The sequence below is a fragment of the Kaistella gelatinilytica genome (genome assembly GCF_015679325.1).
In the GTDB taxonomy this organism is placed as follows: domain Bacteria; phylum Bacteroidota; class Bacteroidia; order Flavobacteriales; family Weeksellaceae; genus Kaistella; species Kaistella gelatinilytica.
Map to the genome: position 1 here is coordinate 1,441,788 of NZ_JADPVI010000001.1, position 57,671 is coordinate 1,499,458.

The 57,671-nt window shown below is 36.3% G+C and carries 53 protein-coding genes and 1 tRNA gene (1 of these 54 only partly in view); 15 read left to right on the plus strand and 39 right to left on the minus strand.

Translation table 11 applies throughout. From position 1 onward, the window contains the following. Positions 1-158 precede the first annotated feature (158 nt). Complete coding sequence (locus IV494_RS06445; protein ID WP_394368401.1) at positions 159-965, plus strand: oxygenase MpaB family protein; 807 nt, start codon at positions 159-161, stop codon at positions 963-965. Positions 966-1,262: 297 nt separating this feature from the next. Here the strand turns inward: IV494_RS06445 and IV494_RS06450 are convergent, their stop codons facing one another. The 9 genes from IV494_RS06450 to aceB form a co-directional block, all read right to left on the minus strand. Then, positions 1,263-4,130 (minus strand): alpha-amylase family glycosyl hydrolase, encoded by a 2,868-nt coding sequence (locus IV494_RS06450; RefSeq protein ID WP_196079314.1) that lies wholly within the window; start codon positions 4,128-4,130, stop codon positions 1,263-1,265. Positions 4,131-4,250: 120 nt separating this feature from the next. Further along, complete coding sequence (locus IV494_RS06455) at positions 4,251-4,988, minus strand: DUF4230 domain-containing protein (RefSeq protein WP_196079315.1); 738 nt, start codon at positions 4,986-4,988, stop codon at positions 4,251-4,253. 52 nt (positions 4,989-5,040) lie between these two features. Next, a complete protein-coding gene (locus IV494_RS06460; RefSeq protein ID WP_196079316.1) occupies positions 5,041-5,580 on the minus strand; it encodes a hypothetical protein in 540 nt (179 codons plus the stop codon). Positions 5,581-5,592: 12 nt separating this feature from the next. Further along, positions 5,593-6,627 (minus strand): LuxE/PaaK family acyltransferase, encoded by a 1,035-nt coding sequence (locus IV494_RS06465; protein ID WP_196079317.1) that lies wholly within the window; start codon positions 6,625-6,627, stop codon positions 5,593-5,595. A gap of 94 nt (positions 6,628-6,721) precedes the next feature. Continuing rightward, positions 6,722-7,135, minus strand: a complete 414-nt coding sequence (gene uraH, locus IV494_RS06470) for a hydroxyisourate hydrolase (protein ID WP_196079318.1) — start codon at positions 7,133-7,135, stop codon at positions 6,722-6,724. Between the two features lie 85 nt (positions 7,136-7,220). Beyond that, positions 7,221-7,985, minus strand: coding sequence for a UDP-2,3-diacylglucosamine diphosphatase (locus IV494_RS06475; RefSeq protein WP_196079319.1), 765 nt, complete (start codon positions 7,983-7,985; stop codon positions 7,221-7,223). 63 nt (positions 7,986-8,048) lie between these two features. Next, positions 8,049-8,495: a 6-pyruvoyl trahydropterin synthase family protein gene (locus tag IV494_RS06480; protein ID WP_196079320.1), complete on the minus strand. Its 447-nt coding sequence runs from the start codon at positions 8,493-8,495 to the stop codon at positions 8,049-8,051. Positions 8,496-8,800: 305 nt separating this feature from the next. Then, positions 8,801-10,087, minus strand: coding sequence for an isocitrate lyase (aceA, locus tag IV494_RS06485; RefSeq protein WP_196079321.1), 1,287 nt, complete (start codon positions 10,085-10,087; stop codon positions 8,801-8,803). A 264-nt stretch (positions 10,088-10,351) separates the two neighbouring features. After that, entirely contained in the window at positions 10,352-11,929 is a 1,578-nt protein-coding gene (gene aceB, locus IV494_RS06490) for a malate synthase A (RefSeq protein ID WP_196079322.1), read from the minus strand. Between the two features lie 177 nt (positions 11,930-12,106). Here aceB and IV494_RS06495 point away from each other — a divergent pair, with 177 nt between their 5' ends. Together IV494_RS06495 and IV494_RS06500 are read left to right on the plus strand one after the other, a co-directional pair. Next, positions 12,107-13,576 (plus strand): helix-turn-helix domain-containing protein, encoded by a 1,470-nt coding sequence (locus tag IV494_RS06495; RefSeq protein WP_196079323.1) that lies wholly within the window; start codon positions 12,107-12,109, stop codon positions 13,574-13,576. Between the two features lie 215 nt (positions 13,577-13,791). Further along, positions 13,792-14,445 carry a ComF family protein gene (locus IV494_RS06500; protein ID WP_196079324.1) on the plus strand — a complete coding sequence of 218 codons (654 nt, stop codon included), beginning with the start codon at positions 13,792-13,794 and terminating at the stop codon, positions 14,443-14,445. Positions 14,446-14,587: 142 nt separating this feature from the next. Here the strand turns inward: IV494_RS06500 and upp are convergent, their stop codons facing one another. Together upp and der are read right to left on the minus strand one after the other, a co-directional pair. Then, positions 14,588-15,238, minus strand: a complete 651-nt coding sequence (gene upp, locus IV494_RS06505; protein WP_196079325.1) for a uracil phosphoribosyltransferase — start codon at positions 15,236-15,238, stop codon at positions 14,588-14,590. A 270-nt stretch (positions 15,239-15,508) separates the two neighbouring features. Continuing rightward, positions 15,509-16,816 (minus strand): ribosome biogenesis GTPase Der, encoded by a 1,308-nt coding sequence (gene der / locus IV494_RS06510; protein ID WP_196079326.1) that lies wholly within the window; start codon positions 16,814-16,816, stop codon positions 15,509-15,511. A 192-nt stretch (positions 16,817-17,008) separates the two neighbouring features. Here der and IV494_RS06515 point away from each other — a divergent pair, with 192 nt between their 5' ends. Both IV494_RS06515 and IV494_RS06520 read left to right on the plus strand, forming a co-directional pair. After that, on the plus strand, positions 17,009-17,563 hold the full coding sequence (locus IV494_RS06515) for a LemA family protein (RefSeq protein WP_196079327.1): 555 nt from the start codon (positions 17,009-17,011) through the stop codon (positions 17,561-17,563). Between the two features lie 4 nt (positions 17,564-17,567). After that, entirely contained in the window at positions 17,568-19,493 is a 1,926-nt protein-coding gene (locus IV494_RS06520) for a DUF2207 domain-containing protein (RefSeq protein WP_196079328.1), read from the plus strand. 731 nt (positions 19,494-20,224) lie between these two features. Here the strand turns inward: IV494_RS06520 and IV494_RS06525 are convergent. From IV494_RS06525 to IV494_RS06595, 15 genes are all read right to left on the minus strand, one after another. Continuing rightward, on the minus strand, positions 20,225-21,124 hold the full coding sequence (locus tag IV494_RS06525) for a hypothetical protein (RefSeq protein WP_196079329.1): 900 nt from the start codon (positions 21,122-21,124) through the stop codon (positions 20,225-20,227). A gap of 233 nt (positions 21,125-21,357) precedes the next feature. After that, entirely contained in the window at positions 21,358-21,939 is a 582-nt protein-coding gene (locus IV494_RS06530; RefSeq protein WP_196079330.1) for a hypothetical protein, read from the minus strand. Positions 21,940-22,111: 172 nt separating this feature from the next. Further along, positions 22,112-23,026 (minus strand): hypothetical protein, encoded by a 915-nt coding sequence (locus tag IV494_RS06535; protein WP_196079331.1) that lies wholly within the window; start codon positions 23,024-23,026, stop codon positions 22,112-22,114. Between the two features lie 220 nt (positions 23,027-23,246). Continuing rightward, positions 23,247-25,556 (minus strand): FdhF/YdeP family oxidoreductase, encoded by a 2,310-nt coding sequence (locus tag IV494_RS06540; protein ID WP_196079332.1) that lies wholly within the window; start codon positions 25,554-25,556, stop codon positions 23,247-23,249. Between the two features lie 31 nt (positions 25,557-25,587). Continuing rightward, on the minus strand, positions 25,588-25,959 hold the full coding sequence (locus tag IV494_RS06545) for a DUF7009 family protein (RefSeq protein WP_196079333.1): 372 nt from the start codon (positions 25,957-25,959) through the stop codon (positions 25,588-25,590). Then, a complete protein-coding gene (fdhD, locus tag IV494_RS06550; RefSeq protein WP_196079334.1) occupies positions 25,949-26,797 on the minus strand; it encodes a formate dehydrogenase accessory sulfurtransferase FdhD in 849 nt (282 codons plus the stop codon). Before fdhD ends, IV494_RS06545 begins: the two co-directional genes overlap by 11 nt. Beyond that, on the minus strand, positions 26,790-27,860 hold the full coding sequence (locus tag IV494_RS06555) for an NTP transferase domain-containing protein (RefSeq protein ID WP_196079335.1): 1,071 nt from the start codon (positions 27,858-27,860) through the stop codon (positions 26,790-26,792). Before IV494_RS06555 ends, fdhD begins: the two co-directional genes overlap by 8 nt. Continuing rightward, positions 27,838-28,854: a hypothetical protein gene (locus IV494_RS06560; protein WP_196079336.1), complete on the minus strand. Its 1,017-nt coding sequence runs from the start codon at positions 28,852-28,854 to the stop codon at positions 27,838-27,840. Before IV494_RS06560 ends, IV494_RS06555 begins: the two co-directional genes overlap by 23 nt. Positions 28,855-28,920: 66 nt before the next feature. Continuing rightward, positions 28,921-30,429: an Eco57I restriction-modification methylase domain-containing protein gene (locus tag IV494_RS06565; protein ID WP_196079337.1), complete on the minus strand. Its 1,509-nt coding sequence runs from the start codon at positions 30,427-30,429 to the stop codon at positions 28,921-28,923. Then, positions 30,429-31,343, minus strand: coding sequence for a hypothetical protein (locus IV494_RS06570; RefSeq protein ID WP_196079338.1), 915 nt, complete (start codon positions 31,341-31,343; stop codon positions 30,429-30,431). The genes IV494_RS06565 and IV494_RS06570 overlap by 1 nt, the downstream gene beginning before the upstream one ends. After that, on the minus strand, positions 31,340-31,675 hold the full coding sequence (locus IV494_RS06575; protein WP_230379921.1) for a helix-turn-helix domain-containing protein: 336 nt from the start codon (positions 31,673-31,675) through the stop codon (positions 31,340-31,342). The genes IV494_RS06570 and IV494_RS06575 overlap by 4 nt, the downstream gene beginning before the upstream one ends. Positions 31,676-32,199: 524 nt before the next feature. Continuing rightward, a complete protein-coding gene (gene murA / locus IV494_RS06580; RefSeq protein WP_196079339.1) occupies positions 32,200-33,507 on the minus strand; it encodes a UDP-N-acetylglucosamine 1-carboxyvinyltransferase in 1,308 nt (435 codons plus the stop codon). Positions 33,508-33,509: 2 nt separating this feature from the next. Continuing rightward, positions 33,510-34,166 (minus strand): DUF4290 domain-containing protein, encoded by a 657-nt coding sequence (locus IV494_RS06585; RefSeq protein WP_196079340.1) that lies wholly within the window; start codon positions 34,164-34,166, stop codon positions 33,510-33,512. Positions 34,167-34,491: 325 nt separating this feature from the next. Beyond that, positions 34,492-34,896 carry a thiol-disulfide oxidoreductase DCC family protein gene (locus IV494_RS06590; RefSeq protein ID WP_196079341.1) on the minus strand — a complete coding sequence of 135 codons (405 nt, stop codon included), beginning with the start codon at positions 34,894-34,896 and terminating at the stop codon, positions 34,492-34,494. Positions 34,897-34,971: 75 nt separating this feature from the next. After that, positions 34,972-35,451 (minus strand): heme-binding domain-containing protein, encoded by a 480-nt coding sequence (locus tag IV494_RS06595; protein WP_196079342.1) that lies wholly within the window; start codon positions 35,449-35,451, stop codon positions 34,972-34,974. Positions 35,452-35,699: 248 nt separating this feature from the next. On the opposite strand from IV494_RS06595, the gene IV494_RS06600 reads away from it, so the two are divergent. The 3 genes from IV494_RS06600 to IV494_RS06610 are packed head-to-tail and all read left to right on the plus strand — an operon-like array spanning position 35,700 to position 36,901. Next, positions 35,700-36,338 carry a peroxiredoxin gene (locus IV494_RS06600; RefSeq protein ID WP_196079343.1) on the plus strand — a complete coding sequence of 213 codons (639 nt, stop codon included), beginning with the start codon at positions 35,700-35,702 and terminating at the stop codon, positions 36,336-36,338. A 6-nt stretch (positions 36,339-36,344) separates the two neighbouring features. Continuing rightward, positions 36,345-36,653 carry a thioredoxin family protein gene (locus IV494_RS06605; protein WP_196079344.1) on the plus strand — a complete coding sequence of 103 codons (309 nt, stop codon included), beginning with the start codon at positions 36,345-36,347 and terminating at the stop codon, positions 36,651-36,653. After that, complete coding sequence (locus tag IV494_RS06610; RefSeq protein WP_196079345.1) at positions 36,653-36,901, plus strand: DUF6952 family protein; 249 nt, start codon at positions 36,653-36,655, stop codon at positions 36,899-36,901. The genes IV494_RS06605 and IV494_RS06610 overlap by 1 nt, the downstream gene beginning before the upstream one ends. Before the next feature lie 54 nt (positions 36,902-36,955). On the opposite strand, the gene IV494_RS14710 is transcribed toward IV494_RS06610, so the two are convergent. From IV494_RS14710 to uvrA, 5 genes are all read right to left on the minus strand, one after another. Then, on the minus strand, positions 36,956-37,489 hold the full coding sequence (locus IV494_RS14710) for a hypothetical protein (protein WP_230379923.1): 534 nt from the start codon (positions 37,487-37,489) through the stop codon (positions 36,956-36,958). 238 nt (positions 37,490-37,727) lie between these two features. Beyond that, the gene (locus IV494_RS06620; protein ID WP_196079346.1) at positions 37,728-39,293 is read right to left on the minus strand and encodes an NAD(P)/FAD-dependent oxidoreductase; all 1,566 of its coding nucleotides are present in this window, start codon (positions 39,291-39,293) and stop codon (positions 37,728-37,730) included. Between the two features lie 93 nt (positions 39,294-39,386). Further along, positions 39,387-39,884, minus strand: coding sequence for a GNAT family N-acetyltransferase (locus tag IV494_RS06625; protein ID WP_196079347.1), 498 nt, complete (start codon positions 39,882-39,884; stop codon positions 39,387-39,389). Between the two features lie 17 nt (positions 39,885-39,901). Further along, complete coding sequence (locus IV494_RS06630; protein WP_196079348.1) at positions 39,902-40,420, minus strand: DUF421 domain-containing protein; 519 nt, start codon at positions 40,418-40,420, stop codon at positions 39,902-39,904. A gap of 163 nt (positions 40,421-40,583) precedes the next feature. After that, on the minus strand, positions 40,584-43,415 hold the full coding sequence (uvrA, locus tag IV494_RS06635) for an excinuclease ABC subunit UvrA (protein WP_196079349.1): 2,832 nt from the start codon (positions 43,413-43,415) through the stop codon (positions 40,584-40,586). Between the two features lie 441 nt (positions 43,416-43,856). Between uvrA and IV494_RS06640 the strand changes: the two genes are divergently transcribed. The 3 genes from IV494_RS06640 to IV494_RS06650 all read left to right on the plus strand — a co-directional run bounded on the left by IV494_RS06640 (position 43,857) and on the right by IV494_RS06650 (position 47,532). Next, positions 43,857-44,603 (plus strand): SDR family NAD(P)-dependent oxidoreductase, encoded by a 747-nt coding sequence (locus IV494_RS06640; protein WP_196079350.1) that lies wholly within the window; start codon positions 43,857-43,859, stop codon positions 44,601-44,603. A gap of 164 nt (positions 44,604-44,767) precedes the next feature. Beyond that, positions 44,768-46,444, plus strand: a complete 1,677-nt coding sequence (locus IV494_RS06645; protein ID WP_196079351.1) for a formate--tetrahydrofolate ligase — start codon at positions 44,768-44,770, stop codon at positions 46,442-46,444. A gap of 413 nt (positions 46,445-46,857) precedes the next feature. Continuing rightward, complete coding sequence (locus IV494_RS06650) at positions 46,858-47,532, plus strand: YceI family protein (protein WP_196079352.1); 675 nt, start codon at positions 46,858-46,860, stop codon at positions 47,530-47,532. 133 nt (positions 47,533-47,665) lie between these two features. On the opposite strand, the gene IV494_RS06655 is transcribed toward IV494_RS06650, so the two are convergent. The 7 genes from IV494_RS06655 to IV494_RS06685 all read right to left on the minus strand — a co-directional run bounded on the left by IV494_RS06655 (position 47,666) and on the right by IV494_RS06685 (position 52,453). Beyond that, a tRNA-Ala gene (locus tag IV494_RS06655) sits at positions 47,666-47,739 on the minus strand. Positions 47,740-47,864: 125 nt separating this feature from the next. Then, on the minus strand, positions 47,865-48,281 hold the full coding sequence (locus IV494_RS06660; RefSeq protein ID WP_196079353.1) for an EamA family transporter: 417 nt from the start codon (positions 48,279-48,281) through the stop codon (positions 47,865-47,867). 61 nt (positions 48,282-48,342) lie between these two features. Beyond that, on the minus strand, positions 48,343-49,692 hold the full coding sequence (gene hisS, locus IV494_RS06665; RefSeq protein WP_196079354.1) for a histidine--tRNA ligase: 1,350 nt from the start codon (positions 49,690-49,692) through the stop codon (positions 48,343-48,345). Positions 49,693-49,908: 216 nt separating this feature from the next. Continuing rightward, positions 49,909-50,862, minus strand: coding sequence for an ADP-ribosylglycohydrolase family protein (locus tag IV494_RS06670; RefSeq protein ID WP_196079355.1), 954 nt, complete (start codon positions 50,860-50,862; stop codon positions 49,909-49,911). Between the two features lie 110 nt (positions 50,863-50,972). Then, positions 50,973-51,455 (minus strand): GNAT family N-acetyltransferase, encoded by a 483-nt coding sequence (locus tag IV494_RS06675; RefSeq protein ID WP_196079356.1) that lies wholly within the window; start codon positions 51,453-51,455, stop codon positions 50,973-50,975. A 129-nt stretch (positions 51,456-51,584) separates the two neighbouring features. Further along, entirely contained in the window at positions 51,585-52,031 is a 447-nt protein-coding gene (locus tag IV494_RS06680; protein ID WP_196079357.1) for an HRDC domain-containing protein, read from the minus strand. 92 nt (positions 52,032-52,123) lie between these two features. Further along, positions 52,124-52,453, minus strand: coding sequence for a single-stranded DNA-binding protein (locus tag IV494_RS06685; protein WP_039353994.1), 330 nt, complete (start codon positions 52,451-52,453; stop codon positions 52,124-52,126). Between the two features lie 483 nt (positions 52,454-52,936). On the opposite strand from IV494_RS06685, the gene IV494_RS06690 reads away from it, so the two are divergent. From IV494_RS06690 to IV494_RS06700, 3 genes are all read left to right on the plus strand, one after another. Then, complete coding sequence (locus tag IV494_RS06690) at positions 52,937-53,407, plus strand: hypothetical protein (RefSeq protein ID WP_196079358.1); 471 nt, start codon at positions 52,937-52,939, stop codon at positions 53,405-53,407. Positions 53,408-53,699: 292 nt separating this feature from the next. Beyond that, positions 53,700-54,203, plus strand: coding sequence for a hypothetical protein (locus IV494_RS06695; RefSeq protein WP_196079359.1), 504 nt, complete (start codon positions 53,700-53,702; stop codon positions 54,201-54,203). A 56-nt stretch (positions 54,204-54,259) separates the two neighbouring features. Next, positions 54,260-55,141, plus strand: coding sequence for a chitinase (locus IV494_RS06700; RefSeq protein ID WP_196079360.1), 882 nt, complete (start codon positions 54,260-54,262; stop codon positions 55,139-55,141). 304 nt (positions 55,142-55,445) lie between these two features. On the opposite strand, the gene IV494_RS06705 is transcribed toward IV494_RS06700, so the two are convergent. Further along, entirely contained in the window at positions 55,446-56,744 is a 1,299-nt protein-coding gene (locus tag IV494_RS06705; RefSeq protein WP_196079361.1) for a DEAD/DEAH box helicase, read from the minus strand. Between the two features lie 187 nt (positions 56,745-56,931). Between IV494_RS06705 and IV494_RS06710 the strand changes: the two genes are divergently transcribed. Then, on the plus strand, positions 56,932-57,671 hold the 5' portion of the coding sequence (locus tag IV494_RS06710) for a serine hydrolase domain-containing protein (protein ID WP_196079362.1). The gene runs 907 nt beyond the window's last position; the window shows 740 of its 1,647 coding nt (coding positions 1-740); the start codon lies at positions 56,932-56,934; its stop codon lies beyond the right edge, outside the window.

Sequence of the window (57,671 nt, forward strand, 5' to 3'; positions counted from 1 at the left end):
TTTCCGAAAATGAAGAAGCTCCGGAAAGTCTAAAAAAATTCTTTCTTCAAACACAGGATATTCCCGACTGGTTCGATGAAAAATTAGCCAATGTCGGTGCCAGATTCTGTATGCGGACCGGTGCAAATGGTTTGATCATTCTGCGGGATTTCACTTTGATGGGCGGTTATGATTTTGCTTACCTTAACAAACCTTTAATCTTCACCGGAGCTTTAAAAAAAGGCGCCGTTAAAAGATTGAAAGACACGCTGGAATTCTGGGTTCATGTTACACGAGAAAATGCTTTAAAACCGAATTCTGAAGCTTATCAATTGATCGTAAGAACAAGATTGATGCATTCATACGCAAGATTGAAAATCAAGGAAAAAACCGACTGGGATTTTCAAAACTGGGGAGAACCGATTAATTCCTGGGACATGATCGCAACGTATACAGGATTTTCCTTAGTATTCATGCAGGGTTTAAAAAAACTCGGAATAAAAATTTCAGCCGAAGAAGAAACCGGACTTTTTCACCTTTGGAAATACATCGGCTATTTATTGGGAATTCCTGCAGAATTTCTACCCGAAAACCGTCAGCAAGCAGTTGAACAGTTTTACTGGTGGACCACCATTCAGGATAAAGGCGATGAAGATTCGGCGCACCTTGCTCAGGCTTTGCTCCAGGAAAATTTAGACAATACGATTTACAAACATCCGTTTCAGCGAAAAATGTTGCTAAGACTTCATCAAAGCATGAACTGGCATTTGTTGGATGGAGAAATTAATGATCGTTTGCAAATTCCAAAACCTAGAAAAGCATTTTCGATCTTTCCAAAAATCGTCAGAAGAGGAAATTTGGTTTCCCAAAAGATTTATCTGCGGAACTTTCAGCAATACGAAAAGCTTGTAGAAATGGGAAGTTTACAACAGCAGAAAGTTCTCGATGATTACATCAAACATACGCCGAAAGATTTTCATTATTAAAACATTTATAAACGGTTACTTTTTGAGTTTTAAACGAATATTATAAATTTTAAATGTACTTCTTTAAGTTTAAAATTTATTTTTAGTTTTGACATTGACGATAAAAGGTTTATAGGTTTTGGCTAAAGCCGTTTGAACTTTATCTTTTGCCAAACGGGCTAAAGCCCGTTCCTATTGATTTTAAACTTTAAAAGAACAGGTTAACATCTAATTCTCCTAAAAATTACAAATACATTTTCAAAACAAGAACGGTTCGCAAAATCTGCGAACCGTTCCCAATTTAATTTGAATATAAAGTTACTGAACAATCATTTTTGTAACGGCAACGCCTTTTTCAGATTTCAACTGCATTAAATACATTCCGGTTTTTAAGCCATTAATCGAAATGTTTTCATCGCCATTATCGTTCGAAACCTGAACTGTTTTGATTAAAACTCCTGATAGATCGTAAATGGCAATCGACCCATTTTTCGCATTCGTATAACGAACAGAAGCTGTTCCGTTGCTTACAGGATTTTTGGTAAGCATTAATGAAACTGCATTTTTGTTTTGTCCTGTTTCATTCGTTGCCAATGCAGATGCATTTCCGAAGATTCTGAATCCGCCCGGTTCAATGGTGATCGGAGTAGTTGTGCTGGAAACAGTGAATGATGAATTATCCATCAAATTATACCAACTTCCCACATAAGGAAAATCTGGGACGATATTTTGAGTCGTTAAAGTAAAGTTCGCTAATACAACAACATTTTTCAAAGCACTTGCAGTAGTTGCATTGCTGATGTAAATTCTCGGCATTAAATTTCCTGATTCTACTGTAAATGTTTTTGTATTGAAAACTTCGCTGGATAATCTCAATTCTAAAATTTTTGCCCAAGTATCTTTAACCGATTTTCTGGCAGCATTCGTGTCATAATTAAGTCCAAAAGCTGATGGTTTAGGATCTAATTTACAATCTCCCGGTATTGAATCTACATCTGTATTTACGGTTCCGTTTTCACAGGTAAAAATACTTTTATCGAAACCTAATTCTGCAAATTGCCAGATCATTTTTGGTCCTGGCACAGTTAAGAAAACCGCTGCATAAGCTTTTTGTCTTTCGAGCGAAGTCGCTAGGTCTTTCACATTATAACCTGTTGTTGAAGCACCAAAATTCAGATTTTTGTACATCAGTCTTTCCTCATCATGACTTTCCCCGTAACTGATCGCCCGTCGGTCTGAAAAACCGTGTGCGGTATATTTTACCCTGTTGAAATTGCTGTTTGGAGCAAATCCCATTGTATTCTGGTTATAAGGACTTGTTTCTTTATCCCACATCATTACTCCTTTTCCTTCACTAATTCTATAATTTGCCCACTGCGCTTCTTCAGAATCAGTTCCTAAATGCTCGAAAATAATATAAGATGACGCATCATAACTCCACTGGTAATCAGCATATCCTTTCAAAATGTTTACACGATCCTGTTGATAGGCATTTGTACAGGCATCATCACCCGCAGAACAAGCTTGTGTAAATCCTTTGGTAAGGTCCCAACGGAAACCGTCTACTTTATATTCTTTGATCCACTGTTCCAAAACGCGGTTCACGTAATATTTGGTCTCCGGTTTTGAGTGGTTGAAATCATTAAACACACTGTAAGAATGTTTAGCAACCTGATTAAAATAAGGATTATCTGGAGCCGGATCACCGAAACCATCACCATCCGGATCGATCATCCACATTCTTTCGATCGGGCTTCTCCCTGTTGCGTGATTAAGGGCAATATCTAAAATGATCGCGATTCCGTTCTGGTGACACAGGTCAATAAATTCTTTAAATTTTTCCGGCGTTCCATACGCTTTATCTAAAGCATAATGAAAAGCGGTATTGTAACCCCACGAACTGTTTCCATCAAATTCCATTACGGGCATCAATTCGATAGCGTTGATCTTTAAAGATTTTAAATAAGTGATCTTATCGATCAATGATTGCCAGGTTTTTTCAGTCGTAAAATCTCTTACCAGTAATTCATAAACGATCAGATTTTCTTTCGCAGGTTTTGCAAAATTCGTGATGGTCCAGTTATAAGCAGGTTTTGCAGTTTGAACCACGGAAACTTCGAAGTTCTGACCCGCCGGATAAACAGGTAGATTTGGATAAACTACTCCATTTTGATTGATGTATTGATCATCATAAGGTGAAAGCACCAAACTCGAATAAGGATCTGCTACTTTAATCCCGTCTGCAGTTCTGTATTGGAAAGTATAAACCTGCTGTGGCGTTAATCCTGTGATTTCAGTCCAGTACAAATTAGGATTTGTCGTATCTCTTTTCATCAGATAAGGCGCACTTACCGTCCAGTTATTGAAACTTCCAATAACGTGTACATAAGCTTTTCCCGGCGCATATAAAGCCAAACCTACTTTCGTAGGATCTGCAGGATCATAAGTAATTCCTTGTCTCATATAAGCTGGGATCGCCGCAGTTTGAACAGGAATTGCAAGCGAAACCGTAAATGATTTCGTCACAGAAGACGCATCTCCCGGATTCGTTGCTACAACATCGATGGCTGCATCCTGTATTACGGTGTAAGGAAAATTTAAAGTTGTAGAAGAACTTGTACTTGTATAAACCGGAGTTCCATTGGCTTTAACGACATAATCTGCTACCAGGGAAGAAGTTCCTGTAATATTAATGACCGTTCCTGCAGTAACAACATTAGTGCTTCCGGGAACTGGATTGGTTAAATTAAACTGAAATTTTCCAACATTTACTAAGATATCCTGAGACTGAACATTGCCACTGACTGTTTTTACCAAAAAACCAATTTTCGCTAGTGGATTCGCTCGGTTTCCAAAAAAAGATTTTACCGTATTGATGTTGTAAGTATAAGTTCCTGTAGAACCTGCACTCGAAACGTACGTTAATTTGTTGACAGGATTTGAGGCAGTCCAAGCTCCGTTCGTTGGACAATCTACCTGAACATTATTCGAATCAATGGACCAAGCCCACAGATAAAGATCATGTGAGGAAGCAACACCGAAAGCAGTTTCATTTACTGTAAAAGTGGTGGTGATCGCTTCAGTTTCGTTAAAAGTTGCAGGATTGACCGAGTATGTAATATTCTGCTGTGACAAAGCAAGAAATGGCAGGAATACTGCCAGAAAAAACGTGTAAAAATATTTCATTTTGCGTAAAATTTAAGATGGTAAAAATAACAAATGTTATCTAAGAACCAACGAATTACTACAAAACTTTACAATAAAATTACAATTTAATTTCCCCCTCTTATCGTCTCAAAATGATATTTAGCGGGTACCATTTCGCTCATCCGAATTTAGGGGATGATAACTGATTTGGTTTTTGCTTTCCATTATTTTAGAAGAATTTTCAAGCATGAAATTTTTACCGCTTAAAAGTTCGGTTAAGAGCATTTGCATTTGTTCTGCAGCAACTTCCGGAAGGTGTGATTTTTTTGCGGCTTCAATCACTTGCTGTTTCCCGTTTTGCTGAATTTTTGCCAGATCATCTTTGCTGAAAAGATTGAAAAACTGCTCCTCAATATTATAATATTTATAATCGGTTTCGGTGGAAAGGATTTCTGGGGCGGGGAAATTAAGCAATTTCACCTTTCTGTTCTGCTCATCAACTTCCCATTGAAATTTTTCGAAATCATAACCAATTAAAACTTTTGCCTGAATAATGACCAAAGCTTTTTTTGTGGAAGGGATAAATTTTAAAAGTTTCGTGGTTTCTTCGTAATTATAGATCTCGTTGAAATGACCTTCAGCAGCTACAACTTTAAAAACTTTTCGCATGCTTTCTGCGATCGTGTGAGAACTTTCAGTAATAACATTCGGTTCGGAAGTCATTTTTTTTGAAGCTAAGAACGCGATCACGCCGCCAAGAATAAGTCCTAAAATTAACATTAAGATCGTCATCATCGAATTAATGTTCTGACTTTGCGTCATCTGATAAAAGAAAAATCCCAAGAAAATGATCATTAAAATCCCAAATGACCAAAGAACTATTTTGATTTTATTCATTTTCATTTTTTTAAATTTAAGTAAAGGTAAGGATTTTGAAAAAGCGATTTTATTACTTTTTGGCCACAAACATGGGTGGCAAAATCAGCTCTTCAAATTTCCCTTTTGCTTCTAATTTCTTGTAATAGAGATTTCGTGCCATAATCTTTAAAAGCAGATCTTTATCGAAAAATTTCCAGAAAGGATCGCTGTGAACTTTTGATGGTTTTCGAATTTCATAGAAAGTCGTTTCCCAGGAATCAGGATTGTGATCAAACTCGATGATTCCACAGTTTTCCGGGATTTTTTTTGGATCCAGCATTCCTTGCGGCACCAAAAAACTAAAATAATTGCAGGGATAATCGCCACACGAAATTTTATCGTGTTTTAAAAACTTTTCTTTGGTTTGTTGATTTTGATACTGCTTTTTGAAATCATTTTTGAAGTCGGCTTTTGAAAATTTAATTTCAATTTCGTGACTCATTCCATCTTCATTAATTATCAAAATATCAGCTTCCCAATCAGAATGAAAATGATTTGTCAATACGAGATCTTTCTCAAAATCACAGAATTGAGCAATATAATTATAGGTAAGTTCTTCTACTTTAAGCATGAAATTATAAAATTATGAAACGAGCAGACTGCAACCCCGAATATCGGAATGGTCGATTCTTCCCAAAACCTGAAATGGTTTCGTAAAAATTTCGTTGTCATTCTGAGCACCACGAAAAATCTCAGATTCTGTTTGGATTCTGCCCAAATCCTGCGTCGCAATAAAACTGCAGGAATGCCGGTTTGCCAAGTCTATAATATTGATAGCGCCGTTTCGTCCATCTTCAACGTAAGAAAAAGGATCTTCGGTATTTCTAATGAGAATCCGCATCCAGTTTGGACAATCATAAATATTTTGACCTAAAGAATAGGCTTGAGAAAGTAATTCGGTCATCGAATATTCGGAATAAATTTTATCCGTTCCGAAACCTTTATGGAAAATATTTAGGAGTTCATCTTTCGTCATTTCCTGTTTGCGTCCTTTCATTCCACCGGTTTCGATGATGACGAGTTGATCTGATGATTCGATAATGTGATGATTATTTTCAGCAAAATCTAAAAAATCCAAAAGGGCAAAAGCAACACCGAACAAAATGACTTTCTTATTTTGCTTTGAAAGTTCCTTTAAAATTTCAAAAAGTTCCGCATGATTGTAGAGAAAATATCCGTTTTCTGCTTTCCCAGATTTTTTCATCAGAAAATCAACCATATAAATTAAAGAGGAATTCTGCTTTTCCAGATAACTTGGCAACAAGCCTAAAAAAATATAATCTTCCGCTTTTCCAATGAACTGTTCGAAACTTTCCTGAATACTTTCCTGATACAATTTTTCATCAGAAATCCAGTGTTTCGATAGATTCATCTGCGTCGTTCCTGAACTTTGAAAATACAAATCGGTCTTTCTATTTTGGTCTAAAATCGTATGATTTTTAAACATCTCGATTGGCAGAAAAGGAATTTTTTCTACTTCCTGAATGTCATTATGATTGATATTTAAATAGTCTACAAACTTTCGGTAAACCTCGATATTATTGTACTGATATTGAAAAGTTTCCAAACATTTCTGCTGGAAATCGGCTTCGGTTTGTATGTTGAAGATCTCGTTCATATTTTGATGGGGCAAAAGTCCCAAAAGAAAAGCGGAATTCAAAATTTATTATTGAATTCCGCTGAAAAAATTTTATTTGAAGAAAAAACTGTTCTTAGTTTCCTCTGTAAGTCGAATATCCGTATGCTGAAAGCGTGATCGGAACGTGATAATGTTCACCATCTTTTAGTTCAAAAACAACTTCAACCCAAGGATAAAAACTTTCCTCTTTCATTTTTTTGAAATAATCGCTTGTTAAATATGTCAATTTGTAAATCCCTAAGTTCGATTTATCATTCGGCAAAAAATTGGGAACACGACCGCTTTTGTCGGTTACTTTTTCGTCAACATAAGACCAAACTTTAGTTTTTTCATTGTATTTTTCCAGTTTAATGGTTACACCCGGAGCAGGCATTCCTTTCGACACATCTAAAATGTGACTGGAAAGTTGGTAAGTCATTTCTTTTTTCTGTCCGAAAGCTACGGTTGAGATCATTGCAAAAAAGAATGCAAAAATTAAATTTTTCATAAAATAAATTAAGATGTTATAAGTGGTAACTTTTTTACCACAGATTGAATTCGAATCACATTGGCAAAGATAATGCCTTGAATTTTTAGTTTTCGAAAGTCTTCAACTCAAAATCAGTGGAAAATTCCCCGTACGTGAAGTAAGAAATCCAGTCACCAAGGTTGATGTAGGAAGCTTTACCATTTTCTAATGGCAAGACCATTGGTAAATGTCTATGACCGTATATGAAATAATCTATCTTTTCAGTCTTCAGTTTTTCTTTGGAATAAATGATTAGAAATTCTTTGTCTTCGCCCAGAAATGCTTTGTCCTCTTCACCGGAGATCATCTTGTTTTTCGTGGATGCGTAAATGGCAATTTTCATCGCAATATCGGGATGCAACCATTTGAAAGCCCATTGTGCAAAAGGATTGGTGAAGAGTTTTTTCATTCTTTTATATCCTTTATCTCCGGGACCTAAACCGTCGCCGTGCGCAAGTAGGAAGTTTTTTCCGTTGATCTCGAAATATTGTTTGTCGAAAAAAACCTTGCAACCGATTTCTTCTTCGAAATAAGATTTCATCCATAAGTCGTGATTGCCCACGAACATGTATAATTCTACTCCTGAATCTTTCAATTCTGCCAGTTTGCCTAAAACTCGAATATAACCTTTCGGAACGACGTGTTTCCATTCGTGCCAGAAATCAAACAGATCGCCCATCAAAAACAAAACCTGCGCATCGTTTTTTATCTCATCTAACCAACGGATAAATTTCTCTTCCCGCACCTTGCTTTCTTTCGGCGTCGGTGCACCAAAATGCTGATCGGAAGCGAAATATATTTTTTTATTGGATTGAAGGTCGATTTTCATATCGTTCTGCGATTTATTCTAATTTTACAAATTAGCAAATTTTCAAATTATTGAATTTTCAAATTAATCCTGATCTTCTGCAAACCACTCTCCATAGGAGTTTTCGGTTTCATGCAGTTTAAGATAAGCGAGAGAAACTGTGTCGGGAAGTTGCTTTTTTATTTTAGCGGCAATATCATACAACATATTTTCACACGTTGGCTGGTAATCGCAGTAAATTACTTTATGACCTTGATTTTCCAGATCTTCACCCAATTGTTTGTGCGGAGAAGTTCCATTCAGCATTACGGCATGATCCCAGACATTGAGAATTTCTGATTTCACAATTTTTTTGATGTCACCAAAATCGACAACCATTCCATTTTTTGGATGGTCTAAGTCGTTGATCGGAGTTCCTTTTATGGTGACAAAAAGTTTATAGGAATGTCCGTGCATATTCTTGCATTTGCCGTCGTAATTGTAGAGAACGTGGGCTGTTTCGAAAGTAAAAATCTTGGTGATGCGTATCATGCGGCAAAGATAATGAAAGTTTGAACTTTTTTAATGGATAAAATTTTTTCAATTATTCCTGAACTCAATTTTGAAATCCCATTTGCGTGAGCAATTGCAGTGGAAATCCTTTTTTGTCTCAAAAAAGATTGACTCCAACATTTATTTCTTTTATCTGAATCGCTGAAACTCGTTCCTCGTTTTGTAACGGAAAGCGCGGTCTTTTGCGTGGGAAATGCGGCTGCGAAAGACACGCCCAAAAAAAAAAACCCTTCCCAAAAAGGAGAAGGATTTCGTAACAATTAAAAAAATATAAACTATGGTGATCAATGGAACTGTTCTGCTTCAGTTGATCCAGCCAAAGCAGTTGTAGAAGACAATCCAGCGGTTACGACGGTTTGAACTTCATCAAAATAAGAAGTTCCGACAAAATTCTGATGTTTCACCGCGCGGAAACCTTCTTTTTGTAAAGCAAATTCTCTTTCCTGAAGTTCGCTGTAACCTGCCATTCCGCGTTTTTTGTAGGCTAAAGCCAATTCGAACATTGAAGTATTTAAAGCGTGGAAGCCGGCCAAAGTGATGAATTGGAATTTGTAACCCATTGCGGCCAATTCTTCGCGGAATGTTTCCATTTCGGCAACTGATAATTTCGCCGCCCAGTTGAAAGAAGGTGAACAATTGTAAGCTAGCATTTTTCCGGGGAATTTTGCGTGGATTCCTTCAGCGAATTTTCTCGCGTAATCTAAATCAGGATTTGAAGTTTCCATCCAGATTAAATCGGCGTAAGGTGCGTAAGCTAAACCTCTGTCGATGCCCTGTTCTACTCCATTTTTCACCTGATAAAATCCTTCTGAGGTTCTTTTGCCAGTTACAAATTTATGATCTCTCTCGTCAATATCTGAGGTTAAAAGATCTGCTGCATCAGCATCGGTTCTGGCGACTAAAAGAGTGGGAACGCCGCAAACATCGGCGGCCAAACGAGCGGCAACTAATTTATTGATAGCTTCCTGAGTTGGAACCAAAACCTTTCCCCCTAAATGTCCACATTTTTTTGCGGAAGACAATTGATCTTCGAAGTGAACTCCGGCCGCACCTGCTTCTATCATTTGCTTCATCAATTCAAAAGCATTTAAGTTTCCACCAAAACCTGCTTCTGCATCTGCTACGATAGGAACTAGATAATCTTTGCAATTCGCTTCATTAATATTATTAACGGTCTGAATTTGATCTGCTCTCAATAAAGCATTATTGATTCTTTTCACGACCGACGGTACTGAATTCGCAGGATACAAACTTTGGTCGGGATACATTTCGCCACTCAAATTTGCATCTGCCGCAACTTGCCATCCTGAAAGATAAATCGCCTCTAAACCGGCGTCAACTTCCTGTACGGCTTGGTTTCCTGTGAGCGCGCCTAAACCTGCCACGAAATCCTGGGTGTTCAATTGATCCCATAATTTCTCCGACATTAATTTGGCGATCGTGTACTCGAGCTTATAAGATCCCCGAAGTTTCAATACTTTTTCTGCGGAATACGGTCTTTTGATACCATTCCATCTTGGGCTTTCTAACCATTCTTTTTCCAGTTGCTGGATCTGTTCTTGCTTTTTCATATCGCTTTGTTTTTGTTTTGTTTTTTCTGTGGGCTATTATTTTAATCTCGTCTTAAGGACGAGACAAAGATTTTTTTACTTTGTACTCTTAAAAATTACGATCGCAAAGGCGTTTCACTCAGAAAAGGCTACTTAACTACTTCCTACTTTTGGTTTAATTCTCAGTATGCACATTTGCAACTTTTGCTGTTGTATATTTTTTATTCGTTAATAGACAAGTCACGCCATGTCCCTACATGGCTCTTTTTACTTTTTCCTTGTATCTTAAATAAACTGATACGCTTTCAAAGTCAGAAATTCTGCGAAGTTGTCGTTGAGAATAAGGTCATCAAAAAGTTCGGTCGCCAATTCGAATTTTCCATTTTTGTAGCGTTCTTCGCCAACATATTTATTGATTTTATCCAGTTCTTCTTCCTGCCAGTTCAAAACCATTTCGGGCATTAATGTTCTGCCGTCGTCCAGTTTTGCTTCGTTTTTTAGCCATTGCCAAATTTGGGTTCTGGAGATTTCTGCGGTTGCAGCGTCTTCCATTAAGTTATATAAAGCAGCTGCTCCAACTCCCATTAACCAAGATTCTATATATAAGATTCCGACGTTGATGTTTTTTCTTACACCCTTTTCAGTAATGGTTCCTTTTGGAATTTCAAGGAGATTTTCTTCTGAGACACTATACTCTTCAAATTTTTTATCGATCTGATTTGGAGTTGGCATAAACTCGTCGAAGATTTTCTTGGCGACAGAAACTAACCCTGGATGTGCAACCCAAGTTCCGTCGTGGCCGTTTTTTACTTCACGTTCTTTATCAGCGCGGACTTTCGCATAAGCGATCTCATTTTCTGCTTCGTTATTTTTTACAGGGATTTGAGCGGCCATTCCGCCCATCGCGTGAACATTTCTTTTGTGACAAACCTGAATAACTCTTTTCGAGTAAGCACTCATAAACGGTGAAGTCATCGTCACCTGATCTCTGTCCGGAACTAAAAATTCGGGAAGATTTCTGAATTTTTTGATGTAGGAAAAAATATAATCCCAACGTCCGCAGTTTAGACCAGAACTGTGTTCTTTTAATTCAAATAAAATTTCATCGAGTTGAAAAGCTGCGGTTATCGTTTCAATGAGAACTGTTGCTTTAATTGTTCCGTGGGGAATTTCTAAATAATCCTGAGAAAATTTAAAAACATCATTCCACCATTTTGCCTCTTTATAATGTTCTAATTTTGGCAGATAAAAATAAGGTCCGCTTCCGTTCTCCATTAATTTTTTAGCATTTCTGAAAAAGTAGATTCCGAAATCGATTAAGGAAGCAGAAGCTCTTTCACCATTCAACTCAATATTTTTCTCCGCTAAATGCAAACCTCTTGGACGAACTAAAAGCGTGGCTAAATTTTCAGCTAATTCATATTTTTTACCATTTTCATTTTTAAAACTGATGGTTCTGTTGACTGCATCTGACAGGTTTCTCTGACCATCCATACAATTTTCCCAGGTCGGAGAATTGCTATCTTCAAAATCTGCCATAAAAGTGGAGGCGCCGGAATTTAAAGCATTAATGACCATTTTTCTTTCTACAGGTCCCGTAATTTCTACACGGCGATCAAGCAGATCTTTTGGCAAAGGATTACAAACCCAATTTCCATTTCTTATTTCTTCCGTTTCAGGTAAAAATTTAGGAAGTTGGTGATGATCGAATTCCACCTGTTTCATTTTACGAGAATGTAGAAGCGCAATTCTCTCATCATTAAATTTCGAATGAAGTTCCGTTAAAAAACTCACTAATTCTGTGGTAAAAATGTCGCTGTATTGTTCTTGAGGAAGAATTTGAAATTGTATTGCCGTTTCCATTTTGTGTAAACTTTAATGATTTGGTATTACAAACCTACAAAAAAATATTCACCAACAGCGAACGTTCGCTAATTAATTTAATATTTTATTATGCGAACAATCGCTTAATTTTATTTATCTTTGTGTTCATCGTATTCTACGATCTATTTAGAAATAGTATAAATTAATTTTTAGTTAATGGCAAACGACAGTGATTTTATAAAAACAGTTTTCGGCTTGAAAATGAAGCAGTTCCGCCAGAAGAAAAATTTTTCTTTGCAGGATCTTGCGAATGCGACAGGGGTTTCCAAATCATATTTAAACGAAATTGAAAATGGTAAAAAATATCCGAAGCATGATAAAATCGCACAATTAGCTGAAGCATTAAGCTGTAATTATGATGATCTGGTTTCTACAAAACTGGATAAAAGTTTAGCACCGATTACAGAGATCTTGCAATCTGATTTTTTTAAAGAAATTCCGCTCGATCTTTTTGGAATTAATAAAAATAACCTCATCAGTATCATCAGTGATGCGCCCAAAAAAGTAACGGCTTTTATTAATACTTTAATTGAAATTTCTAAGAACTATAATTTAAGTAAAGAGCGATTTTACTTTGCTGTGATCAGAAGTTTTCAGGAATTATATGATAATTATTTCCCAGAAATTGAGGAGAAAGCGAAGCAATATATTCTCGAAAACAACATTTCTGTTAAGCCGAATTCTGCAGCATTTGAGGTTATTCTAAAAGAAGAATTTGAGTATGAGATCAAATCTCTGGATCTGGAACAATATGGCGCTTCCGGGAAATTACGTTCACTTTATATTCCCGAGAAAAAACTCCTTTTATTAAATGAACTTTTAGATGAAGATCAAAAAACCTTCATCCTGGCAAAAGAAATTGGATTTAATATCCTGAATTTAAATCCGCGTCCAAATACTTATTCCTGGTTAGACTTTACGAGTTTCGAAGAATTACTGAACAATTACTACGCGTCTTATTTTGCGGGGTGTTTACTGATTCGAAAAGAAATTTTAGCACAAGAAATCAGTGAGTTTTTTCAAAATGCTGAATGGGATCCGAAACTTTTTGAAAATTTGATTGAAGAATTCACCAATTCTCCGGAAACTTTCTATTATCGCTTAACTAATATTCTGCCGCAAGAACTGGGTGTTAAAGATTTATTTTACCTCTGTTTCACGAAGAAAAAAAATACGGATAAGATTCAAATTTTAAAGGAATTGCATCTCAATCAGCAACAAGCTCCACACGCCAACGCGACGAATGAACACTATTGCAGACGTTGGGTTGCAGTCAAAAATCTTTCAAATTTGAAAGAAAACGAGAAATTGACCGACGCGCAGATCTCTCATTATAAAGACAGCGGTTTAACTTATCTCGTGATTTCGACTTCCCAAAAAAATCCTTTTTCTGACGGAACGAACCGAAGTTATTGCATTGGTATTTTATTAAATTCAAATTCATTGAAGAAAATAAAATTTGCAAAAAGTGATCAGATCAAAACGGTAAATGTTGGAGTGACGTGTGAGTTTTGCAGCATTCCTGATTGTGAGGTTCGACAAGCGCCGCCAATAAGACTGGAGAAGGAAATCTTTAATGAAAATATGAAAAAGTCTATTCAGAAAATTCGGAAGGAAATACTGTGACCACGTTAAATTGACATCAACTTTCTTAACCACAAAGTCACAAAAGCAAGCTGAACAATGAATGAATAGAAGTTCACAAAGTGAAAATCTAAAGATTTTCCTGACCATTGTGAAGTAAGGTAATTGATTTTTTTTGTTTTCGTTTTTGCCATAAAGACTTTTGTGACTTTGTGGTTTTAAAAACTAAATCGTAACTTTCAGTAAACAAAGGAAGTATGTTTTTAGTAGATCTACTTTTCCCGAATCGTTGTGTTGAGTGCAATCGAATCATTCATACGGATGAAGTGGTTTGCGAACTGTGTTTTGATCAAATCTATTTTACGCATCAGCACTTTTTAGAAAGCAATCTTTTAACTGAAAAATGCCGCCTGCTCTTTCCCATCGAACGGGCTTTTGCCTTAATGCAGTTCGAAGAAGAAAGTACAAGTCAAAAAATTATTCATCAGCTGAAATATGGCAAACGGGAGAAAATTGGAAAGATCATTGCCAACTGGACTTTAGAAAAAATAGATCTTACCAATCTGAAACCAGATCTTTTGGTAACGGTTCCGCTTCATCCCAAAAAATTAAAAGAACGGGGCTATAATCAGTTGCATCTTTTTGCTGATACGCTTTCTAAAAAATTGAATATTCCTTGTGATCATCAGTTGATTAAAAGGAATTTCTATAAAAAAGCACAGGCGAAAAAACGCCGTGAGCAGCGGACTTTTAATGAGAATCTGTTTTCCATTACTTCTCCAATTTCAAATCAACATGTGTTAATTATTGACGATGTTTTCACGACAGGAAATACGATGAGTGCTGTCGCCTGGGAAATTTTGAACGCTGGAAATAATAAAGTGAGTGTCTTGGTAATGGCCATGGATTAAAAAAAATCCCTCTCAAAAAGAGAAGGAGTTTTAACAATATATTTATCTGTTCACATCTGTGAAATCTGTGCGCTGATTTATCCACACGGATTTCACAGATCTACAAGGATTTTTTTTAAATGAAATACGAAACAGCAGATTATTATTTCTGTAGTTTTTCACCGTAAGATAAATCTCCGGCGTCACCTAAACCTGGAGTGATATATCCTTTGGAAGTTAATTTTTCATCGATAACGCCAACCCAGATTTTTGCTTCTGGATAGGCTTTCTGAATCGTGTCAACTCCTTGTTGAGAAGCAATTGCTGCAACGATATGAAGTTGTGTCGGTTTGCCGTGGTTTAGTAGATCTTTGATGGCTTCGATTAAACTTGCACCCGTTGCCAACATTGGATCAGCAACAATTAAAGGTCTTCCATCGATGCTTGGACAGGTTAAATAATCCTGTTTGATGGAAAAATAATCGTTTGCATCGTGTTTTCTGTAAGCGGCAACAAAACCACAATCTGCTTTATCCAGATAATTCAAAATCCCCTGAAACAAGGGAACTCCAGCTCTTAAAATAGTCGTGATCACGGGTTGAACTGCAACTTCTTTTGCAATTATTTTATCTAAAGGAGTCGTGATTTCGATTTCCTTTTGCTCTAAATCTTTGCTGATCTCGAAGGCTGCAATTTCGCCGATTCGTTCCATATTGCGACGAAACTTTAAACGGTCTGTTTGAATTTCAACGTTTCGAAGTTCGTTGATCCACGTATTTACGAGAGAAAAATTGTCGGAAAGAACAGTAATCATAGCTTTTTATTAGGGTGCAAAGGTCGGAAATTTTTGTGAATTTTTTTCAAAAATAAATTCAGGGTAAAATGCATTTAATTTTCCTAAGCTCGACAATATGCAATATAGCTTTTGGGAAAAAAGTTTAAAAATCTTCGAAATTCAAAATTAAAATAGATTCTAGCCCCGATTGCAGCGGCATCCTTTTGCGACACGAAGTGGAGCAAAAGATAGAGCGGAAAGCGGGTGTGAAAATGAAAGAAGCAACAGTTACGTTGCTTCTTCAAATAATTATTTTTGACGGAAATAAACTTCAATAGGAACTCCGGTGAATCCGAAATGTTTTCGAAGTTGGTTCTCCGTAAATCGCTTGTAAGCTTCTTTCACGTATTGTGGCAAATTGCAGAAGAACACAAATTGTGGACTTGGAGTTGGCAACTGTACGCAATATTTAATTTTCACGTACTTCCCTTTCAAAGCTGGTGGCGGCGTTTTTTCAAAAACAGGAAGCATAATTTCGTTCAACTTAGAAGTTTTAATTTTCTTTGCTCTGTTTTCAAAAACTTCCATCGCAACTTCAACAGTTTTTAGAATTCTCTGTTTCGTTAATGCGGAAATAAAGAGAATTGGAATGTCGGTGAACTGACCAATTTTTGCTTTAATTTGCTCCTCGAAATCACGGGTTGTATTGGTTTCTTTTTCAACAAGATCCCATTTATTCACCACGATCACGATTCCTTTTCTATTTTTCTGAGCCAGTCCGAAAATGTTCATATCCTGAGATTCCCAACCTAAAGTCGCATCAACCATGATGATCACGATGTCAGAATACTCGATTGAACGAACAGAACGCATCACTGAATAAAATTCCAGATCTTCTTTTACTTTGGCCTTACGACGCATTCCAGCGGTATCAACCAAAACAAATTCATGTCCGAACTTATTGTATAAAGTTTGGATCGAGTCACGCGTTGTTCCCGCAACATCGGTTACAATATTTTGTTCTTTGTCTAAAAGTGCGTTGGTTAAAGTAGATTTTCCAACATTTGGTCTTCCTGCGATCGTAATTTTTGGTAAACCTTCGAAAGGATCTTTGTAATCTGTGGTAGGAAATTCTTTTACGATATCATCCAGCAATTCTCCGGTTCCGGAACCTGTTGCAGAAGATAAGGTGTAATATTTTGAGATTCCCAGTTGATAAAATTCAGTAGCAGCCAATTCTTCTCTTGCAGAATCTGCTTTGTTAACAGCGATATAAACTGGTTTATTGGATCGGCGTAACATTTCGTGAATTTCGATATCCGTATCGGTTAAACCTTCAGCAACATTAAGCATAAAGATGATCGAGGTCGCTTCATCAACGGCTAATTCAACCTGTTTGATAATTTCTCCCTGAAATGCATCTTCAGTATCTACTTCATAACCTCCGGTATCGATAACGGTAAATTCAACGCCGTTCCAGTCAGATTTTCCGTAATGACGGTCTCTGGTAACTCCAGCTGTAGAATCTACAATTGCTTCTCTTCGTTCTAGAAAACGGTTAAAAAGGGTGGATTTCCCAACGTTGGGACGTCCTACTATGGCGACGATATTCGACATAAAATTTTGTTTAATAATATTATTATTAATGGGTTACTCGAACTTTTCGAGCCCAAAAATTTTTGCAAAGATAGTTTTTTTTTAAAGTAGAATTTAATTGTCCTAATATTTGTAACTTCTCCACGGAAAAATTGACTCATTGAGGAGGTTTTGAAATCATTAAAACTAAAAAAAAACTAAAAAATTAAAATTATGATTGCTATCTTAATAATTGTGGCGCTGGTTGTGCTTTTCTTCATGTACGGAATTGGTATTTACAACCGCCTGGTTAAAGTTAAAACAATGGTTCAGGAAGCCTGGAGCAGTATTGATGTGATGTTGAAAAAACGCCACGACTTGATCCCAAATTTGGTTGAAACTGTAAAAGGGTATGCAACGCACGAAAGAGCGACCTTCGACAGCGTGACCAGAGCCAGAGCTGCAGCGATGAGTGCAAACGGAATTCAGGAAAAAGAAGCTGCCGAAAAAAATCTGAATCAGGCCATGATGAATCTGAATGCTGTTGCAGAACAATATCCAGATTTAAAAGCGAACAGCAATTTCCTTCAACTACAGGGAGAACTTTCTGTTTTGGAAGGTGATATTGAGAAATCCAGAAGATATTATAATGGAACGGTTCGCGAAAATAATATTTTGGTTGATACATTCCCAAGCAATATTATTGCAAACATGTTCAAATTCACCAAGTCTGTTTTCTTTGAACTGGATAACGTGGCTGAAAGAGCAGTACCGACCGTAACTTTCTAAAAAAATGAAACGTTTAATTTTTGCATTTCTACTCTTGATTTTCGGGTTTGGATCTGCACAGGATTTTGTGGCAGATTCTTCTGCCCAGAAAAACTATGAGCATATTCTTTCTTTTGATTCCGATATCGTTATCTCAAAAGATGCTCAAACAACGGTTACCGAAAAAATCAAAGTGTATGCAGAAGGGATCAATATCCGCAGAGGTATTTTACGCTCGCTCCCACTCTGGCGAAATATCAATGGCAAAAAAATCAGAATTAAATATGAGCTGATTTCAGTCAAAAAAAATGGCATAAAAGAGGATTATCATACTGAAAATCAAAGTTCCGATTACATTATTTATTTTGGAAATAAAAACATCATATTAACTCCCGGAGTTTACGAATATGAACTGACCTACAAAACCTCCGATCAGATCGGTTTCTTTAAGGATTACGATGAGTTTTACTGGAATGTCAACGGCACTGCATCGAATTTCACGGTTGATGAAGTCTCTGCTAAAGTCACTTTGCCGGAAAATGCTGAAATCATCCAAAACTCCTGTTATACTGGAAGTTACGGCTCGAATAAATCCAATTGTACCGGTAATCAAATCTCTTCAAACTCTTTCCAATGGTCCGCAAAAGATCTTCAGCAAAATGAAGGTTTAACAATTGCGGTTGGATTTAAAAAAGGAATTTTCACGCCACCTCCACCGCCAGGATTTTTAGAAAAATATGGCATTTTAGCAGCTCTGCTTTTAGGAGCTTTAGGATTACTGGCTTATTTCTATACGAGTTGGCAAAAATACGGCATCGACCCGGAAAAACCTGTTGTTTATCCGCAGTTTAATGCGCCTCAAAATGTTTCACCTGCGTCTTTAGGTTATCTGGAAAATGAATATTATTCAGGTCACATGATTTCGGCAGCGATCGTAAGTCTTGCCATCAAAGGTTTTATAAAGATCATTGAAGAAGACAAACGGATCTTAGGAATTTTCGGTGGGAAAGAATACACTTTAGAAAAAACAAAAGAGCCCGATCAGACTTTACCAAAAGAGGAAATTAATCTAATGAATAAATTCTTCCCGGGCGGCTCAAATTCGCTTGCGTTCGATGGGCAGTACAGTTCTAAAATTGAAAATGCGGTAAATGATTTTAAAGCGAATCTACAGTTTCAACATGATGGATTTTTAAAAAAAGGGAACAACACCAGCAAATTACTACTACCCATTATCGCAATAATCGCATTGTACGGACTGGGATTATTTTTCAGTTATAAACTTAGCTACGAAGATTCTTATCTCGGTGGCGGAATTTTCTTAGGTGTATTTTTATTTGTTCTTTCCATTGTGTTCTCCTTAGCCTTTGAAAGGTACAAAGTCGTAAGATGGATCTTTGGAATTGTAGCCGCAGGATTAATATTTATTTTTTCGAGCGCATTTTTAGCAAACAAAGACAGACTGGAAAATCTCAACTTTTATGCGTGTTACGGATTTTTGATAGTAGGATTTATTGGGATCGTACTTTTTCAATACCTCATCAAACAGCCAAGTCCGGAAAAACTGGAAACCCAGTCGCTCATCGAAGGTTTTAAAATGTATCTGGGAACTGCGGAAGAAAAAACGTTGCAGTTTCATAATCCACCGGAAATGACTCCAGCTGTTTTTGAGAAAATGTTGCCTTATGCAATGGTTTTGGGAGTTGATAAAATCTGGGGAGAGAAATTCCAGAATATGTTGAAAAAATCAGCTTTGGGAGCTCAGCAATACCAATCAAACTGGTTTGTGGGTGCATCTGTCATGAATATGAATTTTGCAAGTTCCTTGAATTCATCCTTGTCTCAATCGATTGCGAGTTCTTCTACGCAACCTTCCAGTTCCGGCAGCGGAAGTGGTGGCGGTGGATTTTCCGGCGGCGGCGGTGGCGGTGGTGGCGTTGGCGGATGGTAAAAACTTAAGTAAAAGCGCCGCGCTTGGCGAGGTTAGGAATCTTGGGAACAGCTTCGATTGACTATGATAAAATAAGTTGATGATTTTTATTTTCAGTACAATTCATTTTCCAGTGGTATTAAATCCTGGAGTTTTGGTAATGGTCTGATTAAAATTTTCTTTTTTCTGTTACTTAAAATTTTGTCTGTGTCATAACGTTCAGATTTTTCAATTCTAATTCCTGTTGATAAGTTAAAATCCGTTGTCGATATTACACCTTGCCCATCAGAATTACCATATGAAAAACCTATTAATTCAAAATTTTCAAGCCTTTATTCAAATTGTTCTTTTGTTACATTCCAGATATATTTCTTCTCTTTCATTTTTATAAACTTTGAATAGTTTTTTTCAAAAAATTCTGGAGTGGACATATAATTTTCTTCGAATGAGATTTTTATATCCTTTCCATTTTTTGGAAATTTAATTGTAAACTATGATGAGGCCAATTCATCTTTGATCTTTGGCTAACACTTGCTTTGCAAAATTCATTTAGATCTTTTTCTATATTGTTCATTTGGTAATTTTTTTTGGGGTCGGTTCTGTGAAATTACCGCTAGAGTTTTTCGGCTTTGCGATGGTGCAGATAAAGAAGCCGGAACTTTCTATAAGCACTGAATTAGTAAAAAAGCATAAGTCTTGGATTTAGCACTTAATCAGCCATATTGCCAAACTGTTGTTAGCGCTAGTTTTTTTTACTCAATGTTTTCCCAAATCATAACTTTATCATTTTTTGCAATTATTTTAAATTTCGCTGTTTTCAGCTCCTTTTCACGAAATAAAGATAATATTTCAAATGGAATTTTTTCTTTATTGTTGAAATTAATAGTGATGGTGTTCTTTCCTTTATTCCATTCCCAATCAACTTTATAATCTTCATTACTTAAAGTGCCACAACCTCCATTTCTTGAAGATAAATCTCCGTACCGAATTATTAATTCTCTATTTTTATTAAATATCAAGCGCTGATTTGTATTTTCAAATATTGGGTCATAGTATGGCATATAATTCCAACAATTTCCGTTTATTATATCTTTAATTGATTCACTGTATTTAGAAATATCATCTCCTTGCTTTAACCATCTTGAAAGAACCTGATATTTTCCAAAATTCCGAAATTCCCAAAAATCATCAAAATATTCTCCCGATTCTGAAAGAAATTCATTTTTGTCAATTCCAATTTCGTTCACTATACCGTTGAAAGATTTTTCTTTATTTGATAGGTCATAAATGGTATTTTGTTTTCCTTTTTCTATACTTACTTCTCTTATAATTTTTAAGGCTAATTTACTTTTGGATATTTCCTGTACAAGATATATCCTTTTTAATTCCTCATTTTTTTGTTTAATAGTTAGTATTAAATTATTATTTTCTAATTTCCAAGTTCCTTTTTGTGTACCATTAAATGGTAAACTGGTTTTTAAATCAAATAGTTGACTTGTAAAAGTATTGCCCTTTTTCAAATCCAATTTTTCATAGAGGTCAGTTCTTTGGTTAAGTATTGTAGGATTTGGATTGTTTTCTAAATTTAAAAATTCCGATTTTACAGAATTCCATTTAAGTTCATCGTAATAAGTATTTTCTGTTTGATTCAATCCTAAATGAAACCAGGTTCCAAATATTTGTTTTGGTTCCTGTTCACAAGAAAATAAGATCACGATAAGAAAAAGAAAATATTTATTATTTATTTGGGTTTTATAGATCTACGCTGATTCATAACACAATCGCTTCCGGAAAATTGCAGTAAGTGGTTGGATATTTCTGTTGGTGGGGATTTTTATAAAATAATCCTCGAACGAAAAACCACTTTTCTAATATACAAAAAATTTCAAGCGAAGCGAAAAAACCCAACTTTTGCCAAACCTATCTTATTACAGCCCTTTTTCAATTCTAGTAAGTTAAAAATTTGCCAAGTTGTAATAATCAGTATTTCCGGTATGAAAGCAAAAAAAGTTAAATCATAAAATGTTTTTTGGTAAACAACTGAAAAATAAAAAATTTTAATTAGCGGAAAAGTCAAAGAAACAATTACAAGTTTTAATAAATATTTCTTAATGCTTATTTTTATCAAGAAAGTTTTAGAAAAATTAATTACTGTCAAAATTCCACCTAAAATGGAACCAATAATTATTAGAATCCAATATATAATTTCAGATTTCCCACTTGTTAGAATTTGTAGAAAGTATATTAAAATAATTCCTAAAATCCATTCTGAAAATAAGAAACAAAGATTTTTTCGGTCAAATTTTCTAAAATAATCTAGTAAAAGAAAACCAAAATTAAAACAAGAAATTGATAATAATAAATCTAGTAAAGATTCACTTAATTTTGCGTGGAAAAAGAATTTATGTGTAAAATAAATCAGAAGAAAATTTGAAAAAATTAGATATGTAATTTTTAAATACTTCATCTGTAAAATGCTAAATTTTCGATAGAGTTGCACATAACGGTTGGGTATTTCTATTGGCGGGGACTTTTTATAACAAGTCTTTGTAAATATAACAAAATGAACAATTAGCAAAAATCTTGATGATACAAACTTCCGACCCGCTAATAGAAACATCATGTTGGTGGCAGTGTTTTTATTTCATTTGTTTTAAAATCCAAGCCATACAATCTGTTGAGTCCATAATTGACCAAGAATGAGGATGTATTGTTCCATCTGGTCTAACTCCTTTGTCGTGAGTAACTACAATTTCTGCCTTTTTATTCCCTTTGAGTTGCAGAAAATTTATCATTGCTGAAATGTCCGCACAATTCAAGTCATATAAATCTCTATGTCTATTTTTGAGTTGCCATTCTACTCCTGGTTCTGTATAAATTTTAATTGGAATATTTAAAAGATATTTTGCGTTTCCACCATCTTTTTGCCGGTACGAAAACATTGAATTTTGAATATATTGATCTCTCGCAGTTTCAGGCGTTCCTCCCAGATTTTTTTCCATTTCTTCCAAAAACCATTTCGCTTCGTTTACGCCAACTTCAGAAAAATTTCTTTCTACTTCTCGTTGATAACGATAATACATATTTTCGTAATCAAGTGGTGGATCTAGTGCAAATATTGCTTTAGGTATAAAGTAAGTATTTTTATCTCTAATTGCTTTTTCAGTATAAGTTATTGTTTGCATTCCACCGCCTGAAAGCCCACCAAGAAATATTTTGTCTTTTGAAACTTTATGCTTTTCAACTATTTGTTTTGCAATATTGTTCAATAATTCTTGTGAAACTGACATTTTAAAATCGTCATCTTCGATATTTGGAAAAATAACAATAAAATTATTTTTTAAAGCAATTTCATCTAATGTAATTTGATTCATTACTCCTTCAGCATCTTCTGAACCACCATGAAGAATAATTATTGTTCCAATAGGTTTTGATTTAGGTACAAGTTTGTAATAATAATGTGTACTATCTATAATTACTTTTTCAGGTTTTTGAGAAAATAATTTAATCTGTGACATAAAAACTATAAATAATATGATTATGTATTTCTTCATTTTTGCGATTTTTATTTAACATTGCCACCAATTGCTATACATCTCTTACTTCGGAAGACAAATCCAACCAAGTTCTCGGGGATAAGTATGCAAAATATTAGACTTTATTTAAAATCAAATATAGAAAAAGTCGCAAGAACTTTTAGCCTTCTCGTCTTCGGACAAGATGGGATCGGATTCTCAAAGCAGCAAAAATCTTCTCGCTCCTAAAATTCAAATTTTATTCAGACGACTTCCTCACCTCAATAATCACTGATTTACTCGTCGGCGTATTGCTCTCATCCGCAACAGATTTGATAGGAACCAGCACATTGGTTTCCGGGAAATAGGTGGCGCAACACTGCTCCGGGATGGAATATGGGATGACCAGAAATTTTCGGGCAACGCGTTCTTTGTCGTCATGGAAATTGTAAAGATCGACGACATCTAATTTTTTTAAACCCCGTTTTTCAATGTCGTTTTCATTCATAAAGATGACACGCCTTTCATCTTTGATTCCTCTGTAGCGATCATTCATTCCGTAAATCGTGGTGTTAAACTGGTCGTGACTTCTGATGGTCATCATGAGCAATTCATTTTCTTTCACTTCCGGTACATCGGCGATGGAAACGCTGAAATTTGCCTTTGAAGTATCGGTGGGAAAAGTTCCTTTTCGGGCAGTGTTGGGTAAGTAAAATCCTGCATCTTGGCGAACTCTTTCATTATAATTTTCAAATCCCGGAATCACTTTTTCGATGTCTTCGCGGATGAGATCGTAGTTTTTGTGATAAGACATCCAGTTTACTTTTGTTTTGCCGGCGAAAACTTCTTTCGCCAAATGGCAAACAATGGCGACTTCGCTCAGTAAATGTTTGCTCATCGGGGACAAATTGCCCTGACTTCGTTGCACAACGCCCATGGAATTTTCGGTGGAAACGAACTGCTGAATTCCTTCCTGAAAATCCTGATCACTTCTGCCATACGTTGGTAAAATAATCGCCTCTTTGCCGGTGACCAAATGACTTCTGTTCAATTTCGTGGAGACGTGAACGGTGAGTTGACAATTGCGCAAAGCTTCTGCCGTGTATTTGGTATCCGGTGTGGCGCTGAGGAAATTTCCGCCCATACCGAAAAAGACTTTTCCTTCGCCTTTGTGCATGGCGTTGATAGAATCTACCACATCATAACCATACTTTTTTGGAGGAACAAAATTATAAACTTTTTCAAGGTTTTCTAAAAACCAGTCTTCGGGTTTTTCATATAATCCCATGGTTCGGTCGCCCTGCACATTGCTGTGACCACGAACGGGACAAGTTCCGGCGCCGGGTTTTCCGATGCTGCCTTTCATCAAAATAAGATTGACCGCCTCTTTGATGGTTTTCACAGAATTCTTGTGCTGCGTTAAACCCATCGCCCAACAAATAATTATTTTATTTTTGAACTTTAATTTATCGGCAACGGCTTTTATCTGACTTAATGGAATTCCGCACTGTTTGGATAAAGCTTCTAAATCCTGCGCTAAAATATGCGTTTTGAACTCTTCAAAACCATGCGTTTCTTCCGTGATGAATTTGTGGTCTAAAACCTGACCCGGATTTTCAGCTTCAAACTGAAACCAAAATTTTGCGATCGCCTGCATCAAAGCCATATCGCCATTTATTTTTACCTGCAGATAATCGGTGGCAATTTCTACCGTTCCACCCAACATTCCTTTGAAGGATTGTGGATCACCAAAATTTTGCAGTCCAGCTTCTTTCAGAGGATTCACTGCGATGATCATGGCATCATTTTCCCGCGCTTTTTTCAAGGCAGAAAGCATTCTTGGATGATTCGTGCCAGGATTTTGACCCATAATAATGATCGCTTCGGCTTCATAAAGATCTTCCAGCGTTACAGAACCTTTGCCAATTCCCAAAGTATCTTCTAACGCAACCGCACTTCCTTTGTGACACATATTATTGCAATCTGCCATATTGTTCGTGCCATATTCCCGGATGAACAACTGGTAAAGAAAAGCCGCTTCATTGCTCGTTCGTCCGCTAGTGTAGAAAATGGCTTCATCCGGACTTTCTAAAGCGTTCAGTTTTTCCGCAATTTTCACGAAAGCATTTTTCCAGGAAATGGGTTCGTAGTGCGTTCCGTTTTCCGGTAAATACATGGGACGCGCAATTCTGCCGCTTTTTCCAATATGATAATCATCGAGTTGCGATAATTGTTCGACGGAATGAAGCGCAAAAAAATCTTCCCAAATCAAATCCGTCGTTGCTTCTTCAGCCACAGCTTTTGCACCATTCTCACAATATTCTGCGACCGGACTTCTCTCATCGTCAGGATCGGGCCATGCGCAACCGGGACAATCATAACCGTGAAAAGTGTTCAATTGATTCAAAGCTTTAAATCCGCGAACAGCATCCATCGATTCCAGAATGTGTTGTGCAGAAACTAAAACTGCGGGAATTCCTGCAGCATACGTTTCGGCTTTAGAAACTTTTATATCTGAAAATTTTTCCGGATTTTCTTCGTTGGGATGGTTGTGGTTGTTTTCTGACACGATCTAAAATTTTAAGGAAGTTACAAATTTATTAGCAGTGCGTTTTGGTATTTTCGTACATATCGGCCTGATCTTCACGCGTAATATCAAGACATTGCAGATCTTTTTCTACCAACAGGAACAGTCCTTTTTCCTCGCCATTATTTTGAGATCCATCAACCGTGATTTCGTCAGTTTCCGTTAATATCTCTGCTTCATTTTTAGATAAAAAAACGGTAATCTTATTGGCTTGAAATTCTGCAGAAATTGTGGAAATTTTTTCATCAATTACCAAGGAATATTTGAAAATTTCTTGGGTTCCGATGATGGTTTTTTCTTCTACAATTCCTTTCTCTTTGAGATTTTGAATATCAGTTTTGGTCAGTCGTAATCTGATGCTGTTTCCTTTTATTCTAATTTTCATTGCTAATATTTTTAAAGTCTATTTTTTCTGCGCCACAATAAATGTTGGCATTTCCATTTTTTAAAAAACCAATTAAGGTGATTCCAAAATTTTCTGCGGTTTCAACGGCTAAAGAACTCGGCGCACCAATTGCACAAATGATGGAAACTCCGGCCATTGCGCATTTCTGAATGAGTTCAAAACTTGCTCTTCCGCTTAAAAGGACGATCCTGTTTTTTAAGGAGAATTCGTTTTCTGTGCTTTTTAAAATTTCTGCGCCAATTAATTTATCCAGCGCGTTATGTCGGCCGACGTCTTCCCGAAGATCGAGTAAATTTCCCTCCAGATCAAATAAAGCAGAGGCGTGAATTCCACCCGTCGATTCGAAGGTTTTTTGCTGATCCCGCAATTTTTCCGGAAGAGAGAATATGGTGTTTATTTTTACCGGTTCAGCTAATTTTTCAACGGGAATTCGGCAAACCTGTTTGATTGCTTCAATACTTTCTTTTCCACAGACGCCGCAACTGCTTGTGGTATAAAAATTTCTTTTTAGTTTTTGAAGATCTGGATTAAAATCGGGTGCGAAGTTGATGGTGATTTTATTGTCTTCCATTTGGGAAGAAACGGGATTGTTTAAATTTTTCTTTGAATAAATAATTCCTTCTGTAAATAAAAAACCAACCGCCAGTTCCTCATCATTTTCAGGCGTTCTCATGGTTACTGAAACTGATTTTTTTTCTCCGGAACTGCCCAGTTTGACAGCAATTTCCAAAGGTTCCTCAATCGCTAAACTGTCGGGTTTTTGAAATTCTCTTGCGCCGAAATCACCTATTTTATGGATCTGAAATTCTTTAGTCATTGCGTAATTTTAAATAATCTACTTCCGTGTTAATGTTGTTAAGGAAATTTCCTTCTTCCACTTTTATTTTCTTCGTATTGATCTCACCTAAAAATTTCCGCAGAGAATCATTTCCTTCTTCGAAAAACTTCTTCAGTTTTACTGTTGCTTCTTTTTCAATGATCGAAACCAAAGGTTGCAGAAAACCGTCTTCGTCAAAACAAACTGCTTCATCCACTGGACTTCGTTCATTGTTTAACTGAACGAGATGTTCCATTTTTAAGAAAGGAAAATCAGTTCCTACAATCATTAATCCTTGATCCGGATATTTTTCAATGACGCTTAAAATCCCGGAAATTGGGCCGTGATCCTGAAATTTTTGATCGTCGATGATGAATTGATCACTTTCCTTTTCAGCCCAGTTTTGCCACTGATTTTCATTAATTGAAATTACAACTTCTTCGCAGAAAGGCTTTAATAGTTCTGATACTTTTTTCCACTGAGCATTATCGCCATAATTTAAAAGGGCTTTATCGGTTTTCATTCTTTTGCTTTCTCCGCCACACAAGGTTATTCCCAACAAATTTGGTTTTGTTTCGGAGTTGACAAAAAAGTTTTTAGGTAAAATTTTAGGATTTTGAAATTGATATTTTTCAATGAATTCATCCACCATAAAGTCGCGGACAACAAATACGATTTTAGGATAATTGGAAGATTCATCATTCAAAATTTTTAAAATAAGTTCATGAAAACCTTTTTCTTTCCTGATTTCCAAAGGTCCAATCTCATCGATGATCAACCATTCTTTTTGAGAATTGAGTTGCTTTGATAATTCCGATTCAGCCCAGGAAAAGACTTCAGGATCAAATGAATATTTGCCAATTTGGAGCGAAGAATGTTCAACTTCGAGCAGACGTTGTTCGCCGGTTTCGAGATTTTCGAAAACTCTTTTACCATTAACTTTTGGAGAAAGAAATCCGGAGATATTTTCGTTATTTTCAAACCAGTTTTTGAGTAAAGTGGTTTTGCCGGAACCAATTTTATCTGAAAATATATAAATTTTATTGTTCAATTCCTCCTTCATAATATAAAGATAAGGACATCCAGACAATAATGAACTGCCGCAGTTTTTTAAAATTTGAAGTTTCCCTTTCCGCCAGTTTGAAAGCTATTTTCGCGTGATTTCGATATTGAGGCAGAAATTCTAAAACTTCATTCAATGGTTTATTGGTGCTTGAATTGTTTTTAGATTTCCATTTATTCAAAAAATATTGAAATAGTGGCGCAACGACAAAATACAGAATTCCGAGCGCAGCGAACGTCCGTAAAATACTGTAAAGTGCTTTATTAAAGGAGCCGGAAAATAAAAATACGGAGACGATGAACAATAAAATAATAGAGAAAGTGATCCATCTGGTTTTATTTTTCTGCTTTTTAGAAAGCGTGAATTCTTCCGGATTTGGAAGATTTTTAAGATCGATTTTAAGAAATTCAGACTGTAATATTCCGGGGAGTTTTAGGGCAATTAAGCCTGCAAAAATTCCAACGATGAAATAAATAAAAACATAGAGTCCGACCAGTAAAACCGGGATTTCTTCTAAAGATTTCACATGAAACTGCTTTGCGATTCCGACGAAAAATTCCTGAAAAGCGACCCAGATATTATTTCCAAAAACGATGACCATCATCAATAATTTCTGGAGTGCAGATTCCAGCAAAGCGATCACGCCAAAAATGACTGCTGAAAATTTACTGACGCTAAATATTTGATAAATAAGTGCGCCAACAAATCCCTGAAACAGAACTGCGACATAAGCTGTTACGGGAGAATGCGGACTTGCAACGGCTTTAATTAAAATCACCAGAAGTGTTGCCTGAAGAATTGTTCTAAATCTTTTGGTAGAATTTAGTGCAATAAAAGTGACGATAATTACGGCAAAACTTCCTAAGAGTAAACCGCTGAATGGAATTTTTAAGGCGTGTAAAAATCCACCCAAGCCACTTTCACTTACGCCCCAAAGTGCGGTGAGTTTTGCAATGTTGATTGCGGAATCTTTTCGGAGGTTGAGTTGGTTCAAAGGAGATGAATTTGCGTGATGTTTATATGCAACTTAATAATAGTCGCGATTGTGTATTGTAATTTATTAGATTTTATAAATTCCTTCAAACACTTCCCAAACTTGTCTTTCTTCATTTTCATCATAACTTCCCGTCATCCTTAGTGCGTCAACAATACGTTTTATCTTTACATTTATCAATTCTAAAATAGGTTTTTCAGGAATAATAACTGGAATTTTCTTTATATAATTAGCTGGATTATTGGCTGATGGATTTATGGTTCTGATTAATTTATTACAAGTTGGCGAATTAAAAAATGCCAATAAATAATAAGTCAAACTTTCATCTTTTGGGAAAATCCCAACAATGCTTTGATCAAACAGTTTATTTTCAATTAAAGATGCTGTAATGCTTGACGAACTTATCATTGGCACACCAATTCCAGATCGGAAATAGTATTTAGGGTTTTGAAATCGGCCCTTTTTATCAGTTTTATAATGTTGTACGGCTTCTTTACTCCAATTCATAAACCAATTTTCTGGCTTTAAATATTTAAAGTTTCCACCTTTTACAATTGGAATAAAATGTTGTTCACTTTCTATTCCATTTAAAATATCAGCGTTATTATTGTAATCTTTACTGATAGTTTCGGTCTGAACCAAACAGTAATTTTTGCCATTTTTTAAATCACCACGAATTACTTGCAAAAAGCGCTTATCATTGCCTGAGTAAAACCCTGTCACACAGTCGGCAATGTCGCCTATTCTGAATTTTGATTGAGTAATTAATTTTAAAACGTTGCTATTCTCTGCAATCAAAAAAGCATGGTCGGGATTTTTGAAAATAATTTCTTGTGTAAATTGATATATTTTTAAAGTGTTTTGGTTAATATCGTTTAATTGCTCTACATTAGTAAAGCCGTTGATGATAGGAAAACTATTTTCAATACATTTTTTGTAGTCATTTTTCTTTTTTAATGTGATGATAGAAAGATTAGCATAACCGAAATTTACACCAGGAAAGAACGAAGAAGGAAATAAGACCAACTCCACAATTTGGGTTTTAGTCAAAATGTGATTTCTCAAGGCTTTATGCATATGGAGATTTAGAAATGTGTCAGGAATTATAAAGCTTAATATTCCATCCTCCTTCAGTAATTCTATGCAACGAAATAAGAACAAGCCATAACTTTCTTTGGAATACAATTCCGGATACATTTTTTTCAAAACGCTACGTTTCTCATAATCTTGCCAAGCCCCATAAGGCGGATTTGCTATGATTTTATCATATATACCACCAAAGCACGAATTAAAACTTAGTTCATTATCTAATAACGTGTCGCATTCCCGTATATTCACATTTGGTAGGGTGGAAAATTTCTCACGCAAAACCTCAACAGACTTTGTGTTAAGCTCGCAAATATCAATATAAGCAAACTGGTTTTCACATAAAATAGCTTCCACAAATACGCCATCACCACCACAAGGTTCAAATATTTTGTCGCTTGCTTCCATCGATAGTTTACTTACCATATAATCAACAATTGGTGTCGATTTGGTGTAAAATGCTTGATATTTTCTTTCTTCGCCTATCATTACCAAAGTAAATATTGTAAAAGATTATTGTCTGTCAAATGTTGAGTTGTTTCTGCATTGAAATCAGCCGCCCAATCAATATTTTTTTCCGTCCATTCTTTCAGGTTGTAACCTGAATATTCACTTATTTTTTGATAGGCTTCGCTTCCACAATACGCTTCCCAAATTCCTGAATTTTTCAACGTGTTGAAGTAGCTGTTGTTTTCTTCTGCTCTTACAAAAAGTAAACATTTATAGTTGTCATCAAGGTTTTGGTAAATGGTTGCAACCAACAAAAGTCTGTTGGTATTTCCTTTTTCGTTTGAACCAAATCCACTTTTAAAATCAACAACATATTTTTGCTCGTTGTGAGAAAAATGCAAGTCAAGTTCCAACTGAATTTCTCCTGAACTTACCAAACTCCAAACTTTGTCGTAATACGTTTTTAGTTCTAGTTTTTCTTCGTAAGTGATGGTTAAATTATCAATGTATTCTGCAATTTCAGCCGTCATTTTCTTTTTCACTTCCGAAAATAAAGGTGGAACGAAAAGCGAAAGATCGTTGATAGGATAATGAAAACACAACTTGCAAAATGGGTCCCATAGTTCACCAACTCTTCTCGAAAAGTCCATATATTCATAGGGCCTTACCGAATTTCGGCTTTCAATCATTACCACGATGTTACAATAAGTAATCATTAGAATCGCTTCCAATTTTTCTTTGTTAGTCCATTTTTCTTTTTCAGATTGTTGTAATAAAGTAGTTATCAGATTATCTTTTGTTTGATTTAAAGCCCTATTAATAGCACTTGCTCTTTTTCCGAATTCTGTTTCTGAATATTGAGTTTTAATTTGTGCTAAGAATTCACTAGCTCTGTCTCTAAAATAAGCTAAAAGTTCCTGTTTCCTTTCTTTTATATTCTTGTCTATGTTCATTTTTTATTTTGTAATCTTTGGTATTTAATTTTCTCTTCTGCAACTTTTAAAATTTCAAGCCCATTTTCCTCATTAAGTAATTGATATGAAATTTTATCACTTAGATAACGAAGTTTTAAGTCCGATTTGTCGATGTGAAAAATTCTCGCAATACCGTCAATAATTTGCGCATTCGCATTTCGTTCATTCTTTTCAATCTTACTTAGAGTTGAAGTGTCAATATCTAGCTCTGCTGCAATTTTTCTCAAAGGAAGATTGGCACTTTCTCTAAGTTTCCGAATGTATTCTCCAAATGATATTTTTACGACAGTAGACATTTTTTGCTTTGACATTATTTGTCCAAAAATAAGCAAAGTTTTTAAATTGCCAAAATTTTTAGAAAACCATTTTTTAGGATGCTGGGTAAGCTTCAGTCTGTTGATAAAATTTCATTTTTACAAAAGTCTTGGTGTGTGAGATGACTTTTACTTATTAAAAATCTGCTGTAATTTACTAAGGTTTATGTTAATTTAGTTAGTCAACTACCAACTGTACTATGCCTCGAGAATTTGGAGATTACTCTCAAATATACACAACTTAAAGAAATACTCAACTTGCGCTTTTTAAAATCCTCTTTTTAATTATTCAAAATATGCAACTCCTGCTTTTATAAACCCCCACGAAAGAAAACCACACAAACTTTTAGCCCTCGATTGCAACGGCATCCTTTTATGTAACGCAGTGGAATAAAAGATATAGTGAAAAGCGGGAACTATTTCCAAAAGAAGCGAAAATCTTCTGGCTCCTCAAAAAAAAGCCACTTCAAATGATGAAATGGCTTTTTGTAGGTATAAAATCTTGAAAGATATTTGTCAAATTAAATCCTTTCGATATCTGCGCCTAAAGCTTTTAATCGTCCGTCGATATTTTCGTAACCGCGATCGATCTGCTCGATATTATGAATCGTAGAAGTTCCTTCTGCAGAAAGTGCCGCGATCAACATGGCATTTCCCGCCCGAATATCTGGGGAGATCATGGTCGTTCCACGCAACGGATATTCGTGATTTAAACCAACGATCGTCGCTCTGTGCGGATCACACAAAATAATCTGCGCACCCATATCGATGAGTTTATCTACGAAAAATAAGCGAGATTCAAACATTTTCTGGTGAACCAGAACCGTACCTTTTGCCTGCGTCGCCACCACCAAAATAATGGACAGCAGATCGGGCGTAAATCCCGGCCACGGCGCATCAGAAACCGTTAAAATAGAGCCATCGATGAATTTCTGGATCTTATAATTTTCCTGAGCTGGGATATAAATATCATCACCTCTGTTTTCTAACTGAATTCCTAATTTCTTGAATGTATTTGGGATCACGCCGAGTTCTTTCCAGTTGACGTTTTTGATCGTAATCTCCGATTTCGTCATGGCAGCAAGTCCAATCCAGGAGCCGATCTCGACCATATCCGGAAGCATCGTGTGTTCAGTGCCGTGAAGCTGGGAAACGCCCTCGATCGTCAGTAAATTAGAGCCGATGCCGGAAATGTTGGCACCCATTCTGGTCAGCATTTTACAGAGCTGCTGCAGATAAGGTTCGCAAGCGGCGTTGTAAATTCGGGTTTTTCCTTTGGCTAAAACTGCAGCCATCAAAATATTTGCAGTTCCTGTGACAGAAGCTTCTTCCAGCAAAATAAATTTACCGTGAAGTTCTTTTGCTTTTAAAGTATAAAAATATTCTTTTTCGTCGTAGTGAAATTCAGCACCCAGTTCTACAAGTCCCTGAAAATGCGTATCCAGTCTTCTTCTTCCAATTTTATCACCACCCGGAGTCGGCATGTACGCTTCACCATATCGTGCGAGAATCGGTCCGAGCAACATGATAGAACCGCGCAGTTTTGCACCATCCTGTTTGAATTCCTCCGATTTCATGTAGTCAAAATTCACAGAATCAGACTTGAACGTATAATCGCCGTGTCCGTTTTTCGTGATCTTCACGCCAAAATCTCCTAATATTTCTATCAAGCGATTCACGTCATGAATGTCCGGAATATTTTTTACGCGTACTTCATCATCCGTTAACAAAACCGCACATAAGATTTGCAGAGCCTCGTTTTTCGCACCTTGTGGCGTTATTTCGCCATGCAATTTTTTACCGCCTTTAATTAAAAAAGATCCGCTCATTTCTAATTTCGGTTTTTATTGTTTTGAAAATTCCTTCTCTTATTCTGACTGTTCTGGCTGTTTTGGTTTTGCTGATTTCTGCCGGTATTTTTATTATTGCGATTGGTCGCATAGTAAATTTTACTTTTTTCCAGTGAATCAAGGACCGTTAAATCCAGACGATTTTGTGAAAGATCTTTCAAATGACGGAAAATCACTTCATCCTGCACATGTTCCTTGTTATAAACATTGTAGGATTTTTTCATATTGTTCGCAATAACCTGGATCAAAGCATCTTTCTCGTCGCCTGCTTCCAGTTTGATCGCCATTTCGATCAGCTGCAAAATACTTTTTCCGTAAAATTTAAAATCGCCCTGCAATTTCGGGTAATCCATTCTTTTCGGCTTTTCCTGCAATTCCTCCATGGTTGGGAAAGGGTACGGAGAATCGACATCTAAGTCATGACTCGCCAGAATATAAAGATGGTCCCAAAGTTTATGTTTAAAATTCTCTTCATCCCGAAGTTGTGGATTTCTCTGTCCCATGAAATCAACAATCGCTACCGCCATTTCAGTCCGTTCTTCCTTAGTAGCAAGCTCTTTGCAACGTTCGACCAGTTGCTGTATAATTCTGCCATATTCCGGCAGTTGTAAATGTGTTCTTTCGGTATTGTATTCCATAATTGCAAATATAAGAATTTGTTTCAGGTTTAAAGTTCAAGATTTTTCTATTTTTTTGGGCGTGCCCCTTCCCTTTCTTTCCCAAAGCTCGGGTCGGTCTTCGGCTCCCAATCTCGTGTGCCGGAATTCCGGCAAACGAGGATTTCCGCCTGCAACCTCACGCAGATCCCGCTTCGAATTTAATTATGTTATTAAAATCGAAATTTTGGTTGCCTAAAAAACACTGCTGCTGTTAACCTTATCAAGGTTTCGAACCTTGACATGGTTCCTAAAAAGAGAATATTCGTTGAAGGCCTACTTAAAAGATGTGATAGTAAGAAGCAAATTATTCAACAAACTTTGCCCGCTCTTTTTCATTGGGCAGAAAACATTTTTGAGACGCAAGTTTCGTTCTGTTTTTAGCAATTTGATCGTAAACAAGATCCGATAAAAAACTGGGGAAAAAATTTAAATTTCCAATAATGGCAAATTTTCCACCCATAATTCTGGCGATTTTCAACGCTGCCTGAGATTTTTTTAGATAAAAAGAATTTGGTTTCCAAAGATAAAGCGTGCTGAATTCCTTGTTTTCCAGACCTCGTTCCGTGAGAAATTTTTGTCCGAAATCTGATTGCAGAGAGGAAAATAAAAACTGATCATTCACATCATTTTTCAGGATCCACTGAACCCAGTAATTGCAGAAACCGCAGTCCCCATCGTAAAAAACATAATATTTTGTAGAGTCGATCATATTATTTTGTGCTGAAATTCTTTAATAATTGAAGTAACGTATAGAAAGCTTTAAGCAAAAATATTTTTGAAAAATCTATTTTTTTTCTTCGGGTGGTAAATTATGTTCGCGGCGAATATCACCTTCCACCAGTTTAAAATATTTAAGAACTTCCTGTTTTTGAGCCTCCGTAAATTTGGCCTCATGATGAATTAAAACATAAGAATCCAAAGGCATTCCACCATCTTCAACTTCACCAATCGCTTCAGCTAATTTATGTGCCTGTCTTTTGGGTTCATACGTAGCAAAAGTGGAAAAATTAAGATGTTTTCTGGCATCCTTAATATGACTTTCTAAAAACCAGGCAACCGGTTGAACATTTGAATACCATGGATATTTCGACTCATTACTATGACAGTCGTAACAACCATTTCTGATCAGTGCAGCCGTACTTTCCGGCGTATTTTTAATGGTCAAAAAATCCATTTGTGGAATCGCAGCCGGATTATTTTTATCAATCGGAAAAAACTGTATGATAATAAAAGCGACAAAGAGAATAACAAGAATTTTTTTCATGATGCAAATTTAACCAGGTGAATTTAATGATAATTTTCGATATACTCCTACTTTCCTCTGCGCTTTCAAAGCGTGTGATTGATATCACTTCAATAGGAATTGCGTTGAATATTCCTTAATTTTACTCTGATGAAAAAAGTAAGTTTCTATCAAATCTTTATAAATTATAGATTTTATAAATCGAAAAAGGTTTTCTAATTGATAAAAACTGAGTACTTTTGCACTATAAAATTTAAAAACAACATATTATGTCATTAGTAGGTAAAAAATTCCCAAATATTCAGATCGACGCGATGAGCGAGATGGGAGACGATTTGAAAATTAACATTTTTGAAGAAGCCACTCAAAACGAACAAAAAGTTATATTATTCTGGTATCCGAAAGATTTCACATTCGTTTGCCCTACAGAACTTCACGCTTTCCAGGAAGCTTTAGGTGAATTCGAAAAAAGAAATACGAAAGTGATCGGAGCGTCTTGCGATACCAATGAGGTACATTTCGCGTGGTTGAATACTCCAAAAGATAACGGCGGAATCGAAGGCGTAACTTACCCTATTCTTTCAGATACGCACAGACAACTGGCAAACATGCTTGGAATTGTAGATCAGGATTTCGAATATGATGATGAAGGAAATGAGATCTTCACAGGTTCAAACGTAACTTACAGAGCAACTTATTTAATTGATGAGACTGGAAAAATTTTCCACGAAGCAGTAAATGATATGCCATTGGGAAGAAACGTAAAGGAATTTTTAAGATTGATCGATGCTTACACGCACGTTCAAAAACATGGTGAAGTTTGCCCGGCAAACTGGGAAGAAGGAAAAGATGCAATGAAAGCAGATCGAAAATCGACTGCAGAATATTTAGCAAGTCACAATAACTAAGAAATTATGTACACAGAATTAGCAGAAGATACTTTGCAGCAAATAGTTGCAGACAATGAAAAAGTAGTCGTACAATACGGCGCAACATGGTGTGGAAACTGCAGAATCATGAAGCCGAAATTCAAGAAATTAGCTTCAGAAAATGATGCGATCCCTTTCTTATATGTTGACGCTGAAAAGTTACCGGAAAGTAGAAAATTAGCGAAAGTTGATAATTTACCAACCTTTGCGATTTTCAAAAATGGGGAACTGGTGAATCAGGTTCAGTCGAACCAAGCTGAAAGTCTAATTAATTTATTTAATGAATTAAACTAATGAAATTACCTGTAATCAGACAGTTTTATCAAACGCAAACGGTTGAAAATCTGGAAAAAACACTGGAAGTTTTAGAAGCATTTTCAGAATTTAGAGGAACAACAGAAGAAGATCTGAATGTTACCGGAGAATTGATCACCAATATTTGTGGAGCGCTGGAAGTGCATGCAAATGTTGCGAATGGAATGCCCGAAAGAGATGCACTAAACTCCTTTGCACAAAAGGTTTTAGGCTCAATTGATCGATAGTATTCAGTAAAAATGAAAGAAAAAGGCGGGAAATTTTCCCGCCTTTTTTTATTGTTAATCGTCATTATTATCCCGATCCCGATCTTTGGATTTGAATCTCTTTTTATACTCTTTTCCGTTACGGTTCTCATATTTATGATCGTCGTCTTTCCTATATCGTCGATCGCCCTCGTCATCTCTTCTCTGGCGGTCGTTATTCCAGTCGCCATCTCTTTTTTTCATTTGTCCTCTCGCGTAATCTTTCGCATTGCCACCGTAAATTTTCTTGGCTTGTCCCGGCGGAAGTCTTCTTGCATTATTGTTCGGATAAAAAACCTGATGGTTGTTTCCATTTCTTCCTAAAACCCCGGGTTGACCCGAAATATCACCTGTTCTGATTATTCGACCGTTTTGATAAACGTTTCCGTTCCTATCGCGAAAAATATCATTTTGTCCGTAAACCGTTCCATCTGGAACTCTGTAAACACCACGATTGTTGGTTGGATAGTTGTTTGGGTTATTATTCCCGTAAACATCATTTGCTGTACCACACGACGACAGCACAAAAGCGAATCCCGAGAGTGCAACTATTTTAAGTAAATTTTTCATTTTTTAAATTTTAAAGATTATGGCCTAAGTTTCCATAATAGTGCCAAACTCTAAAATTCAAGAGGGATCGGAAATGGGAGAATATCTAAATACCGCTATTTCAGGAGATTATTCGAATAAAATAACATTGCACTTTATGCAGTTTTAGTGGTGCTTTTTAGAAACATTAATGACTTACAATTTATTAATTTCGAAAAAATATTAGAAATTTTTTCAATCAATTAACAATCTGTTTTTTCTAAAGTTTACTTAAACTTTCAGCGACTTTCAAAGCACATTTTTCGCCATCGATCGCCGCAGAAATAATTCCGCCTGCATAACCTGCGCCTTCACCACAAGGATATAAACCTTTGATTTGAATATGTTCTAAAGAAATATCGTGACGTGGAATTCGAACTGGCGAAGAAGTGCGGCTTTCCGGCGCGTGCAAAACCGCCTCATTGGTCAAATAACCTTTCATCGATTTTTCGAACTGCAGAAAACCTTCCCGCATGATCTGCGTTAAAAATCCGGGGAAAACCTGTCCCATTTCAACGGAAGTCGTTCCGGGGACATAAGAAGTTTTTGGAATATCTTGTGAAACTTTATTCTGCGTAAAATCGACCATTCTCTGCGCCGGAGCTTTTTGAGTTTCACCCGCTAAATGCCAAGCTTTTTGCTCAATTGCTTTCTGAAATTCCATTCCTGCTAAAGGTCCGAACTGTTGGTAAGGTTTAAAATCTTCCAGTTTTAATTCGACCACAATTCCGGAATTTGCGGTAGCTTGATCTCTTTTGGAAGGCGACCAACCATTCGTCACCACTTCTCCCGGGCTGGTTGCACATGGCGCAATTACGCCGCCTGGACACATACAGAAAGAATAAATTCCGCGACCCTGAACTTGTTTTACGACTGAATATGGCGCGGGTGGCAAAAATTCCCCGCGATAATCGCAGGAATATTGAATTTTATCGATCAATGATTGTGGATGTTCTGCGCGAACGCCCAAAGCAAAAGGTTTCGCTTCGATCAGAATATTTTTTTTATGTAATAATTCGAAAATATCACGAGCCGAGTGACCCGTTGCTAAAATAACTTTCTGAGCGGAAATTACATCTCCATTTTGCAGAACGACACCTTGCATTTCGTTATTTTTCAAGACAAAATCGGTGACGCGGGTTTCAAATAAAACTTCTCCGCCGCACGCGATAATTTTCTCCCGAATATCCTGAATAATTTGAGGTAATTTATTGGTTCCAATGTGCGGATGCGCTTCGACCATAATATCCGGAGTCGCGCCAAAACCAACGAATAGTTCTAAAACCCGGTCAATATCGCCACGCTTTTTGGAACGCGTATATAATTTTCCATCGGAATACGTTCCTGCTCCACCTTCGCCAAAACAATAATTGGAATCTTCATTGACTATTCCATCAACGTTAATGGCTTTTAAATCCCGGCGGCGACCACGAACTTCTTTTCCACGCTCTAAAACGATCGGTTTTAATCCAAGTTCAATTAATTGCAAAGCTGCAAATAATCCGGCTGGACCGGCTCCGACAACGATCACTTCCTGTTTATTTTCAACATTCGGATAATCCGGTAATTCAATTTTTGAAGCCGTATAGTCTTCACCAACAAGAAAAGCATTTCCTTTCAGATTGACTTTAATGGATTTTTGGCGTGCATCGATGGAACGTTTTAAAACCACCACTTTCTGAATTTCAGCAGGACTAATTTTACAAAATTTAGCAACCTGTTTTGCTAACAGATCTTCATTTGAAGCTGCTTCCGGTGATACTTGAAACTGAAATTCTTTTGGCATTGCGCAAAAATAAGGGAAAAGATTTAAAAATTATTATTGTAAAAAAATTACTTTTTCAGGTAAAATAAATGATCGACTGGAAAATTATAATATTTAAATTCCAACAATCTTACTTCGTCTTTCCAATAAAATAATATCCCGCCAAGCGCCATTCATCTGACCAATTTTCTCCCGATATCCAACTTCCCGAAAACCTTGTTTCTTATGAACATAAATACTGGCTTCGTTTTCCGGGAAAATTCCGGCTTGTAAAGTCCAGAACTCGTGCTCTTCACTGTCGAGAATTAATTTTTTCAATAACATCGAACCCAATCCTTTTCCCTGTACCGAATTGGATAAGTAAATACTTACTTCGGCGACCCCTTTGAAACAATCGCGATTACTAATGGGTTGTAAAGCTGCCCAACCTACGATTTCTTCATTTTCGTTCTCTAAAACAAATCGACAAATATTGAAATGTTTCTGATCCCAACATTCCCAGGTAGGTGCTGATGGATCAAACGTGGCATTTTTTCCCTCGATTCCTTCCTGGAATATTTCTAAAACTTTCTCACCATCGGCTGGTAACATTTCGCGGATTTCGTAGTTCATTTTTTCGGTAATTTATTTTAAAATCGATGTGTTTTACGGGGATATTTTCTTTTGTGATGTGAATAGTTTGTACCACTGCTTTTTTTATCCATTGATATAACACTTATATTTCCGTCAACTTCTAAAACTGCTAATTTTACGTCCTCAATTTTCTCAACACCATGTTCGCGTACTGCTTCTTCGAGCTCATCAAAATCGATATCTTCCTTTTTCATTGCAACATTATCTACGATTCCATCTCTAATTAAAATGACGGGATCAGATTCGATGAGACTTTTGATCTTAGAATTTTTGAAAATAATTTTCTTGACCACAAAATTGGAGGCAAATAAAACCAGAGCAGCAACCAAACCACCTTGTAAACTCGTATTAGAGCCGACCATGGCATTTTGCACTGCATTGGAAATGAGCAAAAGCAAGACAATATCTCCTGCATTTAACTGCGACAATTGGTTCTTACCAAAAAGCCGAATCGCTGCGAACATAAATAAGTAGACGGCAAGACTGCGTAAAGCGACATCAAGAAAGGGATTCATTATATTCTGTTTTGTAATGCAAAGTAAAAGAAATTAACTTTTAGTTTTTCAATTTGATTTTGAAAAGCATTCATTTTATTTCAGAAAAGATTTAAAACTTTATCAAAGATTGATGCAATTAATAAAAGTAGAGAAATTCAATAGTATTGAACATCTAAATCAATCAGTTCAATTCCCTTTTCAAATATTTCGCTGTCAATGATTTTCTGGATTTTACAATCTCTTCCGGAGTTCCTTTTGCGATAATTTCTCCACCATGTTTTCCACCTTCCGGACCAATGTCGATAATGTGATCTGCGAGTTTGATTACATCCAAATTATGTTCGATGATGATGAAAGAATTTCCTAATTCCACAAGTTTTGTAATCGCTTCCATTAAGACTTTTACATCTTCAAAATGCAATCCTGTTGTTGGTTCATCTAAGATATAAAGTGTATTTCCGGTTTGTCTTTTCGATAATTCGGTCGCGAGTTTTATCCGTTGTGCTTCACCACCACTCAAAGTCGTGGATTGTTGACCCATCGTAATGTAACCTAAACCAACATCCTGCATGGTTTTTACTCTCGCATAGATTTTCGGGATCGGTTGAAAAAATTCTGTCGCTTCATCGATCGTCATTTCCAAAACATCAGAAATTGATTTTCCTTTATACCGAACTTCCAGGGTTTCGCGGTTGAATCTTTTACCGTTACACGTTTCACAATGAACATAAACGTCGGGCAAGAAATTCATTTCAATGACTTTCAAACCACCACCTTGACAGGTTTCGCATCTTCCACCTTTTACGTTGAAGGAAAATCTTCCGGCTTTATAACCTCTAATTTTAGATTCGGGGAGTTCCGCGAAAAGATTTCGGATGTCGGTAAACATTCCGGTGTAAGTCGCAGGATTTGAACGTGGCGTTCTGCCGATCGGTGATTGATCAACATCTACAATTTTGTCTATATTATCAATTCCCTCAATTTTTTTGTACGGTAAAGGATCCTGAACACTTCGATAAAAATGTCGGTTCAAGATCGGATATAAAGTTCCATTAATTAAAGAAGATTTTCCACTTCCGGAAATTCCCGTAACGACAACTAATTTACCTAAAGGAATCTCAAGGTTCACATTTTTCAAGTTATTTCCTGTTGCGCCTTTTAAAGAAATCGATTTGCCGTTCCCTTCTCTTCGGGTTTCCGGAATTTCAATTTTGCGTTTTCCTGTAATATAATCTGCGGTGATGGTGTCAGCTTTCAACAACTCTTTTGGTTTTCCCTGCCAAAGAATTTCTCCACCGAATTTCCCGGCTCTTGGACCAATGTCTAAAACCTCATCAGCTTCCATGATCATGTCTTTGTCGTGCTCAACAACGATTACAGAGTTTCCGATGTCTCTTAAATTTTTCAAAGACGCGATGAGTCTTTCGTTATCTCTTTGATGCAAACCAATGGAAGGTTCATCTAAAATATAAAGCACATTGACCAGTTGCGATCCGATCTGTGTTGCAAGACGGATCCGCTGCGATTCCCCACCCGAAAGCGTTCTTGAACTTCGGCTTAAACTTAAATATTCCAAACCAACATCCAGAAGAAATTGCAGTCTGGTTTTGATTTCCTTTAAAATTTCATGACCGATTATTTTTTGTTTTGAACTGAAAGTATCTTCAACTTCATTAAGCCAGATTTTCAGATCAGAAAGTGATAGCGCATTAATTTCTGCAATGTTTTTTCCATCGATCTTAAAACTCAAACTTGAAGGCTGCAAACGCGTTCCTTTACATTCCGGACAGGTTTCTTCCGTCGTAAAATGTCTTTCCAATAAAATCGCATCGTAACTTTCTTTATCATCGATCATTTCATTGATGATCGGAACCAGACCGTCGAAATTGACCTTTATTTTTTTGGTAATTCCGGCGTATTTTAGATCCTTGTTAAATTCTTTGTGACAACCATGATACACGTATTCAAGCGCTTCTTTCGGAATATCTTTGAACGGTGTCGCTAAACTCAAACCGAAGATCTCTAAAATATTTTTGATCTGACCAGAGATCCATTTGTTGGATTTCATATCTTCCAGAGGAAGCAAACCTCCCTGATTGATAGAAAGTTTAGGATTCTCTACAAAATAATCGGTGTTGACTCTTTTCACTTCGCCCAAACCTTTGCAATAAGGGCAACTTCCTTTCGGAGAATTGAAGGAAAAGGTGTTAGGTTCGGGTAAAGCCAAAGATTGTCCGGACTCATCATCCATCAAATTTTTGGAGAAATAATCGATCTCATCGCTGCCTAATTTCTGAATTCCAATAACGCCTTCCCCCATTTGTAAAGCGGTTTTCAGCGATTTTTCCATGCGGTTTTCTGAAGCACTTTCGCCGATGATCCAGCGGTCGATCACAATATCGATATCGTGGGTTTTGTAGCGGTCGAGTTTTAAATCGTATTCAATATCCTGCAGATCTCCGTCGATTCTGGCTTGCCCGTAACCTTTCTTCGCCATCTGGATAAAAAGTTCATGGTAATGTCCTTTTCTGGAACGCACTACAGGAGCCATCAACATTACCTTTTCACCCTTGTAATTTTTATTGATGGTTTCTAAGATCTGCTCTTCCGTATAACTCACCAGTTTTTTTCCGGAATGCAAAGAATACGCATCGGAAACTCTGGCGAAAAGTAAACGCAGATAATCGTAGAGTTCGGTCACTGTCCCAACGGTTGAACGTGGATTTTTATTCGTGGTTTTCTGTTCGATGGCGATCACGGGAGAAAGTCCGTCGATCTTGTCGACATCCGGTCTTTCTAAACCGCCAAGAAACTGTCTTGCATAAGCCGAAAAAGTTTCGATATATCGTCTTTGACCTTCTGCGAAAATGGTATCAAAAGCCAGGGAAGATTTTCCACTCCCGGAAAGTCCGGTGATCACAACGAGTTCATTGCGGGGAATTTTGACGTCTATATTTTTGAGATTGTGTTCACGGGCACCGTAAACTTCGATATATTCTTTCTGATCTTTCATTGTAATGTTCCAAAATTCAATTTTTGGAATTCTGCAAAAATACGGAAATTTTATAGGATTATAAAGTCTGACATTCTTTATTATTATTCCTTAAAGTTCTGAGAATGATTAAAAAAAGCATCTTAAATTTTATTCAAAAAATGATTTACGCTGAATTTGATTGAATTAAAATCACCTCAATATGAGTTTTCCTACCGATCTGGAAATTGCAGAATCCTCGAACATCTTACTCATCAAAAAGATTGCCGAAAAAGCTTCTTTTAATTTAAATTTCTTCGCATGAAAAATTGAAATTATTCCATTTGAACATGTAATTCCAACTTTCCAACATTTCGTAAGACTCGATCATTCATTACCTTTACTTCAATATAAAACCAACTATTTTCAATAATAAAGTATCTGTTACAGTTGGCGAAATAATCATTTAAAAGTTAAAAAGTTATGGAAAATTTAAAAGGACAAGTCGTAATCGTTACAGGTGGAGCGTCGGGAATTGGCGGTGCTCTAACATCGGTTCTCGTCAAACGTGGTGCCTCTGTAGTTGCTGTAGATATCAACGAAGAAGCCGGAAAAAATAAAGTAAAAGAAAGTCCGCAAAACATTGTATTCCTAAATGGTGACGTATCCAAAGAAGCCGTCGCAGAAGAAGCGGTAAAGCTGGCTGTTTCAAAATTTGGAAAACTAACCGGATTGGTCAACAACGCACACGCTTCTCGCCAAAAACCGCTGATGGAATTAACGGCAGACGATTGGGCTTTATCTTTTGGAACTGGATTTAATGCAACCCTTCATTTTATGAAAGCCGCCTATGCTGAATTAAAAAAATCAAAAGGTTCGGTGGTCAATTTTGGATCCGGTGCCGCCCTGAACGGACAGGCTACGCAGGCAAGTTATGCTGCTGCCAAAGAAGCCATTCGAGGTTTGAGCCGTGTTGCAGCGACGGAATGGGGCAAAGATAATATTCGAGTTAATGTCGTTTGTCCACTGGCTTTAACTGAAGGTGTTATCCAATGGCGAGAAAGCAGTCCGGAGCAGTACAAGCAAATTGCCGATCATATTCCGTTGAGTCATTTTGGAGATCCTGAAAACGATATTGCACCAATTGTGGCCTTTCTATTGAGTGACGACAGTCAATATATGACAGGTCAAACAATTATGGCAGATGGTGGGGATATTAAATTAAGATAAAATTTAGTTGCTTTTGACTGAATTAAATTGCTGAAGAATAGTTAATCGAAAGATTTGCTATTCTTTTTTTTGTAAAAAACAGAACTACTGATGTAAAGCATGAATAAAAAATTGATTTCCAAATTGATTTCCACTAAATTTGATTGAATTAAAAATACCAGAATATGAGTTTCCCTACCGATCTAGAAATTGCAGAATCCGCCGACATTCAATTGATCAAAAATATCGCTGATAAAGTAGGCATTGATCATGATGACCTTGAATATTACGGAAAGTATAAAACCAAAATTCCGCTCCAATATATCGACGAAGAGAAGATCAAAAAAGCAAAATTGATTTTGGTTACTGCGATTAATCCAACTCCGGCGGGAGAAGGAAAAACGACAGTTTCTGTAGGATTGAGTGATGGCTTGAATAAGATCGGTAAAAAGTCGATTGCAGTTTTACGGGAACCTTCGCTCGGTCCGGTTTTCGGCATGAAAGGTGGCGCTGCAGGTGGCGGTTACGCACAACTCATTCCGATGATTGATATCAACTTGCATTTTACAGGAGATTTCTCGGCCATTGAAAAATCCAATAATTTACTTTCTGCGCTTATCGATAATAATTTACAGAACAAGAAATTTTCTTTAAATATTGATCCACGAACAATTGTGTGGAAACGTGTCATGGATATGAATGACCGCTCGCTGCGAAATATCGTCATTGGTTTGGGTGGTTCCAATAACGGAATTACGCGGGAAGAAGGATTCAACATTACGCCGGCAAGTGAAGTGATGGCGATTTTGTGTTTGAGTAAAGATTTTGAAGATCTGAAAAACCGTTTGGGAAATATTTTTGTTGGATATACCTTCGATAAGAAACCTATTTTCGCAAGAGATCTGAAAGCAGAAAATGCGATGGCTATTTTATTAAAAGATGCGATCAAACCAAATCTCGTTCAGAGTTTAGAAGGAAATCCAGCCATTCTTCACGGCGGACCGTTTGCGAATATTGCACAGGGAACAAACAGCATTATTGCCACAAAAATGGGACTTTCCTTAGCAGATTATGTGGTAACAGAAGCAGGATTTGGTGCAGATCTGGGCGCGGAAAAATTCTTGCATATCAAATGTCATTACGGAAATATAAAACCTGATGCATATGTAATTGTGGCAACAATTCGTGCATTGAGATATCAAGGTGGCGCCAAAAAAGGAGAATATGAAAGTCCGAATTTACCAAGTCTGAAAAAGGGTTTCGAGAATTTGACGAAACATATTGAAAACGGTTTTAAATTAGGTTTTAGACCGATCATTGCTATTAATCATTTCGCGGCAGATTCTCCGGAGGAAATCGATTTCCTTATTTCTGAATGTGATAAACTCGGTGTGAAAGCAATTCTTGCCGATGAATTTACAAAAGGTGGCGCCGGAATGACAGACCTTGCAGAAGAAGTTGTTCGTGCTGCGAATTCCGGGGAAAATAATTTTGAACCTTTATATCAGGTTGAAGATTCTGTAGAAAATAAAATTGAGACGATCGCAAAAGAAGTTTACGGCGCGGACAGCGTTGTTTATTCCCAAAAAGCGAAAACCCAACTGAAAACAATTTACAATCTGGGTTTTGATAATCTGCCCATTTGTATGGCTAAAACACAGAAATCTTTGACCGATGATGAAACAAAAATCGGTAGACCAACAAATTTTAACATCACCGTTCGGGAGTTTGAATTTGCGGCGGGTGCCGGATTTATTATTCCGATTTTGGGAGATATGATGAGAATGCCGGGATTGCCAAATGTTCCTGCAGCGGAAGGAATGTTCATCGATAAAGATGGGAAAATTACGGGGTTGAGTTAAATAATAAGGCTGTTCAATTTGATGCAGTGTAATATTAAACACATTATTCACATTAGTTTTAGAAAAGGATTCTTTCCAAAAGCACGCCTTAGTTGCGACGATTATAGATCTTCGATTAAAGAAAAGGTTTTTAATTGCACCATGCATTCTATTGAAACTTAAGAGCGGTTGAGTATTAGTTGATTTTTTTCAGGAATTTTAAAAACGAATCGTGGTACTTGCGAAAATTGCGCCCCGACTTGAGTGGAGCTCTTTTTGTGAGGAGGTACGACGAGGAAAAAAGCGGGAACGGAGGGCGGAAATGTGCGCCCCAAAAAATAATAGCCTCATGCAACCATTTCTTATCATAGGTCAAGTGGTAGTTGAAAATCTTCTCTTAGTTTTGCAGACTTAAATTCAACTAACAGTTAACAATGAAAAAACTATCAATCCTGGCAATTTCTGCATTTTTATTTGCAGTGTCTTGTAAAGAATCTAAAACCGACAGCGCGACCACTTCTACGGAACAAGCGGTGGCCGAAAACAAAGGGGAAACTTTCACCGTAAATGCAGACAGCAGCACCGTAAACTGGACCGCGTCTCATAAAGGCGGACTGAACCCAAGATTTGGAACGACAAAAACAACAGGAACTTTATCTGTAGAAAATGGAAATTTGACATCCGGGAGTTTAACTTCTGATATCAACAGTTTGACGACTGATCCAAAATCAGTAGATCCCGCAGCAACCGAAGGAAAAACTTCTGCTGATCTGGATACTCACTTGAAAAGTGCCGATTTTTTCGATACTGCAAAATATCCTACCGTGAAATTTGAAATTACGAAAGTAGCAGATCTAGCTGCAGGTACAGAGAGCAAAACAGACGGTGCGAACAAAACGGTAAGCGGAAATTTGACGATCAAAGATAAAACGGTGAACGTAACCTTCCCTGCGAAAGTTGAAGTTACCGGTAATGAAGTGAAAATGTGGTCCAAATTTACCATCAACAGACAAGATTGGGGTTTAGCTTACGGAACAGACGGTGACGCGAAAGACTGGATGATCTCGAAAGATGTTGATCTTGAGCTTAATATTGTTGCCAATAAATAATTTATTTTCAAAATTATAAATACGGAAGCCACATTTATTGTGGCTTTTTTTGTGTCTGATTTTTTATGATATTACAATTTTGGGGGTCTTAATTTGGCCAAAAAAACCACTAATTCTTTCGAATAAGTGGTTGTGGAGGATATCGGGATCGAACCGACCACCTCAACACTGCCAGTGTTGCGCTCTAGCCAGATGAGCTAATCCCCCATTTCTCTAAAATTTTAGATTTTAAATTCTGAATTTTAGATTTGCAATGATACAAATTTTTGGGAGTTAAAAGCAAAAATCGAATGTTTTTATTTTTAAACGATATCGTCAATAGAAATAATAATTTATTTCCAGATCAGAAATAATGTTCCGGCGATAATTAAACTTCCGCCGACTGCGGTTTTCCAGGTTAGAGTTTCGCCTAAAAAGATAACGGCAAATATGATGGTTAAAGCCAAACTGAGTTTATCGATTCCAGCGACTTTCGAGACTTCGCCCATTTGCAAAGCTTTAAAATAAAAGATCCAGGAAAATCCGGTTGCTAAACCTGAAATTCCTAGAAAGATCCAGTTTCTTTGGGACAGTTCGCCAATTCCTTTGTATTCCTGGCGAAAAAAAACGATGAGCCAGATCATGACCAAAACAACGACCGTTCGAATGGCGGTTGCTAAGTTTGAGTTGACGTTTTCAACTCCGATCTTCGCAAATATTGCGGTTGCTGCTGCAAATAAAGCGGAAAGTAAAGCGTAGATCCACCACATCTTGTTTTATGTTTTGTTGATTAACCGTGTCAAGGTTCAGAACCTTGACACGGTTTTAGTTTCAATTTAGAAACTCGTTAGTAGGTCGAGTAATCTGTTCACCCGTTTTCAAATCTTTGATCGTAATTTTTCCTTCGGAAATTTCCTGTTCTCCGTAAAAAACGAGATTAGGAATTCCTTTCTTTTCGGCGTAGGTAAATTGCTTTTTCAGTTTTGCATCTTCCGGATAAAGCTCTGCAGAAATACCTTTCGCACGAAGCTGCGCAATGACTTTCATTGCGGCGAAAGATTCTTTTTCTCCATAATTAGCAAAAAGATAACTCACGGTTTTTACAGAATCTTGTGGAAATAATTGCAGTTCTTCCATCACGAGATAAATTCGGTCGAGACCAAAAGAAATTCCAATTCCGGGAATGTTTTTTACGCCAAAAACTTCCGTCAAATTATCGTAACGTCCGCCGCCGCCGATGGAACCCATCGCAACATTATTGGCTTTGACTTCGAAAATTGCGCCTGTGTAATAATCGAGTCCTCTCGCTAAAGTGATATCAAATTTTAAACTTTCTTCAGAAACACCTAATTCCAGACAAGTTTTCAAAACAAATTCTAACTCTTCTACTCCGCTTGTTCCGATTTCGTTGCCTGCAAATTTTTCTTTCAATTGCAACACATTTTCCAATGCATTACTACTTTGAGAAAAAAGAAAATCTAGCTTTTCTATGGATTCCTGAGCGATATTTTTTTCTAATAATTCTTTAACAACACCTTCTTTTCCAATCTTATCGAGCTTGTCGAGTGCGACCGTAAAATCGATGAGCTGGTCAGAAATTCCCGCCAATTCTGCTAAACCGGAAAGAATTTTTCGATTGTTTAAATGAATGGTTACCGGAATTTTTAATTCTGAAAAAGACTTCAAATACAACTGAACCAGTTCCACTTCCTGCCACAAACTTTCGCTTCCAACAACATCAGCATCACATTGATAAAATTCACGGAAACGCCCTTTCTGTGGACGATCAGCTCGCCAAACCGGTTGAATTTGATAGCGCTTAAAAGGAAAAGTCATTTGTCCATGATTCATCGCAACATATCTTGCGAAAGGAACGGTGAGATCGTAACGCAAAGCTTTTTCTGAAATTTGAGAAATCAGTTTCTGCGAATTTTTAGTGGACCAATCTTCATCTTTTGTTTTCGAAGCGTAATCCCCGGAATTCAAAATTTTAAAAATCAAGCGATCTCCTTCTTCACCGTACTTCCCGGTTAAAGTCGAAAGGTTTTCAAAACTTGGTGTTTCTAAAGGCTGGAAACCAAAAAGTTCAAAATTAGTCTGTAAAATATTGGTGATGAATTTTCTCCTGTAAACTTCTTCGGCGGAAAAATCGCGGGTTCCTTTTGCTAAACTGGGCTTCATGATTATAATTGATGAGTAATGAATGATTGATTATGAGTGATGAGTAATTGGCAATGGGTAATTATCAATGCAATTACTTCGCTTTCGACTGCAAAAATACGGAATTGAAAAGGATTTTTATTAGTATTTAAACGGCGGTTTTTTTGGAGATTGAATTTATAAATTTGAAAACAGATTCTTTTTAAACCTCATTTTTAAGATGAATTTTTAAAGCGATTATTCAATAGTTTTCATTTTTTCTGATAATCTTTCAGCTAAATTTTCAATATCTTCTTTCCTGGCTAATTGTTGAATCCAATTCTCGGGAATATTTTGAAAGCCATAAAGTAATCCTGCAAGTCCACCGGTGACGCCTGCAGTTGTATCGGTATCTTCGCCTAAATTGACGGCTTTCAAAGTTGCGTCTTTGTAATTTTTGGTTGTCAATAAACACCAGATACTTGCTTCGAGCGTGTGAATTACATATCCGGTGCTCAAAATATTTTCTTCTGGCAATTCAAAAATATCTTCGCTTAAAAGTCGGTCAAAAAAAGAAATCTCTTTTTGGTTGATGGAAATAGATGTTAAAAACTCCGGGATTTCTCTTTGTAAATTTTTATAAATCTCGAATTTATCGATCTGGGAAATTAATTGTCGGGCAAATTCAAGATAATAAAAACATGCGATCACCGAACGAATATGTCCGTGCGTAATTGAAGAAACTTGTTTTGTAATTTGATAGCGCTCATCAACGGGTTTATCAATAATGTAAAAAAGCAGGGGCAAAATTCTCATCAACGAACCATTACCATTGGAAGAAACTTCAGAACCTCCCGCTAAATCTGGTCTTTCGTTTTTTGCAAGGCGGTTAATTGCTTCTCTTGTTGCGATCCCGATATCGAAAACATTTCCTCTTGCAGTCCAATAATTTTCCTGAACCCATTTTACGAAATTTTGACCGATTACCTTTAAATCGAATTCTTGCGTTAACGCTTCAGCAAGACAAAAAGTAAGAGAGCTGTCGTCGGAAAAAGTTCCCGGAGGCAAATTATACGTTCCAAATCCGATCATATCTTTTACCGGATTTCGGCTGATTATTTCTCTACTTTTGAATTCAACCGGTACGCCAAGTGCATCTCCAACTGCAACACCAAACAAGGCTGATTTAATGTTTTCTTTCAGGTCTTTCATAATTAATCCTTAAAATTTAATTTATTGATTATTGATATTTTTATAGATTCTAAAACTATTTCGATTGTTCCTAAGTACAAAGTAAAATAGAAAAATATTAATTAAAATTTCTAAAGATGCTTGATCATCCAAAGGTTGCAACCTGAATGTCCGGAATTTCCCAAAGGTTTTTCCAGATATTTAAAACCCTGCTTTTCGTAAATGGAAACTGCGGTCGAAAATTCCGGTAAACTTTCTATGTAAATTGATTGATATCCAGACTTTTTCGCAAACTCAATACTTTCTTCCATAAGCATTTTGCCCAAACCTTTTCCGCGAAAATCTTTAGCGATATAAAACTTAACCAATTCTGCACAATTTTCCGGTAAACCTTCTGTAGGGAAAATCCCGCAGCAACCGCATAATTCCCCATCTGCTTCTGCTACAAAGAGTGCTGAATTTTCCTGTTGGAAAAGCTCGTATAAATTATCGGTCGTTGGATCAACATAAACTGTTCCGTCCGTGGCAACATTGAAATCATGAAAGCAGCTGCGAATGATTGTAGCTAATAATTGATTATCTGATTTTTGAATTTCTCTGATCGTAATTTCCATTTTATAAATTTAAAAAAAACTTAGTGAATTCATCAACTAAAAAAAGAATCTTACTCTCAATAAAATTGCAACTGAAAAAGGCCGAAGAAAATTTCTCCGGTCTTTCTGAAAATATATAGAATTTGTGTTTTAGACCGTTTCTAAAATCTCAATGATTTCTTCCCCATAATTTTCGATCTTGTATTTACCAAAACCTTTGATATCAAGAAGTTCCTCTTTTTTAATCGGTTTGTATTTCGCGATGGAAAGCAATTCTTTGTTGGTGGCGATTAAATAAACCGGCAGGCTTTTCTCCTTCGCTTTTTCACTGCGCCAGAGTTTTAGGGAATCGAGGATTTTTATTTCATCAATATTCAGCTGCTCCTGTTCTGCACTGTATTTTTCAGATTTAGGTTCGTTGAACTGGACTTTTAATTCCTCATAATAAAGGATCACCGACCAGTAATTTTCATCATCTTTTACAAAAGCAGTTTCATATTTCAAGATGTTGTTTTCCTGCAGAAAGTGATCGAGCGTTTTTTGATCGTTGTAAATAAACTCTTCGGAAAGGCGTATTTTAAAAATTTTAGTTTTCATCGCTTTGTGTTTTTATAATTATTTGTTTAAAAAAAAAGAGAAGCAAGCCGAATTCGATAGGCTAAAATCCGGCTGATCTTCTCCAACCATAACTATTTTCCACTCAAAAGAACAAGTTCCTCTACACGGATTTCGGTTGTAAATCTTTTGATTCCTTCTTTATCTTCATAATTTTTATACACTACTTTTCCTTCTACGGCGATCTCTTTGCCTTTTTCAACATACTTTTCCATAATGTCGGCCAACTTTCCGTTGACAACCAGATTGTGCCATTGGGTTTCCTCTACTTTTTCTCCCAATGCATTGGTGTAATGATCGGTGGTCGCCAAACTTACTTTAGCTAATTTTCCGTTTTCGAATTTCACGATCTCTACGTCTTTTCCTGTTCTACCGATTAGGGTAACTTTGTTTCTTAGTGACATGGCTTTAAATTTTATAATTAAACATTAGAAACGAGTCTCACTGATTTTCCTCGAATCTCTGTTGCAAAGGTTCATCGGTTACCAAAATTTAGTCGGTAAAGAAGTGTTTATTATCGTTTGTAGTCGTTTGTATCGAGTATAAAACTGATAATCAATGCTTTATTTTCATTTTTAAGAAGCGCAAAGATTACATTTTCTCCAAAATTTCGCACCCGCTTTTCGTTTCAATCTTTTTCATCTCGTCAAAAGCCGAGACAAAAAAGGATTTCCACTGCGATCGGGGCTAAAATTTAGGGTATATTATCTTTCGAAAGTGCGTCGGAAATGTACCACAAGTAAAAGTACCATTTGATAATCGATAGGGAATTTGTACTATTTTAGCTTAGCAATAAAGTATGATTCAAATACAACCATATTTTGGCGTGTTTGTGAAACAAGATAATACATATAAAAAAGTTGTAGGATATACCTAAAGAAACGCACATGAAAAGAATACTTTACTTTTTACCATTTTTTTTGATTTTTAACTGTCAAAAAAAAGAAATTATAATTGAAAACAAACCGACTGAAAAAATAGAAGTTGATTCCATCGCTCATAGAATCGAGGGTTTACCAAATGATGAATTCAGAGAAAAAGTATTGCCTACTTTGCAGCATGATAGTGACAAAAAAAAACTGCTAAACATTCTGAAAAATTTAGATGAAAAGAAAATTTCTTTTTGTGAATATGTTGAAATGGAATATAAGTTTGATGATTCCTGTTATGCAGTCGCAAAGAATAAATTTCCAAAACCATCAATGCAAAAATCTTTTACAAATTATCATGACAAAATTTTTGGCAAAGGACATTTAGCATTAGTCAAAAAATATAATTTAACTGAAAAGGATGCAGATCTTTTAACAACTATATATGCTTTTGATTCAAATTCAAGAAATTTATGTGGAGAATTCTAAGCAGAAGTACATCCTACAAAACGGTATTTCTATCAACATGTCGAAAGTTCCTATCATAAAGATTTTCTCTACCTGATCAATTTGTTATATTTACATAGACTTGTTAAAAAAGTCCACCTCCAACAGAAATATTCAACCATGAGCAGAAACTCAAAAAAGTTATCTGCTATTTTAAACCAAAGACTGCAAATTGACATATAGAATTTTATCCAAGGAAAAGAAGTTTTATTTTACGCCAAGAAAAATAATTTTTATCATTTGGATATCTCTAATGATCATAATTTTTCTACGGATGAACTTCACAAAAAATTATGATCAAGATTTCAATGCGTTTGATGCTATCTTATTTCTTGGAGTTTTAGCATGTATGATTGTAGCTTTAGCTTTTTCCATTTTTAAAGTTAATAAAGTGCAATATTTACAAGGGAAATTTAACGGAATACTTGAATTTAAGAATGAAGAAATAGTAATTCTGAGTAAAATATATTCACTTAACGAAGTAACACATATTGGAATTGACGCAAATGATTTTAAAGGTTCTTGGGGGATTTCCAGTTTTGAGGGAAATTTAGGCGATTCTTATCGATCCAATGGAACTGACAACCATTTAAAATTACTCTTGAATAATAATCAAAATATAACCATCAACTTCGAACAGATTACAAAGAATCAAATATTTAACGAAAAACATTTTTTAATAAATTATTTTCATCTTGGGAAATTTAATTATGCAAACCTTGTTGATATAATTGGTGAAGATGATGCTTACATCGAATATAAAAAACACACCCACTAATATATTCTACGATAAAATTAAACGTTTCCACTGAAACGAAATAAAATTCTCCAACCATGAAATACCTTTTCATCCTATCACTATTTTTCTTCTCAATCAATTGTTCTACTAAAACGCCGATGCCTCTTCATGAACCCTTGAAATTGACCCAATACAAAACTGGCGAAACTGCTTTAACGCTTTATTTAAACGAAAAAAAATGGAATGAGCTTTTCCCAAACCGTTACGGAATCAACAGCAAAAATCCACAAAAGAATGCGCCTGATTTCTATTCCTTTAAATCATTTGTTGCTGCGGCACTCATTTACCCGGATTTTCTAAAAGGTGATGCCGAAACTCAAAAGCGTGAACTTGCTGCTTTTCTGGCGAATATAGCGCAGGAAACAAGCGGCGGTTGGGCAGAAGCACCGGGAGGATATTTTAAATGGGGACTTTATTTTTTAGAAGAAAAACAGGAAGGCGTACCAAACGATTATGCAGATTTTTCGAAGGTGAATTATCCTCCGGTAGCGGGCGAAAAATACTTTGGTCGTGGTCCAAAACAATTAAGCTGGAACTACAATTACGGACAGTTCAGCGAAGCGTGGTTTGGCTCAAAAGATAAATTATTGCAACATCCTGAATTGTTGTCCCAAGATCCTGTGCTTTCATTTGCTTCTGCGATCTGGTTTTGGATGACGCCTCAATTCCCGAAACCATCGTGTCATGATATTATGAATGGCAACTGGAAACCAAATGAAAAAGACATTCAAAATGGACGTTTACCAGGTTTTGGCGCAACCGTAAATGTGATCAACGGCGGTGTAGAATGTGGAAATGGAACTGATCTTCAAAAAACAAAATACAGATACGAGTATTACAAATATTTTTGCGATTATTTTAAAGTTTCGCCCGGTGATAACATCAGTTGCAGTACCCAAAAACCATTCGGACAGTAATTGCAACGAACTGAAAAAAATAAAATTTAGTAAGAGCCTATTTAAATTTACTCAAAACATCAGCTTTAGTTTCCACTTTAAAAACATTTAGATTCTAGCGTTGAAAATCTTTGATTTTCGGAACTTATATGAACTTTAAAAAGTAATTTTTCACCTAAAACTTTTGTGACTTTTGTGGTTAATTCTTTTGCCGAATTGAAGCGAGTTCTAAACACAAACTTTTAAAAAAAATAAAGCGGTCTCAATTTGAACATTTGAATTCAAATCCAGACCGCTTTAATAATTTATAAAGACAACTTAAAAGTTATTTATTATTCTCCGCTAAATAATTAGACAAAACTTTATCAACCAGTTCTTCTTTCGTTAAATGATGAAAAATGGTTTTCACTTGCTGTTTTACTTCCTCTGGAATTTCGCGATTGGGTTTTGTTTTAAAGACTTTTTTCGCCCAAACTAAAGTGTTGTTCCATTCGATCGCTGAAGCATCTGCTTTTTTGATCGGTTTAAAATGAATACCCAGTTCTTTTTCAAAAGCCGGAATTTCTTTCACTTCGTCTTCCTGAATGATCGTCATCGAAAGTCCTTTCGCTCCTGCTCTACCCGTTCTTCCACTACGGTGAACGTAAGCTTCGTGCGTGTCGGGCAAATGATAATTGACAACATACGCCAGTTCTTTCACGTCAATTCCTCTCGCAACCAGATCGGTCGCCACCAAAATATCGATATATCCTTCACGGAACTGCTCCATAATACGATCCCGAATTCCCTGCGTTAAACTTCCGTGCAATGCGCCTGAAGAAATTTTACGGATCGCCAGATTTTTCGCAAGTTTATTTACGGCAGCTTTGGTTTTACAGAAGATAATTCCTCTTCCACCTTCCTGCGAATTCAGAAAATGCAAAAGCACATCTAATTTCTCGATCGGATCAACTACAATATATTGATGATCAATACCTTCATGTCCGATTGTCGCCATATCAGAATTGATGGAAATGGCACTTTTCGACATGTAATTATGAACGATCTCCTTCAGTTCTCCCGGCATTGTGGCACTGAATAAATAAGTACGGCGCTCTTTCGGTAATACTTTCAAAATGGGCATCAGATCTTCTTTCAAAGCCTGAAACATTTCATCAGCTTCGTCTAAAACTAAGTGTTTCAAAGATTTAACATCCAGCGCACCTTTTTCCAATAGATCTAAAAAACGACCAGGAGTTGCTACAACGATATGCGTCGGCGATTTCAATTCTTCGACTTGAGATTTCACCGTGTTTCCTCCAGTAAGTAAAACAATGGAAACCTCAGGAATATACTTCCCGAGTTCTTTCAGATTACTATAAATCTGTTGACTCAATTCACGCGTTGGCGCTAAAATTAAAGTCTGAATATTTGTATTTTCAGCGTCAACCAATTGCAAAAGAGGCAATCCGAAAGCGACAGTTTTACCCGTTCCTGTTTTCGCCAGTGCGACCAAATCATCCTTTTCATCAAGAATTACAGGAATAACCTGTTCCTGAATATCGGTCGCTACCGAAATATCTAAATCGGTTAAAGAATTTTGAAGTTTTTTTATAATTCCTAAATCGGAGATCAGTCTGGACATTGTAAATTGTTTTTGCAAAGATAACCACAGTTTTCGTGAATTGTTTTCAGATCATGGTTTTATTAGAAATTTTTTGTTGCCCTGCCTTTTTGTTATCTTCACAAAGTATTAGTTTAATGCAAAGCAGAATATAAATGACGCTAAAATCTTCTCTCTACAACAAATTCTTCTATATTAATAAATGAATATGAAAAGAAATTTTTACATTTTTATCACGGTCTTCCTTACAACGATAAACTTTTTCGCACAGTCACAGGATTTTGTAAAAAGCGATGGTGTTACGCTTTCCATTCACCAAGCCAATTTGGGAAAAATTGCTTTTATGAAGGAGAATATTCCTATTGAAAATTTCAAACAATCTGACTTCTTAAAATCATTCGAATTAAAAGAAAATACTGATTTAAACATTCGCGTTTTTTTGGAAAAGTCATTAACAAATGAACTTCATTTATTAGCGCCAAAACTTTCCGCGAAAGAACTAACAGCAAACGGAAATTATCAGTTCAGCTTCTTTGTTGATGGGAAAAAAATTTATGCAGAAAACTTAAACGTGGGCGCCGGAAGTGCTGAAAATAAAAATCAAAAGTTAATATTTCGGGTTCCGCTGATCAGTTCTACTAATGAAGATTCCTGGGGACGGTTTTTGTGGAATCGGTTTTTGGCAAATGGCGGCGAAGATTCTTTCTCAACCGGAGAACATCTGCTTAAAATTGAGATTAGACCTTATCTAAAATTACCCGAAGTTTTAGTAGGAAACATCATTGCAGACGGAGAAATAAAAATAATCATCCCTGAAATAAAAGTCGATGAGCAACTGGTTAAATTTCAAACTATCCATCCTTTAAAAGACTGGAAAATTTCCAAAGAAAAAATTGATATTGCTCAAATTGAAGAACTCAACCGGAAAATTTTAACCAAAAAATACAA

Bases quoted from the DNA above. Each gene is read 5' to 3' on its own strand.
- IV494_RS06445 (WP_394368401.1), top strand. From the start codon at position 159: ATGGGCGGTTATGATTTTGCTTACCTTAACAAACCTTTAATCTTCACC.
- IV494_RS06450 (WP_196079314.1), bottom strand. From the start codon at position 4,130: ATGAAATATTTTTACACGTTTTTTCTGGCAGTATTCCTGCCATTTCTT.
- IV494_RS06455 (WP_196079315.1), bottom strand. From the start codon at position 4,988: ATGAATAAAATCAAAATAGTTCTTTGGTCATTTGGGATTTTAATGATC.
- IV494_RS06460 (WP_196079316.1), bottom strand. From the start codon at position 5,580: ATGCTTAAAGTAGAAGAACTTACCTATAATTATATTGCTCAATTCTGT.
- IV494_RS06465 (WP_196079317.1), bottom strand. From the start codon at position 6,627: ATGAACGAGATCTTCAACATACAAACCGAAGCCGATTTCCAGCAGAAA.
- uraH (WP_196079318.1), bottom strand. From the start codon at position 7,135: ATGAAAAATTTAATTTTTGCATTCTTTTTTGCAATGATCTCAACCGTA.
- IV494_RS06475 (WP_196079319.1), bottom strand. From the start codon at position 7,985: ATGAAAATCGACCTTCAATCCAATAAAAAAATATATTTCGCTTCCGAT.
- IV494_RS06480 (WP_196079320.1), bottom strand. From the start codon at position 8,495: ATGATACGCATCACCAAGATTTTTACTTTCGAAACAGCCCACGTTCTC.
- aceA (WP_196079321.1), bottom strand. From the start codon at position 10,087: ATGAAAAAGCAAGAACAGATCCAGCAACTGGAAAAAGAATGGTTAGAA.
- aceB (WP_196079322.1), bottom strand. From the start codon at position 11,929: ATGGAAACGGCAATACAATTTCAAATTCTTCCTCAAGAACAATACAGC.
- IV494_RS06495 (WP_196079323.1), top strand. From the start codon at position 12,107: ATGGCAAACGACAGTGATTTTATAAAAACAGTTTTCGGCTTGAAAATG.
- IV494_RS06500 (WP_196079324.1), top strand. From the start codon at position 13,792: ATGTTTTTAGTAGATCTACTTTTCCCGAATCGTTGTGTTGAGTGCAAT.
- upp (WP_196079325.1), bottom strand. From the start codon at position 15,238: ATGATTACTGTTCTTTCCGACAATTTTTCTCTCGTAAATACGTGGATC.
- der (WP_196079326.1), bottom strand. From the start codon at position 16,816: ATGTCGAATATCGTCGCCATAGTAGGACGTCCCAACGTTGGGAAATCC.
- IV494_RS06515 (WP_196079327.1), top strand. From the start codon at position 17,009: ATGATTGCTATCTTAATAATTGTGGCGCTGGTTGTGCTTTTCTTCATG.
- IV494_RS06520 (WP_196079328.1), top strand. From the start codon at position 17,568: ATGAAACGTTTAATTTTTGCATTTCTACTCTTGATTTTCGGGTTTGGA.
- IV494_RS06530 (WP_196079330.1), bottom strand. From the start codon at position 21,939: ATGAAGTATTTAAAAATTACATATCTAATTTTTTCAAATTTTCTTCTG.
- IV494_RS06535 (WP_196079331.1), bottom strand. From the start codon at position 23,026: ATGAAGAAATACATAATCATATTATTTATAGTTTTTATGTCACAGATT.
- IV494_RS06545 (WP_196079333.1), bottom strand. From the start codon at position 25,959: ATGAAAATTAGAATAAAAGGAAACAGCATCAGATTACGACTGACCAAA.
- fdhD (WP_196079334.1), bottom strand. From the start codon at position 26,797: ATGACTAAAGAATTTCAGATCCATAAAATAGGTGATTTCGGCGCAAGA.
- IV494_RS06555 (WP_196079335.1), bottom strand. From the start codon at position 27,860: ATGAAGGAGGAATTGAACAATAAAATTTATATATTTTCAGATAAAATT.
- IV494_RS06565 (WP_196079337.1), bottom strand. From the start codon at position 30,429: ATGATAGGCGAAGAAAGAAAATATCAAGCATTTTACACCAAATCGACA.
- IV494_RS06570 (WP_196079338.1), bottom strand. From the start codon at position 31,343: ATGAACATAGACAAGAATATAAAAGAAAGGAAACAGGAACTTTTAGCT.
- IV494_RS06575 (WP_230379921.1), bottom strand. From the start codon at position 31,675: ATGTCAAAGCAAAAAATGTCTACTGTCGTAAAAATATCATTTGGAGAA.
- murA (WP_196079339.1), bottom strand. From the start codon at position 33,507: ATGAGCGGATCTTTTTTAATTAAAGGCGGTAAAAAATTGCATGGCGAA.
- IV494_RS06585 (WP_196079340.1), bottom strand. From the start codon at position 34,166: ATGGAATACAATACCGAAAGAACACATTTACAACTGCCGGAATATGGC.
- IV494_RS06590 (WP_196079341.1), bottom strand. From the start codon at position 34,896: ATGATCGACTCTACAAAATATTATGTTTTTTACGATGGGGACTGCGGT.
- IV494_RS06595 (WP_196079342.1), bottom strand. From the start codon at position 35,451: ATGAAAAAAATTCTTGTTATTCTCTTTGTCGCTTTTATTATCATACAG.
- IV494_RS06600 (WP_196079343.1), top strand. From the start codon at position 35,700: ATGTCATTAGTAGGTAAAAAATTCCCAAATATTCAGATCGACGCGATG.
- IV494_RS06605 (WP_196079344.1), top strand. From the start codon at position 36,345: ATGTACACAGAATTAGCAGAAGATACTTTGCAGCAAATAGTTGCAGAC.
- IV494_RS06610 (WP_196079345.1), top strand. From the start codon at position 36,653: ATGAAATTACCTGTAATCAGACAGTTTTATCAAACGCAAACGGTTGAA.
- IV494_RS14710 (WP_230379923.1), bottom strand. From the start codon at position 37,489: ATGAAAAATTTACTTAAAATAGTTGCACTCTCGGGATTCGCTTTTGTG.
- IV494_RS06620 (WP_196079346.1), bottom strand. From the start codon at position 39,293: ATGCCAAAAGAATTTCAGTTTCAAGTATCACCGGAAGCAGCTTCAAAT.
- IV494_RS06625 (WP_196079347.1), bottom strand. From the start codon at position 39,884: ATGAACTACGAAATCCGCGAAATGTTACCAGCCGATGGTGAGAAAGTT.
- IV494_RS06630 (WP_196079348.1), bottom strand. From the start codon at position 40,420: ATGAATCCCTTTCTTGATGTCGCTTTACGCAGTCTTGCCGTCTACTTA.
- uvrA (WP_196079349.1), bottom strand. From the start codon at position 43,415: ATGAAAGATCAGAAAGAATATATCGAAGTTTACGGTGCCCGTGAACAC.
- IV494_RS06640 (WP_196079350.1), top strand. From the start codon at position 43,857: ATGGAAAATTTAAAAGGACAAGTCGTAATCGTTACAGGTGGAGCGTCG.
- IV494_RS06645 (WP_196079351.1), top strand. From the start codon at position 44,768: ATGAGTTTCCCTACCGATCTAGAAATTGCAGAATCCGCCGACATTCAA.
- IV494_RS06650 (WP_196079352.1), top strand. From the start codon at position 46,858: ATGAAAAAACTATCAATCCTGGCAATTTCTGCATTTTTATTTGCAGTG.
- IV494_RS06660 (WP_196079353.1), bottom strand. From the start codon at position 48,281: ATGTGGTGGATCTACGCTTTACTTTCCGCTTTATTTGCAGCAGCAACC.
- hisS (WP_196079354.1), bottom strand. From the start codon at position 49,692: ATGAAGCCCAGTTTAGCAAAAGGAACCCGCGATTTTTCCGCCGAAGAA.
- IV494_RS06670 (WP_196079355.1), bottom strand. From the start codon at position 50,862: ATGAAAGACCTGAAAGAAAACATTAAATCAGCCTTGTTTGGTGTTGCA.
- IV494_RS06675 (WP_196079356.1), bottom strand. From the start codon at position 51,455: ATGGAAATTACGATCAGAGAAATTCAAAAATCAGATAATCAATTATTA.
- IV494_RS06680 (WP_196079357.1), bottom strand. From the start codon at position 52,031: ATGAAAACTAAAATTTTTAAAATACGCCTTTCCGAAGAGTTTATTTAC.
- IV494_RS06685 (WP_039353994.1), bottom strand. From the start codon at position 52,453: ATGTCACTAAGAAACAAAGTTACCCTAATCGGTAGAACAGGAAAAGAC.
- IV494_RS06690 (WP_196079358.1), top strand. From the start codon at position 52,937: ATGAAAAGAATACTTTACTTTTTACCATTTTTTTTGATTTTTAACTGT.
- IV494_RS06695 (WP_196079359.1), top strand. From the start codon at position 53,700: ATGAACTTCACAAAAAATTATGATCAAGATTTCAATGCGTTTGATGCT.
- IV494_RS06700 (WP_196079360.1), top strand. From the start codon at position 54,260: ATGAAATACCTTTTCATCCTATCACTATTTTTCTTCTCAATCAATTGT.
- IV494_RS06705 (WP_196079361.1), bottom strand. From the start codon at position 56,744: ATGTCCAGACTGATCTCCGATTTAGGAATTATAAAAAAACTTCAAAAT.